General features: G+C 42.9%; 39 protein-coding genes and 6 pseudogenes (1 of these 45 running past the window's edge). 19 read left to right on the top strand and 26 right to left on the bottom strand.

Going from position 1 to position 57,671, the window contains the following annotated elements:
• Positions 1-10, bottom strand: a pseudogene (locus tag DXA15_RS09740) (histidinol-phosphatase); it reaches 838 nt to the left of the window's first position.
• A gap of 120 nt (positions 11-130) precedes the next feature.
• Here DXA15_RS09740 and DXA15_RS25485 point away from each other — a divergent pair.
• Positions 131-301, top strand: a complete 171-nt coding sequence (locus tag DXA15_RS25485; RefSeq protein WP_199676272.1) for a hypothetical protein — start codon at positions 131-133, stop codon at positions 299-301.
• Positions 302-376: 75 nt separating this feature from the next.
• Here the strand turns inward: DXA15_RS25485 and DXA15_RS09735 are convergent, their stop codons facing one another.
• Both DXA15_RS09735 and kbl read right to left on the bottom strand, forming a co-directional pair.
• The gene (locus DXA15_RS09735; RefSeq protein ID WP_128133906.1) at positions 377-1,027 is read right to left on the bottom strand and encodes a hypothetical protein; all 651 of its coding nucleotides are present in this window, start codon (positions 1,025-1,027) and stop codon (positions 377-379) included.
• A gap of 100 nt (positions 1,028-1,127) precedes the next feature.
• A complete protein-coding gene (gene kbl / locus DXA15_RS09730) occupies positions 1,128-2,318 on the bottom strand; it encodes a glycine C-acetyltransferase (protein ID WP_128133905.1) in 1,191 nt (396 codons plus the stop codon).
• Positions 2,319-2,570: 252 nt separating this feature from the next.
• On the opposite strand from kbl, the gene DXA15_RS09725 reads away from it, so the two are divergent.
• The gene (locus DXA15_RS09725) at positions 2,571-3,524 is read left to right on the top strand and encodes an NAD-dependent epimerase/dehydratase family protein (protein WP_007656131.1); all 954 of its coding nucleotides are present in this window, start codon (positions 2,571-2,573) and stop codon (positions 3,522-3,524) included.
• A gap of 294 nt (positions 3,525-3,818) precedes the next feature.
• Here the strand turns inward: DXA15_RS09725 and DXA15_RS09715 are convergent, their stop codons facing one another.
• From DXA15_RS09715 to mfd, 4 genes are all read right to left on the bottom strand, one after another.
• On the bottom strand, positions 3,819-5,180 hold the full coding sequence (locus DXA15_RS09715; protein ID WP_233567083.1) for a Na+/H+ antiporter NhaC family protein: 1,362 nt from the start codon (positions 5,178-5,180) through the stop codon (positions 3,819-3,821).
• On the bottom strand, positions 5,125-7,716 hold the full coding sequence (locus tag DXA15_RS09710) for a DUF5686 and carboxypeptidase-like regulatory domain-containing protein (protein ID WP_128133903.1): 2,592 nt from the start codon (positions 7,714-7,716) through the stop codon (positions 5,125-5,127). Before DXA15_RS09710 ends, DXA15_RS09715 begins: the two co-directional genes overlap by 56 nt.
• A gap of 114 nt (positions 7,717-7,830) precedes the next feature.
• Positions 7,831-9,732 (bottom strand): long-chain fatty acid--CoA ligase, encoded by a 1,902-nt coding sequence (locus DXA15_RS09705; protein WP_128133902.1) that lies wholly within the window; start codon positions 9,730-9,732, stop codon positions 7,831-7,833.
• A gap of 12 nt (positions 9,733-9,744) precedes the next feature.
• Positions 9,745-13,092 carry a transcription-repair coupling factor gene (gene mfd, locus DXA15_RS09700; RefSeq protein WP_128133901.1) on the bottom strand — a complete coding sequence of 1,116 codons (3,348 nt, stop codon included), beginning with the start codon at positions 13,090-13,092 and terminating at the stop codon, positions 9,745-9,747.
• A gap of 227 nt (positions 13,093-13,319) precedes the next feature.
• Between mfd and DXA15_RS09695 the strand changes: the two genes are divergently transcribed.
• The 6 genes from DXA15_RS09695 to DXA15_RS09680 all read left to right on the top strand — a co-directional run bounded on the left by DXA15_RS09695 (position 13,320) and on the right by DXA15_RS09680 (position 21,487).
• Positions 13,320-14,057, top strand: coding sequence for a polyprenol monophosphomannose synthase (locus DXA15_RS09695; RefSeq protein WP_007656150.1), 738 nt, complete (start codon positions 13,320-13,322; stop codon positions 14,055-14,057).
• Between the two features lie 267 nt (positions 14,058-14,324).
• The gene (locus DXA15_RS26225) at positions 14,325-15,254 is read left to right on the top strand and encodes a hypothetical protein (RefSeq protein ID WP_233567082.1); all 930 of its coding nucleotides are present in this window, start codon (positions 14,325-14,327) and stop codon (positions 15,252-15,254) included.
• 46 nt (positions 15,255-15,300) lie between these two features.
• The gene (locus DXA15_RS26220; protein WP_233567078.1) at positions 15,301-16,566 is read left to right on the top strand and encodes a polysaccharide lyase family 8 super-sandwich domain-containing protein; all 1,266 of its coding nucleotides are present in this window, start codon (positions 15,301-15,303) and stop codon (positions 16,564-16,566) included.
• 35 nt (positions 16,567-16,601) lie between these two features.
• Positions 16,602-16,802 carry a hypothetical protein gene (locus tag DXA15_RS26215; RefSeq protein WP_233567077.1) on the top strand — a complete coding sequence of 67 codons (201 nt, stop codon included), beginning with the start codon at positions 16,602-16,604 and terminating at the stop codon, positions 16,800-16,802.
• A gap of 122 nt (positions 16,803-16,924) precedes the next feature.
• The gene (locus DXA15_RS09685; RefSeq protein ID WP_128133900.1) at positions 16,925-20,080 is read left to right on the top strand and encodes a glycosyl hydrolase; all 3,156 of its coding nucleotides are present in this window, start codon (positions 16,925-16,927) and stop codon (positions 20,078-20,080) included.
• A 66-nt stretch (positions 20,081-20,146) separates the two neighbouring features.
• Entirely contained in the window at positions 20,147-21,487 is a 1,341-nt protein-coding gene (locus DXA15_RS09680) for a dihydroorotase (protein WP_128133899.1), read from the top strand.
• Between the two features lie 133 nt (positions 21,488-21,620).
• On the opposite strand, the gene DXA15_RS09675 is transcribed toward DXA15_RS09680, so the two are convergent.
• The 3 genes from DXA15_RS09675 to DXA15_RS09670 form a co-directional block, all read right to left on the bottom strand.
• The gene (locus DXA15_RS09675) at positions 21,621-21,938 is read right to left on the bottom strand and encodes a DUF6078 family protein (RefSeq protein WP_369683056.1); all 318 of its coding nucleotides are present in this window, start codon (positions 21,936-21,938) and stop codon (positions 21,621-21,623) included.
• A complete protein-coding gene (locus DXA15_RS27940) occupies positions 21,935-22,066 on the bottom strand; it encodes a DUF6078 family protein (protein WP_369683057.1) in 132 nt (43 codons plus the stop codon). Before DXA15_RS27940 ends, DXA15_RS09675 begins: the two co-directional genes overlap by 4 nt.
• A 78-nt stretch (positions 22,067-22,144) precedes the next feature.
• Complete coding sequence (locus DXA15_RS09670) at positions 22,145-23,032, bottom strand: AraC family transcriptional regulator (protein WP_007656161.1); 888 nt, start codon at positions 23,030-23,032, stop codon at positions 22,145-22,147.
• A gap of 95 nt (positions 23,033-23,127) precedes the next feature.
• Here DXA15_RS09670 and DXA15_RS09665 point away from each other — a divergent pair, with 95 nt between their 5' ends.
• From DXA15_RS09665 to DXA15_RS09615, 11 genes and pseudogenes are all read left to right on the top strand, one after another.
• A complete protein-coding gene (locus DXA15_RS09665; RefSeq protein WP_128133898.1) occupies positions 23,128-24,603 on the top strand; it encodes a rhamnulokinase family protein in 1,476 nt (491 codons plus the stop codon).
• A gap of 171 nt (positions 24,604-24,774) precedes the next feature.
• Complete coding sequence (locus DXA15_RS09660) at positions 24,775-26,034, top strand: L-rhamnose isomerase (protein ID WP_128133897.1); 1,260 nt, start codon at positions 24,775-24,777, stop codon at positions 26,032-26,034.
• Positions 26,031-27,052 (top strand): annotated as a pseudogene (rhaT, locus tag DXA15_RS09655) (L-rhamnose/proton symporter RhaT). The gene DXA15_RS09660 and the pseudogene rhaT overlap by 4 nt, the downstream one beginning before the upstream one ends.
• A gap of 43 nt (positions 27,053-27,095) precedes the next feature.
• Positions 27,096-27,896, top strand: a complete 801-nt coding sequence (gene rhaD, locus DXA15_RS09650; protein ID WP_046147271.1) for a rhamnulose-1-phosphate aldolase — start codon at positions 27,096-27,098, stop codon at positions 27,894-27,896.
• Between the two features lie 292 nt (positions 27,897-28,188).
• Positions 28,189-29,943: an alpha-L-rhamnosidase C-terminal domain-containing protein gene (locus DXA15_RS09645; RefSeq protein WP_128133896.1), complete on the top strand. Its 1,755-nt coding sequence runs from the start codon at positions 28,189-28,191 to the stop codon at positions 29,941-29,943.
• Between the two features lie 33 nt (positions 29,944-29,976).
• Positions 29,977-32,184, top strand: coding sequence for an alpha-L-rhamnosidase C-terminal domain-containing protein (locus tag DXA15_RS09640; RefSeq protein ID WP_128133895.1), 2,208 nt, complete (start codon positions 29,977-29,979; stop codon positions 32,182-32,184).
• 108 nt (positions 32,185-32,292) lie between these two features.
• Positions 32,293-33,261, top strand: a complete 969-nt coding sequence (locus DXA15_RS09635; protein WP_122328996.1) for a DNA/RNA non-specific endonuclease — start codon at positions 32,293-32,295, stop codon at positions 33,259-33,261.
• A 203-nt stretch (positions 33,262-33,464) separates the two neighbouring features.
• On the top strand, positions 33,465-34,517 hold the full coding sequence (locus DXA15_RS09630) for an efflux RND transporter periplasmic adaptor subunit (RefSeq protein ID WP_010802885.1): 1,053 nt from the start codon (positions 33,465-33,467) through the stop codon (positions 34,515-34,517).
• Between the two features lie 11 nt (positions 34,518-34,528).
• Complete coding sequence (locus DXA15_RS09625) at positions 34,529-37,570, top strand: efflux RND transporter permease subunit (RefSeq protein WP_122328995.1); 3,042 nt, start codon at positions 34,529-34,531, stop codon at positions 37,568-37,570.
• 3 nt (positions 37,571-37,573) lie between these two features.
• Positions 37,574-38,869, top strand: coding sequence for a TolC family protein (locus tag DXA15_RS09620; protein ID WP_122328994.1), 1,296 nt, complete (start codon positions 37,574-37,576; stop codon positions 38,867-38,869).
• Between the two features lie 190 nt (positions 38,870-39,059).
• Positions 39,060-39,596 carry a GNAT family N-acetyltransferase gene (locus tag DXA15_RS09615; RefSeq protein WP_128133894.1) on the top strand — a complete coding sequence of 179 codons (537 nt, stop codon included), beginning with the start codon at positions 39,060-39,062 and terminating at the stop codon, positions 39,594-39,596.
• A gap of 33 nt (positions 39,597-39,629) precedes the next feature.
• Here the strand turns inward: DXA15_RS09615 and DXA15_RS09610 are convergent, their stop codons facing one another.
• From DXA15_RS09610 to DXA15_RS09535, 16 genes and pseudogenes are all read right to left on the bottom strand, one after another.
• Positions 39,630-40,748, bottom strand: a complete 1,119-nt coding sequence (locus DXA15_RS09610; RefSeq protein ID WP_128133893.1) for a hybrid sensor histidine kinase/response regulator — start codon at positions 40,746-40,748, stop codon at positions 39,630-39,632.
• A 107-nt stretch (positions 40,749-40,855) separates the two neighbouring features.
• Positions 40,856-42,042 (bottom strand): annotated as a pseudogene (locus tag DXA15_RS09605) (glycosyltransferase family 2 protein).
• A 14-nt stretch (positions 42,043-42,056) separates the two neighbouring features.
• Complete coding sequence (locus tag DXA15_RS09600; RefSeq protein WP_128133892.1) at positions 42,057-42,944, bottom strand: glycosyltransferase family 2 protein; 888 nt, start codon at positions 42,942-42,944, stop codon at positions 42,057-42,059.
• Complete coding sequence (locus tag DXA15_RS09595) at positions 42,937-44,112, bottom strand: glycosyltransferase family 2 protein (protein ID WP_128133891.1); 1,176 nt, start codon at positions 44,110-44,112, stop codon at positions 42,937-42,939. Before DXA15_RS09595 ends, DXA15_RS09600 begins: the two co-directional genes overlap by 8 nt.
• 178 nt (positions 44,113-44,290) lie before the next feature.
• A pseudogene (locus tag DXA15_RS09590) lies at positions 44,291-45,055 on the bottom strand (methyltransferase domain-containing protein).
• Positions 45,056-45,075: 20 nt separating this feature from the next.
• Positions 45,076-46,191 carry a glycosyltransferase family 1 protein gene (locus DXA15_RS09585; RefSeq protein ID WP_128133890.1) on the bottom strand — a complete coding sequence of 372 codons (1,116 nt, stop codon included), beginning with the start codon at positions 46,189-46,191 and terminating at the stop codon, positions 45,076-45,078.
• Positions 46,188-47,633, bottom strand: coding sequence for a lipopolysaccharide biosynthesis protein (locus DXA15_RS09580; protein ID WP_010802892.1), 1,446 nt, complete (start codon positions 47,631-47,633; stop codon positions 46,188-46,190). Before DXA15_RS09580 ends, DXA15_RS09585 begins: the two co-directional genes overlap by 4 nt.
• Positions 47,634-47,638: 5 nt before the next feature.
• Positions 47,639-48,616 (bottom strand): glycosyltransferase, encoded by a 978-nt coding sequence (locus DXA15_RS09575; protein WP_010802893.1) that lies wholly within the window; start codon positions 48,614-48,616, stop codon positions 47,639-47,641.
• On the bottom strand, positions 48,582-49,205 hold the full coding sequence (locus DXA15_RS09570; protein ID WP_007656198.1) for a DapH/DapD/GlmU-related protein: 624 nt from the start codon (positions 49,203-49,205) through the stop codon (positions 48,582-48,584). The genes DXA15_RS09575 and DXA15_RS09570 overlap by 35 nt, the downstream gene beginning before the upstream one ends.
• A gap of 9 nt (positions 49,206-49,214) precedes the next feature.
• A pseudogene (locus DXA15_RS09565) lies at positions 49,215-50,325 on the bottom strand (glycosyltransferase family 4 protein).
• Positions 50,309-51,569, bottom strand: a pseudogene (locus DXA15_RS09560) (glycosyltransferase family 2 protein). Before DXA15_RS09560 ends, DXA15_RS09565 begins: the two co-directional pseudogenes overlap by 17 nt.
• A 22-nt stretch (positions 51,570-51,591) precedes the next feature.
• Entirely contained in the window at positions 51,592-53,049 is a 1,458-nt protein-coding gene (locus tag DXA15_RS09555; RefSeq protein ID WP_007656206.1) for an O-antigen ligase, read from the bottom strand.
• A gap of 2 nt (positions 53,050-53,051) precedes the next feature.
• Positions 53,052-55,211 (bottom strand): hypothetical protein, encoded by a 2,160-nt coding sequence (locus tag DXA15_RS09550; RefSeq protein ID WP_007656208.1) that lies wholly within the window; start codon positions 55,209-55,211, stop codon positions 53,052-53,054.
• A 3-nt stretch (positions 55,212-55,214) separates the two neighbouring features.
• Complete coding sequence (locus DXA15_RS09545; protein WP_010802898.1) at positions 55,215-56,000, bottom strand: TolC family protein; 786 nt, start codon at positions 55,998-56,000, stop codon at positions 55,215-55,217.
• Positions 56,001-56,007: 7 nt separating this feature from the next.
• Positions 56,008-57,189, bottom strand: a complete 1,182-nt coding sequence (locus DXA15_RS09540; protein WP_309296723.1) for a sugar transferase — start codon at positions 57,187-57,189, stop codon at positions 56,008-56,010.
• A gap of 35 nt (positions 57,190-57,224) precedes the next feature.
• A complete protein-coding gene (locus DXA15_RS09535) occupies positions 57,225-57,590 on the bottom strand; it encodes a PleD family two-component system response regulator (protein WP_007656214.1) in 366 nt (121 codons plus the stop codon).
• Positions 57,591-57,671: the final 81 nt, after the last annotated feature.

The raw sequence follows: 57,671 nt of genomic DNA, 5'->3' as shown, positions 1-57,671 counted from the left end.
TAAGTTGCATAAATATTCTATTGTCGATTGTTTTAGGAATACAAAGATAGAAAATCTTTCTGAACATATTGGCCGGGACTGTTGTTTAATAGTTGAGAGATTGTTAAACAGGTGATAATTTATAAGAGATATGAACAGACGAGAAAGATTGGAACTGGAGGTTTCGAATATCCAGTCGAAGATAGATAATGCTCCGAAAGATATTCCTTCCCATATTTTAGATTCGTGGAGGAAAGATATAGTCAGTCTGGAGTTTGAGTTGAACAACCTTATCGATGGCGAGGAAGATAATAATTACTGATAGGCATATTTATAGGTTAATAGATTGTTTTAGGAAGAAAAGAAGCGGCAACATCGGGATGTTTCGCTTCTTTTTTTATTGTGCTTGAGTGGCAAACTCAAGCAGTTTTACGATATCATTTACTTGGTTCAGGCTGATTTTCTGGTCTTTTATGAAAGATGAAATTGATTCGGACTGTTCTTTGGGGAAGAGTTTCAGGAATGATTTTGCATTTGTGAATTTCTTCCTCTTTTGATTCTGTAAAAGATAATAGGTGTTTTCCGGATTATATTTATAGACGTAATTGTCGGTGCTGCCCATCTTCTGTTGCCGGGTCTGGTTGGCATCGATGGCCTGGACCGAGCCTTGTGTCGCAATACCGAATGCTCCTTTTTTCGCGAAAGGAACTGCTTTGGTTTTATAGTCGACCAGCAGAACGGTATTATTGACTGGGATATATTCCAGGAAACGGTTTAAATGCGGAATGAATTTGCGGTTGTCGATGTAAATGGTGTCTATGTTGCTGTTATTATCCATCGTCATGTCTTCTCCGTTGTTCAGGAAATGGAGTTCCTGGTAGACACAATTATAATTGAATTTTGTTTGATTGAAACGTTTGTTTTTTAATAACGCTTTACCGTCTGTAAATGAATCGAACAGATACTCTTTATTAGAGGGTGTTGTTTCCTGTGCTTCCAGGTTGAAACAACAGCAAAAAATAAGGCATATTAGTGGTAATGACTTCATTGTGGTTTGATTTTAAATGTTTTGACTAGCTGTTGTTAAAAACAGCGGAAAACGAGATATGCTTTCCGCTGTTATAGACTTCTATAAAATAGAAGAATGCTTATTTGATGACATTCAGCTCTTTACCAACTTTGATAAATGCTGCAATGGCTTTATCCAGATGTTCTTTTTCGTGGCCGGCAGACAACTGAACGCGGATACGGGCCTGGTCTTTCGGAACTACCGGATAGTAGAATCCTGTTACATAAATGCCTTCTTCCTGCATTTTTGCAGCAAAGTCCTGAGACAACTTGGCATCATACAACATCACGGCGCAGATTGCAGACTGTGTCGGTTTGATATCGAAACCGGCAGCCAGCATCTTATCGCGGAAGTAAGAAACGTTGTTCATCAGCTTAGTATGCAGTGCGTCGCTTTCTTCCAGAATCTTGAACATTTCCAGACTAGCTCCGACGATAGCTGGTGCTACTGAGTTAGAGAACAAATAAGGACGTGAACGCTGGCGGAGCATGTCGATAATTTCTTTTTTACCTGTAGTGAAACCACCCATAGCGCCACCGAATGCTTTACCTAATGTACCTGTGAAAATATCTATTTTTCCATATACATTATATTGTTCTGCCACACCGTGACCTGTCGGACCGGCTACACCGGCTGAGTGAGATTCGTCGACCATGACCAGTGCATCATATTTTTCTGCCAGTTCGCAGATCTTGTCCATCGGGGCAACGTTACCGTCCATAGAGAAGACACCGTCTGTGGCGATGATGCGATGACGCTGTGCCTGAGCTTCCTGCAAGCAACGTTCCAGGTCAGCCATATCTGCGTTGGCGTAGCGATAACGTTTTGCTTTACACAAACGTACACCGTCAATGATGGAGGCGTGGTTCAACGCATCGGAGATGATGGCATCTTCTTCGCCGAACAACGGTTCGAACAAACCACCGTTTGCATCGAAACAGGCGGCATACAGAATCGTATCTTCTGTTTTGAAATAATCGGAAATAGCGGCTTCCAATTCTTTGTGTAAATCCTGTGTTCCGCAGATGAAACGAACGGATGACATACCGTATCCGTGAGAATCCATGGCATCTTTAGCTGCTTTAATCAGACGTTGGTTGTCTGACAGACCAAGGTAATTGTTGGCACAGAAGTTTAAAACATTACTTCCGGCATTTACTTTAATGTCGGCTCTTTGTGGCGTAGTGATAATACGCTCGTTTTTGTACAATCCGGCTGCTTTAATGTTAGCCAGTTCCTGTGTAAGGAAATCTTTCAGTTTACCGTACATAACTTTGTTTTTTGTTAGTATTTTTGAATCAAGTAGACTATTTAGTTAACAATTGATAGTTGAAAAGTAACAGTTAGTTCGTTTTTGTTACAAAGGGCTGTCAACAGTTAATAGTCAACTCTCAACTGGTGAAGCAAAGGTCATATTTTTTTTTGAATATTAGCATGAAAAAACACAAGAAAATCGTGCGGGAACAATTTTATTCTCTATACCTTTGCCGCAGAAAAAACTTAAAAGAACAATAAAAACGCAATGAAGAATGTATTAATTATCGGTTCTACCGGTCAGATCGGCTCAGAGTTAACCATGGAGTTGAGAAAACGTTACGATGGCGACATCGTAGCAGGTTATATATCCGGAGCAGAACCCAAAGGTGAACTATTGGAATCAGGACCTTCTGCACTTGTTGATATAACAAATGAACAGCAGATCGCCGAGACAGTGTCTAAATATAAGATTGACACAATCTATAATCTGGCTGCATTATTGTCTGCCGTAGCTGAAGCAAAGCCTCAGTTAGCCTGGAAGATCGGTATGGGTGGATTATTCAACGTACTGGAAGTAGCACGTGAAATGAAATGTGCCGTATTTACTCCGAGTTCTATCGGTGTATTCGGTAACAACACTCCGAAAGACAAGACTCCGCAGGATACAATCCGTAACCCGCGTACGATGTATGGTGTGACTAAAGTTTCCGGCGAGTTGTTGAGCGACTATTATAACATCCGTTTCGGTGTGGATACACGTTCGGTTCGCTTCCCGGGATTGATTTCTTATGTAACTCCTCCGGGTGGTGGTACAACTGACTATGCAGTGGATATTTATTATTCAGCCGTAAAGGGTGAGAAGTTTGAATGTCCGATCGCTGCCGGTACATTTATGGATATGATGTATATGCCGGATGCATTGCATGCTGCTATCCAGATTATGGAAGCTGATCCTACGCGTCTGCAACACCGCAACTCATTCAATATTGCTTCTATGAGTTTCGATCCGGAAATTATAGCAAACAATATCCGTAAATATATTCCTGACTTCCAGATGGAATACAAGGTTGATCCGTTGCGTCAGGCGATCGCTGATTCATGGCCCAATTCATTGGATGATACTTGTGCCCGTGAAGAATGGGATTGGAAGCCGACTTACGATCTGGATACAATGACTAAAGACATGATCGCAAAACTGAAAGAACGTTTCGGTAAATGACAAATATAAGAGGTTTGTTGATGGGAGGGGATATCCGGTCTAGGGTGTCCCCTTTATTTTTAAGTGGGGTGGGTAATAAAGTTTCCTGTAAAGGATGCTTCATTTTATATGTTTTAGAGCATGTTTTAGCTAAACAATGTTAATGCGACGCATTTTTCTTGCAAATATTATGCTGAATAACATAAAACCCCTATATTTGCACTGTGTTTTTCATGGTATTAGATTTAAGGTTAACAATGAAGATTGGCTGTCCGTGATGGATAGCCTTTTTTTGTTTATATGTGTCTGGATTTGCTATTTCGTAGAAACCATGTTACTGTATTTTTTCGGGTATCCTGAGAAGATTGCCAGTAAAGCGCCGAATCCCAATAAATAAGGATAGTATAGGTACTGCATAATCTCGAGAGGGGAGACCTGGCCTAATCCTGAAGCCATTAGCAACTGTGCCCCGTAGGGGATGATTCCCTGAATGAAACAAGAGAAAATATCCAGAATACTTGCGCTGCGGCGCGGATCGACTTTGAAACGGTCTGCAATATCTTTTGCGATCGGTCCCGCCATGATCAGGGCAATCGTATTGTTTGCCGTACAGAGATTGGCAAAGCTGACCAATGCGGCGATACTCATTTCCGCTCCTTTGGAGGAATGGATACGGGAAGTCAGTTTGAGGATGATCCAGTCGATACCTCCATTGTAACGAATCATTTCCAACATGCCTCCTGCCAGTAAAGTGACGATAATCAGTTCACCCATATTGGTTATACCGAGTCCCATTGAAGCTGTCCAGCCCCATATGTCGAAACCTCCCGTCAGTAATCCGATAATGCCGGAGAGCAGGATACCGATAAATAAGACCAGCATTACATTGACTCCGCAAATGGCGGTGACAAGGATTACCAGATAAGGAACCACCTTTGTCCATTCGATCGCTCCGGCTGTATAATTGCTGTCGATACCGCTTCCAACCAATACATATATAATACCTGTAATAATAGCGATGGGGAGAGCGATACGGATGTTCACTTTAAACTTATCATTCATGTTACATCCCTGTGTTCGGGTGGCAACGATCGTGGTGTCGGATATAAAAGACAGATTGTCGCCGAACATGGCCCCGCTTACAACCACTCCGAGCATCAGGGCATCGGGCATTCCCGTCTTATCGGCAATACCTACTGCTACAGGGGCGAGGGCTACGATTGTACCTACGGAGGTCCCGACAGAAATAGATATAAAGCAGGCAGCCAGGAATATACCGGCAGCCAACAGGTTTCCGGGCAGGATCGACATTGCCAGATTGACGGTCGCATCTACGGCCCCCATCGCTTTGGCTGTCTGGGCAAACGCCCCGGCGAGAATAAAGATCAGTACCATCAGCATGATATTGCTGTTGGCAGCTCCGCGGCAGAACTGTTCGATACGGTTGGATAATTTCCCTCCCTTGGATATGGCGATAGCAACGACAGATGATATAACAAACGCTACGGTGATAGGCATCTTATAAAAATCGCCTGCCAATATCGATACGACTAGATAGGTGAGCAGGAATACCAGTAAAGGTATGAGTGCCCAGGCATTAGGCGCATGATTTAAAGGAGAGTTAGAAGGAGAATCGCAACGCAATACGCACCCCTCCTTTCTTAATATTCGGTTCATCCAGATAGGTGAGCCGGCGGTAATAATCTATACGAAGAATCTTGAAGATGTTTTCCAGGCCGACGCTTGCTTCCATATACGGTGTTTTGCCCAAAGGACGTGTGCTGTCGGGCAGGAGGAACAGATTCGGTGTCAAGGCCGGATTGTTTTTATCCGTCAATCCTCCGTAGATACCGTTGAAAGAGATTACTTCGCGTAACCTTAGCCATTTGATACCTGGGATACGATTCAATATCCAGCCTTTCAGATAATAGGTGGCGTTGAATGAAACGTATTGGTCTGTTACAAACTCCAGGGCATTCATCATGTGGAATGCTTCCGGCTGGATAGTAATTGACTGGTTGGTATTCGGCAGGATCAGCAGCGGGAAAGGTACTTTGTTCCATACCTTTCCGGCTTTCAACTGCGTATCGATATGCCCGAACGAGGATAACCAGATACGTTTTTCCGCACTGACTTCCGTATGATTGTAGTTATATTCTCCACCCAGTACCCCTTTGATACCCAACTGATGTGACAGTTTGAAGATAGGAGCATCCTTCGACAGGTTGAAGACCGATTCTTTTCCGGAGCGTCCGTCGTAAGAGCGTTCACCGGGAGCGAAACGGAGTTGTGTTCCGATTTCAGAGGTTGTAATATCCTTTTTTTGAATCAATGTGCCGTCTGCTTCTTTCTCGATATATTTGAGCGTTCCGGCAGCCTGGTTATTCTGGTTATATACCCATGACCTCCACGTAAGGCCGTTCAGCCATTCTTTTTCGTACTGGAACATGGATTTGCGGATATACTGCATTTTAGTTACAGGTTCGCCTACTTTCCAGGCAACAAAGATGTTATCCTTGCTGGTGAAAAGGAAATCCTGTCCGGGGGTATATACGTCATATTCCTGGATAAAGGATAAATTATTGACCGGACTTTCTCCTTCGTGGTATAGTTTTTTATTGAAGCTATGTGTCAGTTTTACGTTGTATTTCAGTTTACGGTCGTTCGTTCCGTAGGCGAGATATCCGCTGGCGAACCAGTAAGGATTCAAGTTGGCTGTCGTCATACCTCCGATACGTAAACGGACACCTTCCAGACTGTTACCGCTGATTGTCGTGTTCATCGGACCGAAGTCAAATTTGGTGGATTTCTTATCGCCGGCTGTCGGGATATATCCGGATATAAGTATTTCTGCTGTTTTGATAATTACATTGAATGCCGGGACTTTCCGGAGTTGGGCCAGCAGGTCGTTCAAGGCATTTTCTTTTTCTTTCAGAGGCACATGCCGGTTGTTTATCCAGAAGGTATCAGGCTGTTCGATTGCCACAGGTAATGTATGGAGTGAACCCAACAGGTTGAATACGGAGTCTGCTTTCGCCTGTTCTATGTTGAAATTGTATTTGTCGTAATTCCTGAGTTGGTGCGCATAGAGCTGCTGGGCACCTTTTACCAGGTAGAAATTGACATAGGTGTTTTCGTTCTTTACCACCCAGGTGCTGTCCGGCATCCGTTCGAATTCCTGTTCGATGCGGAGTTTGTCCACCCAGTTCAGGTTGATATTGGCGGGGGTGTTCAGCAGGAATTTTTTTAAAGCATAATTACCGTCAAGAGTGATGTATAACCTTCCGGTAAAACCGTAACTCTGGCTGTTGACCGGGACGAAAGCCAGGTCGACACATTTATCGCCTCCTATATCGAGGGTATCCATGATATAGTATTTATAATAGCTGGTAGCCAGGGTGGAGGACAAGGGGCTGACGAAACGGTTCAATAGGATATTGATATTATTATCGAAGATGTTGATGCCCTGAAATATCTCTTCCAGGTTGGAGGTGATGCCCCCGCCGTCATCTAGAGTCTGGTCGACGCCTTGCATACGTTTACCTTTGACAATCGTTTTTTCTGTTTTCGGATGTTTCCGGTAGTATCTATCTGCAATTGTTTCACGAACGGAAAGGGTCAGGATAGGTTTGCCGTTAAATTCGGAACTGTCCAGATAGTTCTTGATGAATTTGAATTTCTTCATGAATTTGTTTTTCTCGAAATCCGGGTTGAAGTCGTCCAGGGAGAGAGATAATTTTTCGTATACCTCGGTTTGATATTCGTCCTTGGCTTCGATGCGGTTATCGTTCTTATGTTCGATTACTTTCTTAATCAGTTCGACGGCCGGATTGTCTTTACGGGAATATTTTTCTCTTTTGGGTTTGACGATGACTTCGGATATTTCGAAGGCGGTAGGGCGGAGGTCAATGGTAAGCCCGTCGTTCTTCTGTCCGGTTTTCAGGTCCAATATTTTAGTGTCGTATCCTAATGATGCGACAGCCAGCTTGTTATAACCTTTATCGTTCTGTAAGGCGAAAGCCCCGTTGTCGTCGGTCATTGCCCCAATGGTTGAACCGTCAAAATAGACGGAAACAAAAGCCAAAGGTTCTCCGGTTATTGAATCCTTTACGATACCGGATGCAGAGGTCATGCTTTGTGCATATAAAACGGAAATACCGGTCGCTGCCTGCAACAGAACCAACAGTACTATTAAGTGAATTCTTTTTACCATGAAACTAACGTTATTCCTTCTCGGATAATGCAGTTGGCAAAGGTAAGCTTTTTCCCGGTAGGAGCTGAGTCAGTCTTATTAATAATATTTAATCAAGGAGGATGCAGGAACCGTTTACAACGACTTTATATTCTCCCTATTTACCGGATTCTTCCCTTCCGGTGTATATAAATGATCGATGCGGGAAGCATAGGCTTTTTCTACTTTTCCACGGACAATCTTCATTGTACTGTTAACCATGCCGTTTTGTTCGGTGAAGGGTTCGGGCAAGACGGCAAATGTGGTGGGTAGCCAGCGATCAGGGAACATAGATGACAAGTCACCCCCTTTACGGAAACGGTCGATCTGTTTTTGGATGATACGGATGGCTTCTTCTTTTCCTTTTTCCGTATTCAGATCGAGTTGCAGGTGGGAGAGATGTCTTTTCAGATGGTCTTTGTTCGGTACAACCAAAGCAACCGTATAAGGATTCTGGTTGTTGTAAAGCAACAGTTGGTCGATGCAGGAAGAATGTTCAACCAATGCTTCTTCGATACCTTCCGGACTGTATTTTTCGCCATCGCTACCGATCAGCAGGCTTTTGAAACGGCCTAATACATATAATAAGCCATCTTTACCCATATATCCCATATCCCCGGTGTAAAGCCAACCGTCTTTAATGGTTTCGGTTGTAGAAGCCGGATTTTTCCAGTATCCTGCCATAACATTTTCTCCGCGGATAACAATTTCGCCTTTTTCTCCGAGGGGAAGTTCTTTGCCTTCCTGGTCACATATTTTCAGGTCAAGCGGTTGAACCAGTACACCGCTGCTTCCAAACCTGTGGTGGCGCGGGCCGTTGGTCGAGATGACAGGAGTTGCTTCGCTAAGCCCGTACCCCTGGTACATCGGCAGGCCGATGGCATAATAGAACTTTTGTAAATCCTTATCCAGCAGGGCACCGCCGCCGATGAAGAACTTCAGTTCGCCGCCAAAGTTCTCACGGACCTTAGAAAAGATGATACTATCGAACAGGCTTACAACCGGTTTTAGCAGGAACCGCCAGCCACGACCTTTGTCATCGCCGCCATCCCCGTTATAGGTATATGCTACGTTCAGCCCCATGTGGAACAGACGGTTGACCATGTTACCCTGCGTCCGGATGCCTTGTTCGATATTCTTTTTGAAGTTCTTGGCAAGGGCCGGGACACTCAATATTAAATACGGCTTAAATTCCTTGATGTTTACAGGGATATTCTTTAACGTCTCCATACCGGTTCTTCCCACCTGTACGGTAGCTACCGAAGCTCCTTTATACATAAATATATAGAAACCTACCACGTGGGCAAAGCAATGGTCGAGCGGAAGGATAACCAGTGTGCGCCAGGTATCGTCGATATCTACGCAAGTAAGTGATTGCTCCACGTTAGCCGTGTAATTGCGATGAGTGAGGATAACGCCTTTCGGGTCGGCGGTTGTTCCGGAGGTGTAAGTGATTGTGGCATAATCATCGTTGGTAAGCGATTGTCCGATTGTCAGAAACTCTTCCAACGGGTGCGCACTGAGATATTCTTTTCCCATTTCTATTACTTTAGAGAGGGGAATTTCTTTTTCCTGATATTCCTTTTGGTCGTCGAAGATGATGATTTGTTGAAGCAACGGCAGTTTATCGACGATAGAACGTATTTTCTTCAACTGGTTGCCAGATACCATAATATATTTTACATCGGCATGTGTCAGACGGAACAACAGGTCGTTTGCCTCTTCCAGTTTGATAGAGAGGGGGACGTTGGTGGCTCCGGCGTAGAACATCGCCAGTTCGCCGATGATCCAGGCGTTGCGGCCTTCGCTGAGCAGGGCCATGTTGTCGCCTTTCATTACTCCCAGGGCAACCAGTCCGGCGCCCAGCGTGTAAACCTGTTCCCTAACCTGTGTGTAGGTGGTAGGCTCAAATTTGTTTGTTGTCTTTTCCCATAAGAACGGGTTATCGGGATATTGTTTCACCGAGTTTTCAAAAAGGTCTACCAATGTTCTTTTCATGACATCTTCATTTTATGATTTTTCTATTTCTTCTACTAATGCGCAGGCGGTTTCTACTGTACGGACATTTTTTATTACGATACTGCGCTTACCGTTCTGGTCCCGGAGATTACATTCGCGGGGATGTTTTTGTATAAAGGCCAGCAATTTGTCGAAAGCCTTGCTCTGATAGTACGTGCTTTCGGAGTTGGATATGAGGATGATGTTCATCTGCCCCTTCTTTAATACCACTTTTTCCATTCCCAGCTTCTTGGCCATACGGCGGAGGCGAACGATACGGATCAGTTCTTTTCCTTCCTTCGGAATTTTGCCGAAGCGATCTTTCAGACGTTCCGTGAAGGCCAGAATATCGCGTTCTTCTTCCATCTTATCCAGTTCACGGTAGAGAGAAACACGTTCCGAATCGTTGGGAATATAGGTTGGCGGGAACATCAGTTCGAGGTCGCTTTCGATATACGTTTCGCGAACGTATTCGCTGCCGGAATCTCGTTTGCCGTCATCGGAATCGGCATACAGGTCGGCAAACTCATCGCTTTTCAGTTCATCGACAGCTTCTTCCAGGATTTTCTGATAGGTTTCGTAGCCGAGGTCGGCGATGAAACCACTTTGCTCGGCACCCAACATGTTACCGGCGCCACGGATATCCAAGTCTTGCATGGCGATATGAATTCCACTTCCCAGTTCGGAGAAGTTTTCGATCGCTTGCAAACGGCGGCGTGCCTCCTGCGTAAGTGAGGAGAGGGGCGGCGAGAGTAGATAACAGAAGGCCTTGCGGTTGCTTCGTCCTACACGTCCGCGCAACTGGTGCAGGTCGGACAGACCGAATTGTTGTGCGTTATTGATGATGATGGTATTGGCATTCGGTACATCGATACCGCTTTCCACAATGCTGGTGGCGATCAGTACATCATATTCATAGTTTACGAAGTCGAGAATGATCTTCTCCAGTTTGTCCGGTTCCATCTGGCCGTGTCCTACGGCTATGCGGGCGTCTGGCACTTCCCTGCGTACCAGATGTTCTATTTCGTAGATGTTCTGAACACGGTTATTGATGAAGAAAACCTGTCCGTTACGGCTCATCTCGAAATTAATCGCTTCACGGATAATATCGGGGTTGAAACGCTCCACTTCCGTCTGTACCGGATACCGGTTGGGCGGGGGAGTGGTGATGCTGCTCAGGTCGCGGGCACCCATCAACGAGAACTGCAAAGTTCGGGGGATCGGTGTCGCTGTCATTGTCAGCGTATCCACATTCACTTTCATCTGACGAAGTTTTTCCTTAACGGATACGCCGAACTTTTGCTCTTCATCGATGATAAGCAATCCCAGGTCTTTGAACTTGACATCTTTGCTGACAATACGATGCGTACCGATCAGGATGTTCACCTGACCGTCGGCGACATCCATCAACGTCCTTTTGATCTGTGCCGTAGTCCTTGCCCGGCTGATATAATCGATCCGGCAGGGGAAATCTTTCAGACGCTCCGAAAAAGTCTGGAAATGTTGGAAAGCAAGAACTGTTGTAGGAACCAGTACGGCTACCTGCTTGTTATCGGAAACAGCCTTGAAGGCAGCACGGATCGCTACCTCCGTCTTGCCGAAACCTACGTCACCACAGATCAGGCGATCCATCGGACGTAAACTTTCCATGTCTTCTTTTACTTCGCTTGTCGCTTTCATCTGGTCGGGTGTGTCTTCATAAATGAAGCTTGCTTCCAGTTCGTGCTGCATGAAGCTATCCGGCGAGTAGGAGAAACCTGTCTCCTGTTTGCGTTGGGAGTAAAGAAGGATCAGGTCGCGGGCAATGTCCTTGACCTTCTTCTTTGTCTTTTCCTTCATCTTCTCCCATGCACCGGTTCCCAGCTTGTTCAGCTTGGGCGGTTCGCCGCTGTCTTTTCCTTTATATTTGGATAGCTTATGCAGGGAATGTATGCTGACGAAGATGATGTCGTTGTTTTGGTAGATCAGTTTGATAGCTTCCTGTATCTTGCCGTTTACTTCGGTGCGTACCAGGCCGCCGAACTGCCCGACGCCATGGTCGATATGCACGATATAGTCGCCGGTCGTGAACTGGTTCAGTTCTTTCAGTGACAACGTGAGTTTTCCGCTGCGGGCCTTTTCGCTTTTCAGGTTGAACTTGTGGAAACGGTCGAACAGCTGATGATCCGTAAAGAGACAGATACGCAGCGCGTCATCGGTAAATCCTTCATGTATGGTCTTGTTGACCGAAGTGAAAGGAATATTTTCTCCCCGGTCCTCGAAGATCGCCCGGATACGGGTTGCCTGTTTTTCGACGTCACTCAATATATATAATGTATAGCCACTCTCCAGATAGTTACGGAAAGAGTCGCTCACCATATCGAAATTCTTATGGTAAATAGGCTGTGCCTGTGTACTGAATGTAAGGGTGGCATCCGCTACTCCTGCCGGGCGTGTACCGAAATGTATCCGGCGGAAGTTGAGGGCTGCCCGGAGGAAATCTTCTCCAGTCACCAGTCTGGCACGCATTCGGCTGATGTCGGCAAACGATTCTTCGTCACCGACAACCGGCTCTTCATTCCACAAGCTGCCGATACGTTCCTTCGTCCATGCCAGGTCTCTGGCCGCCAGGATTGTTTGTGCAGGCAGTGAATCCAGCAGCAGGGTGTTGGTACGGTCGCTTTTATTCATTTCCGGCACGATATAGATACTGTCCATTTTCTCTTTGGAAAGCTGGGTTTCCACATCGAACGTACGGATTGTCTCCACTTCCTTTCCGAAGAAGTCGATACGGTAGGGAAATTCGTAGGAGAAAGAGAATACGTCCAGGATACTGCCGCGCAGGGCATATTGCCCCGGTTCGTAGACATAGTCCACCTGTTCGAATCCATATTCGTCGAGCACGTCGGACACGAACATATTATCCAGCTTCTCGCCGACACTGATCTTCAGAGTGTTCTTTTTCAGGTCGTCGCGCGATATGACCTTTTCAGCCAGTGCATCAGGATAGGAAACGATCACGAAGGGTGCTTCGGGGTCCTGGAGGACACTGAGCACTTCGGTCCGCAGTATTTCATTTGCGGGGTCGATATGTCCGTATTTGATGGCCCGGCGGTAAGCGGACGGGAAAAAGTAAATCTCATTGCTTCCGGTCAGCTGCATCAGGTCGTGATAGAAGTAGCCGGCTTCTTCCTGGTCGTTGAGTATGCACACATAGTTGCCCCTTCTTTTTAAAAAAAGAGAAGCGATTGTCATTGCTGCGCCCGAACCGTTCAACCCTTTCAGGAAAATGTTATTTGACGTATTACCGTTCAAAAGGGTATCCAATGCGGAAACTTGCGGGTGGGCGGCGAATATTTTAAGTAATTCTTGTACCTCCATTAAAATTGTTGTCTGTTGACAAGTAACAAATGACAGCAACAAATGTTACTGAAATGTTTGGCAAAGGTAGCTTTTTTGTTCAAAATAATATAGAGTAATAAGTTTAAATCAACTAAAATATGTACCTTCGCATTCGGGTTGATAACCGATTGCCGACAGTTCTGCGGGATAGTTGCAGTAAATCTGTCAACTGTTACTTGTCAACTGTCAATTAATAAAAGAAGTATATGTCAGACAGTATTGTTATTATTCCGACCTACAACGAGAAAGAGAATATTGAGAATATTATCCGTGCGGTATTTGGGTTGGAAAAGGAGTTTCATATTTTGATTATAGATGATGGCTCGCCTGATGGAACAGCGGATATTGTAAAGCGATTACAGAGTGAATTTCCTGAACGTCTTTTCATGGTAGAAAGGAAAGGCAAGTTAGGGTTGGGAACTGCCTACATTTGCGGTTTCAAATGGGCGATCGAACATAAGTACGACTTTGTCTTCGAAATGGATGCCGATTTCAGTCATAATCCGAATGATCTTCCGAAGTTATATGCCGCCTGCACGGAGCAGGGGGGAGATGTGGCTATCGGTTCGCGTTACAGCAATGGCGTGAATGTGGTGAACTGGCCGCTGGGACGTGTATTGATGTCATATTACGCATCTGTCTATGTCCGTTTCGTTACCGGGATGAAAGTACAGGATACGACTGCCGGTTTCAAATGCTACCGTCGCGAGGTGCTTGAGGCGATCGATCTCGATCATATTCATTTCAAGGGATATGCTTTCCAGATAGAGATGAAGTTTACGGCGTATAAATGTGGTTTCAAACTGGTGGAAGTGCCTATTATCTTTATTAACCGCGTATTGGGAACATCCAAGATGAACTCTTCCATATTCGGGGAAGCGTTGTTCGGCGTGCTTAAACTGAAGTGGTGGAGTTTGTTCCGCAAGTATCCGCAGAAGAAATAAAGGGGATAGTTGGTGTTATCCGCTTCTTATTTATCAGGACATTAAAGGTAGTTTTATTTATAGGGCATGTAATTCCGGTTACATGCCTGTTTTTTTGTTGCCTGCCTGATCGCAATCTCTACCGCATAAACAAAGCAATCTCCCGGGTGTATTGAATTAGGTCACTGGTAATAGAAGACGGATTCGTTACAATTTTTTTTCGCCATTATTATACTTGTCAGGATTAATTATGGTAAATTTGTTGCTTTCAGTACTAAATTCAATATCATGAAGCTTCTTACAAACACATTCTTGTTAGCCGCATTCTTGTTTTTACCCGTGCGTGTGTTCTCGCAAACACGGCAGGACGAACTGGAGCAGATCCGTCAGAACTATATCGGGACCTTGATCAGTTCCAATGATGAATCGGATTTACTCAACCGTATATTGTCCGGTATCCCGCCTGAGACGGAAATGTCTGACCAGGTCGTTGTGGAACTGCATCAACGGTATCCTTTCAATATGGAGAAGATCAAAGGATATATGGAGAGTATAAGTGAAGACGGTTCCTGGCCGGATATCAACTATACAGATACCAAACGCTCCGGATGGGATGCCAAGAAGCATGCCGACCGTATACTGGAGTTGGCAAAACTCTATCATGCCGAAGGGCCTTCGTGTACCTGGTCGCCCCGCTTCTCTACGGTTATTCATCAGGCGCTCGGTTATTGGTTCCGCACGAAACCTGTTTGCATGAACTGGTGGTATAACGAGATCGGTATCCCGAAAACGTTCGGGCCGGCTTTCCTGCTGCTCCGTATGCAGATGACACCCGACGAACTCAAAGAAGCTGTGAAAGTAATGGATAACGCCCGTTTCGGCATGACGGGGCAGAATAAAGTCTGGCTGGCAGGAAACGTACTTGTCAAAGGCTTGCTGACAGACGATTATGCCTTGGTAAAGGCTGCCCGCGATACAATCATCTCTGAAATAACCACCGGGCGTGAGGAAGGTATTAAAAGCGACTGGAGCTTCCACCAGCACGGGCCGCAACAGCAGTTCGGCAACTACGGGCTGGCTTATCTCGGTGAGATGAGTTTCTATTCGGGATTGTTTGCTGGAACTTCCTTTGCTTTGAATGCCGAACAGCAATCTATCCTGAATAATTTATTAACGGAGGCTATCGCTGGATTATCTGGCGTGGCTATATGGATGTGAATGCCCTCGACCGGCAATTGTTTCATAATGCCCTTTTCATAAAGCGTTGGCGATAGGATATGCCGCCAGCTCACTGAAGAAGGGCAGCACACCGGCCGATGTGCAGAAGATGGATGATTTTCTGAATGACAATTTCCCTCCCCAACCTGCGCAGAGGACAGCCTTTTCCGGACAGAAACATTTCTGGGATTCAGACCAGACTATCCATCGCGCACCGGGGTGGATGGCCTCTGTCAAGATGGCTTCCAAGCGGGTGATCGGTACTGAGTTAGTAAATGAAGATAACCTGAAAGGCTTTTATATGGGTGACGGCGCTACTTATATATACCGTAACGGCGATGAATATCTGAATGTGTTCCCGTTCTGGGACTGGCGCAAGGTCCCGGGTATTACTTCGTATGAAAGCGATGCGCCTATCCCTTCTCCCCGTACTTACGGGGCGCATGTCCGTAATGAAACGACTTTTGTCGGTGGTGTAACGGATGGCAGTACAGGTATGACCGCTATGATCCTGAACCGTGACGGAGCACATGCCTGCAAGTCGTGGGTTATCACGGACGATTTTGTGTTATGCCTCGGGGCAGGAATTCAGACCGACAGTACGCTGAACCTGGCGACATCGATTGACCAGCGTATGAAACAGGGGGAACTGGCTTATTGGGAAAATAACTGTTGGAATCCTGTCAACGGAACCGTTACGATTACCGGGAAGGCTCCGCGTTTCTATCATGACAGTACCGGTTATATCCTGATGCAACCAGAAAACTGTGTGGCGATCTCAGAAAAACGTTCCGGCCGCTGGTCCGACTTTATGGGTTCATATATACCGCAAACGGTGGAAGGAGAGGTGATCTCTTTATATATCCGCCATCCGAAAGAGGTTCCCGCCACTTACCAATACCTGATACTGCCGGCCTCTTCGGCAGACCGTACAGCCACTTTCCGGACGGATGGTATCCGGGTGCTTCGCAATGACGAGGCCATGCAGGCCGTAGCAGCCGGCAACCGTTTCTATGTCACTGCATATCAGAAGGGAACCATCCGCCTGTCGGATGATATAACACTGGCGGTACAGACACCGGGTATCTATATGCTTTCTCCGGGAAACGGGAAACTCCGTATAGAGGCAAGCGATCCGACACATACACAAACGTCCTTGTCTTTAACGATCAATGACTACGATTTGAAGATAATGGTTCCTGCCAACCAGGCTTCCGGCCAGTCTGTTTCCGTTACCCCGGTTATCAGCGCGCCGTTGGTAAAGTCGATTTCCGTCGCCAGTTCGATTTCGACTGGAACTTTAAAGGGCTGAAACAGGGAACACATACCGGCAAAGACACCTATATCGTGGAAGGCTCCATCCCCTTGAAGAGCCTGGAAGAAATGGGCGTGATCTCACCGGACGGCGAGATACGTTTCGGTGTATACCGTGCCGATTATTACGGGCCGCAAGAGGAACAGGTGATCTGGTCGTCCTGGATCATCCCCGATGCCGCCAATCCGGACTTCCATATACCGTCTTCTTTAGGAGTATTGAAATTGAGGTAAGGGATGGTTCGGAATTTATCAGAATTGAGAAGTATATTGTCATTATTATAAGTAATAGAGGAGAATATAAACAGTATTTTTGCTTGCATATAAGATCAATGTAATTGCTTAATTCATGTATTATGGCGAAAATAACACACTTATTCTCTTTATGTATTCTTGTTTGTTTAGGTCTTTTGTCATGTAATAAGACAGAGACGTCTGCAAATCATCCATCCTTTGCCAGTATCGAGCAAGGCTTCCGTTCAATACCCGATAGTGTACAGACTGGTGTTTATTGGTACTGGATTTCTGATAATATATCGAAAGAAGGGGTGGTACGTGACCTGGAAGCCATGAAAGTGGCTGGTATTAATCGTGCGTTTATCGGGAATATCGGTATCGATGGCATCCCTTACGGCGATAATAAACTGCTGAGTTCCGAATGGTGGGAAGTGCTGCATGCCGCTTTGAAGAAAGCCACGGAACTGAATATAGAAATCGGAATATTCAACAGTCCGGGATGGAGCCAGTCCGGCGGTCCGTGGGTGAAAAGTTCACAGGCTATGCGTTATCTGGCCTCTTCAGATACGATTGTCGCCGGACCGGGACGTATGCAACTGACGCTGCCTTCCGTTGGAAAAGATGAACAGGACGTCTGCGTTATTGCCTATCCGGCATCTGATAAACCGGTGGCGGAAAAAAGCTGGGCGATAAATAAGAAGTCAGGGCAATCGTCCTCTTCCGTTCTGGTCTTTGATAAGGAAGCAACTGTCCGCACACTGATTTACCGGGTAAATACACCTTTTAAAACGACCGCCAAGCTGTGGGTGAAAAAAGGAGGAAAAGAAGAATTGCTGAGACAATTCGTGATCGACCGTAGTAACCCGGCACTGAATGTAGGCTTTGTCCCTTATGCGCCGGTCGTTATTTCCCTTCCGGAGACTTCCGCTTCACAGTTCCGCCTGGAAATGTCTGAAGAAGGAGAGGCTGCCGGAAATGTAACTCTTACATCTTCTCCCATGATGGAACGCTACCCGGAGAAATCGCTGGCTAAGATGTTCCAGACCCCGCTCCCTATGTGGGATGACTATCTCTGGGAAAAACAGCCTGCCGTTAGTGATACCTCTTTGATGGTTTCGCCGGATGCGATAAAGAACGTGACTGAATTTTCAAAGAACGGTGTGTTGGATTGGGAAGTGCCCGAAGGTAAGTGGGTGATCCGCCGGATGGCGATGTTGCCGACAGGTGTAACCAACTCGCCGGCTGCTCCTGAAGCTACAGGACCTGAGATCGATAAAATGAGCAAGAAACATGTCGCTTTCCATTTTGATGCCTTTATCGGTGATATACTGAAACGCATTCCGGAGGCAGACCGTAAAACATTTAAGGTTGTTGTCCAGGATAGCTATGAAACCGGAGGACAGAACTGGACCGACGATATGATCAGCGTATTTAAGGAACGTTACGGATATGATCCCGTTCCGTATCTTCCGGTTCTGGAAGGTACAGTGGTCGGCAATCCTGATATTTCAGATCGCTTCCTGTGGGATTTGCGCCGTTTGATAGCCGACCGTGTTTCTTACGATTATGTAGGTGGCTTGCGTGATGTTTGTCATCAACACGGATTGACAACTTGGCTGGAAAATTACGGTCATTGGGGATTCCCCGGCGAGTTCCTGCAATATGGCGGCCAGTCCGATGAGATAGCCGGCGAGTTTTGGAGCGAAGGTTCCCTGGGGGATATCGAGAACAGGGCGGCTTCTTCCTGCGGGCATATTTATGGCAAGAGACGTGTCTGGGCCGAGTCGTTTACAAGCGGTGGACCTGCTTTCGGCCGCTATCCGTATCAGATGAAGCAGCGTGGGGACCGTTTCTTTACCGAAGGGATAAACAGTTCTTTACTGCATGTATATATCCACCAGCCGTTTGAAGACCGCGAACCGGGGCTGGATGCCTGGTTCGGTAATGAATTTAACCGGAAGAATACCTGGTTCAGCCAGATGGATGTCTTTACCGGCTATCTGAAAAGATGTAACTTCATGTTGCAACGCGGCGATTATGTGGCAGATGTGGCTTACTTTATCGGTGAGGATGCTCCGAAGATGACCGGTATCTGTACGCCTGAACTTCCTGCCGGCTATTCCTTCGATTATATTAATGGGGAAGTTTTGTTGCAGCGGGCATCGGTGGAAGACGGCCGGATTGTTTTACCTAGCGGAATGAAATATCGTTTGCTGGTATTACCCCAACTGGAAACTATGCGTCCGGAAATTTTGCAGAAGATAAAGGAACTGTTACAGGCTGGTGCCTGTGTGATAGGGCCTGCTCCGAAATATTCTCCGAGTCTGAGTGATTATCCGGCTGCCGATCAGAAAGTGCAGGCTCTAGCTTCCGAGCTTTGGGGCGACCAGACAGAATCTGTACGGACAATAGGTAAAGGCCGTCTGTTTATGCCGGCGACTTCCCTGCAACCGGTATTGGAAGCCTTGAACGTAAAACCGGATATGCGTGTTAATTCCGGTACGCCTGTTTTGTTTATCCACCGTGCTACGGATGAAGGTGATATTTATTTTATATCGAATCAAAGTGAAAACCCGGTTGATATAAATCCGTCTTTCCGTGTAGCCGGAAAATTACCGGAACTGTGGAATCCGCTGACAGCAGAGATACGCCTTTTGCCGGAGTTCACTTGTGCCGACGGAGTAACCACCGTACCGGTTCGTCTCGAAGGCTTTGAAAGTTCCTTTATTATCTTCCGTAAAAAAGGCACGCCGTCGAAAACAACCGCCCGGAATTATCCGGTTAAAGAGGTTTTGGCAACCGTTAGCTCTCCCTGGCAGGTCGATTTTGAAAAAGGGAAAAGAGGACCGGAAGAAACTGTAACCTTCCCGGCATTGCAGGACTGGACAGAAAATACAGACCCGTCCATCCGCTATTTCTCAGGAAAAGCAATCTATACCAACCGGATCACCTTGGATGAACTGCCTCAGAAAGCGCTTTATCTGGATCTGGGCAAGGTGATGGTAATGGCAAAAGTAAAGATCAACGGACAGTATGTTGGCGGCGTATGGACAACCCCTTACCGCCTGCCGGTTGGAGACTTCCTACGTAAAGGGGAGAACCTGATCGAAGTGGAAGTCGTGAATAACTGGAGGAACCGCCTGATCGGTGACGCTTCGTTACCTGAGAAGGAACGCGGCACCTGGACAAACGTGAATCCCTGGAATGCAGATTCGCCTCTGCAATCGTCCGGTTTGATCGGACCGGTGGAAATACAGGCCTATTCTTACGAATAACCGCTCCTGCCTGCGTTGTTTTTGAATAGAATCATGTACATTTGTAACAAATAAAATACAAGGTATATGAATAAGATTCTGATAAAAAACGCTCGCATAGTGAATGAAGGCCGTATGTTTAAAGGCTCGGTCCTTATTGATGGAGATAAAATAGCAGAGGTGTTCGAGGAAGTTGTTCCCGAAACCGCCTCCAATGTACAAGTTATTGATGCTGAAGGAAAGCTCCTGTTACCGGGAGCAATCGACGATCAGGTACATTTCCGTGAACCGGGCCTGACACATAAAGGAGACATCGCTAGTGAAAGCCGTGCGGCCGTAGCTGGCGGTGTCACCTCTTTTATGGATATGCCGAATACCAAGCCTCAGACTACCACAATAGCCGATCTGGAATGGAAGTTGCAGCGCGGAGCGGAAACATCTGTCGCCAACTACTCTTTTTTCTTCGGCGGAACGAATGATAATATGGACGAGATCCGTAAGCTGGATCGTAGCCGTGTGCCGGGCTTGAAGCTGTTCCTCGGTTCTTCTACAGGCAACATGCTGGTGGATAAGAAGGAGAGCCTGGAGCGTATCTTCGGTGAAGCGGATATGCTGATCGCCATCCATGCGGAAAAGGAAGAAGTGATCAAACGTAATATCGCTTATTATACAGGATTGTACGGCGAAGATCTCGACATATCTTTCCATAGCAAGATCAGAAGCGAGGAAGCATGTTATGCCTCTTCATCTGAAGCTGTCGAACTGGCTACCCGCCTGAATTCACGTTTGCATATCCTGCATTTGTCTACTGCCAAAGAACTGACATTGCTGAGTAATGAGATTCCTTTGAGCGAGAAGAAGATCACCGGCGAGGTGTGTGTGCATCACCTTTGGTTCCATGACGGCGATTACGCTAAGTTCGGTAACCGAATCAAATGGAATCCGTCTATCAAGACGTTGGAAGACCGCATCGCTTTGCGCAATGCCGTTAACGATAATACGATAGATATCGTAGCGACCGACCATGCTCCGCATTTGTTATCAGAGAAAGAGGGCAGTTGTTTGAAAGCGGCTTCGGGTGGTCCGTTGATTCAGCATTCGCTGGTTGCCATGCTGGAGATGGTGGCAGAAGGTTGCTTCACGTATGAAAAAGTGGTGGAAAAGATGGCGCATATGCCGGCAGACCTGTTCCATATCGACCGGCGCGGTTATATCCGTCCGGGTTATTATGCCGACCTGGTCCTTGTCGATCCGGAGAAGAACTGGACGGTGGCTCCCGAAAATATAGTATATAAATGCGGATGGGCACCTTTTGAAGGGACTACTTTCCATCATAGTGTCAGCCAGACCTTTGTCAACGGGCAGTTGGTGTATGACAATGGCGTCATAAACGACGAAGTCCGGGGGATGGAAGTGAAATACAACTAAAATACAAACCAGTATGTATAATGTATCCCTTTTCGCTTTTACCAACTAGCCTGCCGCACTTTGGTAGTCTCGCTTCCAAGGCGTAGTAGTGTGGCTTCCAATCCGTGGAAGAGACGCTACCACGCCGTGGTAATCAGGTAAGGATAAAATCGTAGAGGTCGCGATACTCGTCGAAGCGCAACTCGTCTGTATAGCCGTGCCGGCGGAAGAGGTTGATGATCCATTCCTGTTGCTCAGGTGTGAGAAGGCGTTCGCCATTGTGGTAGCGGTAGTAGGTGGTGTTTCCACCTAAATACGTCTTGATACGGTCGCGCAGAGGCGTATCGTCTTTCTTCTTCACCTCGGCAAAGAGGGCACGGAAACCGTAGGCGGCGTGGATAATACGTGTCTGCTTATAGCATACGCAGGTGACGCCTTGACGGGCCGTGGGATAGACGGCAGGCCCTGTCACCCAGCCTCGGGGAGGTACTTCCCTGCGAGAAAACGGGCGCAACTGTCCGCCTTCGGGCAGTCGCTTTGGAAGCAACGGCAGTAGGAGGGAGGAATTTGTTCGGGGGTCAATAGGATGTTTGTCTCCATTGTATTCATATTATTCGTTTCCTGTTTCAGTGAGTAAATTGCTTCTTGGTGTTTTCTGTCCAATCGTCAACAACCGTATTAATGTGCTCTTTCCCTGAACTCGGAGGGCGTAACGCCCTCTTTCTTTTTAAAGAAGGTCGAGAATTGGCCGGCATTTTCAAACTTCAGGCTGTAAGCAATCTCCGATATGTTCAGGTTACTTCCTGTCAGGAGTTCTTTTGCCCTCAATAGTTTTTGTTGTAACTGGTATTGAGCGGGAGACACGCCGGTATATTCTTTGAACATACGGCGGAACCAGGAGTATCCCAGTCCCAGTTGCGAGGCGATCTCTTCCGGCGACACGGGGTTTTCTACCTGCTCTTTCATCAGAATACGGGCCTCGTTGATTTTGTCTACTACATATGTATTAGTAAAAGCGCCATTCTTTTTCTTATAATAAACAGTACCCATTATATGAAGGACGATACTGGATATCATCTGCTGGTATCCGGATTTTTCCTGCATGGCAAACTTTAATATATCTTCATATAATCCTACAATAGTAGCACTTAAACCGATTCTGTGAAGCGGTTCTTCTTTCGTGAAGAAACGTTTTTCCACTCGTTTGTCGATATGTATTCCACGGAATCCTACCCAATATTCATCCCATCCGGTCTCTTTGTCCGGATAGTAACTGTGCCATTCTCCCGGAAAAAGCAGGATCATGGTGCCGGCTTCTATCTTTTGCTGTTTGCAGGATTGGGAAGAGAAGTAGCCGCTTCCTTTCGTTATATAGACAAGCTGGTATTCCTTCAGGATACGTCCTGTCTGCGGTTTGAAGTTATAACTGTCCGGATGACCGGATAACGGATATTGACTTTGGGGTGGAATGAATTGGTATCCGATCGTGGTGACCGTAATCCCCCAGTCTTCATCAGACGCTCCGATAGTCAGGTAGCGTATTTGATTATTTGCGTGTTTATTCATGTCAGAATTGAAAGGTTTAAAATCATTTTCGTAAGCAAAGATAGTAAATAACCTTTTACTTTTGCTTCTGTAAAACAAATAACTTTGTTGCAGGCATGAAGAAACATAACTTTTTAGCATTTGACATAGGAGCCACAAGCGGGAGAGCCGTTTTGGTGTCATTAATGAATGGCAAATTTGAAATGTGGGAACTTCACCGCTTCCCTAATAACCTGTTGGAATTGCACGGGAAATATTATTGGAACATATATAATCTGTATGAGGAACTGAAGAAAAGTCTTTCCCTTTGTGCCCGGGAAGATATCCCGGTCGATTCGATCGGCATCGATACCTGGGGAGTCGATTTCGGTTATCTGGCTTCGGATGGTTCTTTACTGGGGTTGCCCAGGGCGTACCGCGATCCGTATACGGAAGGTGCATTGGAGGAATATTTCCGCCTGGTGCCGCGTGAAGAAGTCTACCGGCTGACCGGTATCCAGTTTATGAACTTTAATAGTCTCTTTCAGCTGTTCCGTGCCCGGAAGGAGGATTTTGCACCTTTGAAAAATGCTGAAGAAATACTTTTCATTCCTGACCTATTGTCTTATCTGTTAACGGGCAAGAAGGTGTGTGAATATACGGATGCTTCCACATCCCAGTTGCTTAATCCTGTTACGAAACAATTTGAACCATCCTTGCTGGAGGCGGCAGGAGTTTCGCCGTCTATCGTGCGGCAGGTGGTGATGCCGGGAACGCTTGTCGGGGAACTGACGGATGCCTTGGCGGAGGAAACCGGCATTGGCAAGATACCTGTTATTGCTGTAGCCGGGCATGATACGGCTTCTGCCGTAGCAGCTGTTCCGGCCAGGGATGAGCATTTTGCTTATCTGAGTAGCGGGACCTGGAGCTTGATGGGGATTGAAACGGAACAACCGATCATAACGGAAGAATCCTATAAGAATAACTTTACAAACGAAGGTGGTATCGAGGGAACAACCCGCTTCCTGAAAAATATTACCGGCATGTGGTTATTGGAACAATGCCGGAAAGAGTGGGAGAAGGCCGGGCGTGCTTATGCTTATTCTGAAATCGTGGAGCTGGCCGGGCAGGCTGTTCCCTTTGTACGCTTCGTCGATCCGGACGATCCCCGTTTTGCTAATCCGACGTGTATGACAAAGGCTATTGCCGGTTATTGTGAGGAAACAGGACAGTCTGTTCCTGAAACGGATGCCGATTTTATCCGTTGCATCTTCGAGAGTCTTGCGCTTCGTTATAATGAGGTGATCCGGATGTTGAAGGGAATGGCACCTTTCCGGATCGATCGGTTGCATGTGATCGGCGGAGGTTCGAAAAATAACCTGCTGAATCAGTTTACGGCGAATGCGATCGGCATGCCGGTGATTGCCGGCCCATCGGAAGCAACGGCGATCGGGAACGGTATGGTACAGGCACGGTTTGCCGGTATCGTCTCCACCCGTTGGGAAATGCGGCAGTTGATAGCAGATTCTATTCAGACCGAAACATTCCTGCCGCAGGATGAGACTGTTTGGAAAGATGTTTACGACCGGTATTTACAGGTTGTAAAACGGTAATAATTAAGAAAAAATAAAGACCAGTGTAGTAGCAGGCATGTCAACATACATGTAATGGTCGGATGGGGTTAGGTTACCCGGATGGCGGGGCCTACACCCACGACCTCCTGCATTTTTGGTCCGGTTGGGTATAATTCAGAATATATATAATAACAAATTAAAAAGCATACCATGAATACTGAAAAGAAAGTAAAAGAAGCATTTGATCTGGCAGCCGAACGTTTTGCTGCTGTAAACGTTGATGTAAACAGTGTACTTGAAAAGTTGCAGAAAATCAGTCTTTCACTCCATTGCTGGCAGGCAGATGACGTGACGGGATTCGAGAATCCGGACGGTTCGCTTTCGGGCGGCATACAGGTGACCGGTAATTATCCGGGCAAAGCGCGTAATATAGATGAAGTTCGCGCCGATATCCTGACGGCAAACTCTTTTATCCCGGGAACTCACCGCTTGAACCTGCATGAAATCTATGGCGATTTCGGAGGAAAGAAAGTGGACCGTGATGAAGTGGAACCTGCCCATTTCCAAAGTTGGATGGAGTGGGGGAAAGAGAACAATATGAAACTCGATTTCAACTCCACTTCTTTCTCGCATCCTAAAAGCGGAAACCTGACGTTGGCTAATCCGGATGATTCGATCCGTAACTTCTGGATCGAACATACGAAACGCTGCCGTGCGATCAGTGAAGCGATGGGTGTTTACCAGAACGATCCCTGTATGATGAACCTCTGGATACATGATGGTTCCAAGGAAGTGCCGGCAAGCCGCATCAAATACCGCCAGCTGCTGAAAGATTCGCTGGACGAAATCTTTGCAATGGAGTATAAGAACATGAAAGATTGCATCGAAGCTAAATTGTTCGGTATCGGACTGGAAAGCTATACGGTCGGTTCTTACGATTTTTATTTGGGATATGGGGCTAAGAATAACAAAATCGTAACGCTGGATACCGGACATTTCCATCTGACGGAAAGCATTGCCGATAAGATATCTTCCATGCTGTTGTTCACTCCTGAAATCATGCTTCACGTGAGCCGTCCGATCCGTTGGGACAGTGACCATGTGGTTGTATTGAGCGATGACCTGCTGGACCTTTCCCGTGAGATCATCCGTTGCAATGCATTGGATCGTGTACATATCGGACTGGATTATTTTGATGCTACGATCAACCGCATAGGAGCTTATGTGATCGGTTGCCGTGCCACACTGAAAGCATTCCTGCAAGCCTTGCTTGAACCGTCTGCTACTTTGCAGCAATATGAATCGGAAGATAAACTGTTCCAGCGCCTGGCATTACAGGAAGAATTGAAAAGCCTTCCGTGGACTGCCGTATGGGATATGTACTGTTTGAAAAATAATGTTCCTGTTGGGGAAGATTACATTGCAGAAATAGAAAAATATGAAGCGGAAGTAACAAGCAAGCGCAAATGAATATACTGATAGGCTTACTGATTATCGCCATCGGCAGTCTGGGGCAAAGCAGTTCCTACGTGCCGATCAATAAGGTGAAAAACTGGAGTTGGGAGAGCTTCTGGCTGATCCAGGGTATTTTTGCCTGGCTCGTTTTCCCTTATCTGGGCGCACAACTCGCTATACCGGAAGGAAATAGCCTGACTGAACTCTGGAGTGCCGGTGGAAGTATCGGCGCTGTAATCTACGGAATGCTGTGGGGCGTGGGAGGTCTGACATTCGGTCTTAGCATGCGTTATCTGGGAATAGCCCTGGGGCAGAGTATCGCTCTTGGTACCTGTGCCGGATTCGGTACGCTTTTTCCGGCAGTATTCGGGGGGACGGATTTGTTTCATGGCGACGGACTGATCCTTCTACTGGGGGTTTGCGTAACGTTGGCTGGTATCGCAGTGATCGGTTATGCCGGTAGTCTGCGTGCCCGCAACATGACGGACGAGGAAAAGAAAGCGGCTGTGAAAGACTTTGCCTGACGAAAGGTTTGCTGGTTGCATTGTTGGCGGGTGTGATGAGTGCCTGTTTTAATCTGGGCCTTGAATCCGGAACTCCGATACTGGAAAAAGCGAAGGCCTCCGGTGCAAGCGATTTATTTGCCTTAAATCCGGTGATCTTGTTGGTAACAATGGGTGGCTTCCTGACGAATGCAGTCTATTGTATCTTCCAGAATATAAAAAATAAAACAGGGAAAGATTATTTCTCCGTTCCGGGTAAGATATTATTGAATAATGTTTTATTTTGTGCGCTGGCAGGAGTACTTTGGTATTCACAGTTCTTCGGCTTGGGCATGGGAAAGAGTTATTTTTCTGACTCTCCGGTAATGCTTGCCTTTTCGTGGAGTATCCTGATGTCGCTGAATGTCATATTCAGTAATGTTTGGGGAATCATATTGAATGAATGGAAAGGTGTTAGCAGAAAAACGATTATCGTATTAATTACCGGTATGGGAATACTGATATTCTCATTGCTGTTACCGAGTTTATAGATGACTTTTCGGGAATACCCGAAGCAATTAATATAGAAAAAAAATGACAACAATTGGAAACAACAGCCTTTTGATGGCTGAAATTGGCCGTATCGCTGAGGTGGCAGGCTATCTCTGGACAAAAGGATGGGCCGAAAGAAATGGAGGAAATATATCTGTTAATCTGACCGGTTTATTGACACCGGAAGAAATGGCATTGCCGGCACTTGCTCCTGCTATTCAGTTGCAGGAAGCAATGACCGCCCTTGGAGGACATGTATTTTATGTGACCGGGACAGGCAAACGGATGCGGTATGTCGCACAGGACCCGTTCGCAAATGGTTCGCTGATCCGGATAGCACCGGACGGAAAAAGCTATGAGATCATTGCCGAACAACCTGTCGCCCCGACATCCGAACTGCCGTCTCACCTGATGATGCACAATTATCTCCGTTCCTTGGGACGTGATAACAAGGTCGTTTTGCATACGCATCCGACAGAACTGATCGGTATGACGCATTGTAAACCATTCCTCGATTCGCAGGTAATCACCCGGACGTTATGGGGCATGATCCCCGAATGCCGTATCATCGTACCGAAAGGCGTCGGTATTGTCCCTTATGAAATACCGGGAACGATCGAACTGGCACATGCTACGATCAAACAACTGGAAAAACATGATGTTGTATTTTGGGAAAAACATGGAATTCTGGCAGTCGGCGAAGATCTGATCGAATGTTTTGACGCAATCGACACCTTGGCAAAATCTGCTCAAATCTATCTGAGTGCCCGCATGGCCGGCTATGAACCGGCAGGAATGACCGACCAACAGTTGGATGATCTGGTTCCTGCTTTTGGGTTGTAGTTCCTGTAGCGTGTGAGAGGTTCAGAATTAGAAAGTTTTGAGCTATCTGCTAATTATAGGATGAGCCAGTTAGTGACGGTGTCTTTAGGCTGTAGGCCTGTAACAAATTAGCCCAGGGTTAGAACCCTGGGTTCCCTTGAATCCTTTTCTTTTTGAGGCACCCTGTAGGGGTGCAACAAGGTAGAAAGGGTTGATATTTATCTTGTACCGCCCCTACCGACGATGCAACAATCAAACCTGATAAAAACTAAACCTGTCCATAGAAGCAAATTGATTCATTATTGATAATACCATGAAAAAGATACTTATACTTCTTACTCTTTTATGTTCCCTGCCGGTACTGGCCCAGCAACGCGACAGCCGGGTACGCGAATATCTTTCCCCGACGCGTATTGTCTGGCAACAACATAGCGAATTGATAAAAAATGGCGATAAACTGCTCCTGCCGGGTAACGGACAGGCAGAATTAACAGATCGTGCCCTTTGCAAGATGACCAGTACGTCAGAAGAGCATCCGGCCCTTTTGTTTGATTTCGGGAAAGAACTTCAGGGAGGCATTCAGATTGTGACCGGTGCTTTTTCCAATAAAAGCCCTATAAAGATGCGTGTCCGTTTCGGAGAATCTGTCAGTGAAGCCATGTGTGAAATTGAAGGGAAGAACGGGGCCAGTAATGACCATGCAATACGTGATTTTGTTGTCACATTGCCCTGGTTGGGTGTGTTGGAAGTCGGTAATTCCGGTTTCCGTTTTGCCCGTATAGACCTGATGAGCGATTCTACGGAAGTTTCCTTGAAAGAAATCCGTGCTATTTCTACATTCCGTGATATTCCGTACAAAGGTTCTTTCCGGAGTAGCGACGAACGGCTGAATAAAATCTGGCAGACTGGTGCATATACGGTTCATTTGAATATGCAGGAATATCTCTGGGACGGTATTAAGCGTGATCGTTTGGTTTGGTTGGGTGATATGCATCCGGAAGTGATGACCGTAAATACTGTTTTCGGTTATAACGAAGTCGTTCCAAAGAGCCTTGACCTGATCCGTGATGTAACGCCTCTTCCCGCTTGGATGAATGGTATCAGTGCCTATTCGATCTGGTGGTTGCTGATCCAGCGTGACTGGTATTATCATCATGGAGATGTGGCTTACCTGAAAGAACAGCAAACTTATATGAGCGACCTTCTGCGTCTTCTGATTTCTAAAGTGGATGCAGACGGACGTGAGAAACTGGATGGATGGCGTTTCATGGACTGGCCGTCAAGTGAGAATCAGGTGGCGATCGATGCCGGTCTGCAATCGCTGGTTCTGATGGCCATGAGGGCAGGCGATGAATTATGTACAACACTTGGTGACGATGTGCTGGCATCCCAATGTCGTGAAACGGCGAAGAAAATGGAAAAGGCGGCTCCGAAGGTGATCAAGCCTTTGTTGAAATCAAAAATAGCACCGGATGCTCCGGGCTCAAAACAGGGTGCGGCTTTATTGGCCCTGGCTGGTTTGATGAAACCGGAAGAGGCAAACAGTAAATATCTGTCAGTAGGCGGGGCACGTGGATTCTCTACTTTCTACGGATATTATATGTTGCGTGCAATGGCTGCTGCCGGAAATTATCAGGGAGCGATCGATGTGATCCGCCAGTATTGGGGAGCGATGATCGACCTGGGTGCTACTACGTTCTGGGAAGATTTCAATATGGACTGGCTTCCGAATGCGGCACGTATCGACGAACTTGTGCCTGAAGGGAAAAAGGATATTCACGGTGATTATGGTGATTATTGCTATAAAGGTTTCCGTCATAGTTTGTGTCATGGCTGGGCTTCCGGTCCGACATCATGGCTGAGTGAATACGTCTTGGGTGTTCAGGTGGTGGAGCCGGGATGCCGTGCAGTCCGTATCACCCCGCATCTGGGCGATTTAAAATGGGTGGAAGGTACTTTCCCGACTCCGCAGGGTGTAATAACGATCCGTCACGAGAAAGGAGCGGACGGTAAGGTGAAAAGCGAAGTAAAGGCTCCGGACGGTGTGAAAGTATATCTGGAGAATTAAATAAAATTGATAACCTGTAAAAGCGATCGTATTATGAAAAAGTATCTCTTACTGTGTGTATGCGCCGGATTTTTGGCTTCGGCAGAAGCTAAAACGAAAACGGACTGGAAAGCAAACTGGATAAATACGGAACAATGCCAGAGTGCGAGCAATACCTGGCTGGCCTATCGTAAAACGGTAACTTTGGCTGAAGTTCCCCGGACACTGACCGCACATATTGCAGCCGACAGTAAATATTGGTTATGGATTAACGGCCGGATGGTGGTGTTTGAAGGAGGCTTGAAACGTGGTCCTTCTCCTTATGATACTTATTACGATTCGGTAGAGATTGCTCCTTACCTTACGTCGGGGGAAAATACGATCGCTGTTCTGGTATGGCATTTTGGCAAGAACGGATTCAGCCATGTGAACAGTGGACTGGCAGCCTTGCTGTTTGAGGCGATTGCTCCCGGCATAGAGATTGTATCCGATAAAAGCTGGAGTTGTAGGGTATATGATGCTTATCAGAATACCGGTGCTCCTTATCCGAACTATCGCTTGTCGGAAAGCAATATCCGTTTTGATGCCCGCAGAACATTGGAAGGATGGAACCAGCCTGGTTATAAGAATACGTTTCCCGGTGCCGAGATCGCTTCAGTGGTCGGTAAAGCGCCTTTGGGAAACCTGGTTGAACGTCCTATTCCGCTCTTTAAGGATTTCGGTTTAAAGGAGTATCCGGGTGTCCGCCGGTCGGAGAGAGGAGATACCCTGTTCTGCCGTTTACCTTACAACTGCCAGTTTACACCCTATCTGAAAGTGGAGTCGGCGGAAGGTGCGACAATTCATATGCAGACGGATAATTATCGGGGTGGAGGACCGGAAAATGTCCGTGCCGAATATGTTACCCGCAACGGCATACAGGAGTATGAAAGTTACGGCTGGATGAGCGGTCATGAGATGTGGTATATTCTTCCCGAAGGAGTAAAAGTACTGGAAGTTAAGTATCGTGAAACCGGCTATGATACAGAGTTTGCCGGATCGTTTCAATGTAACGATCCTTTCCTGAACGAACTTTGGAAACGTTCTGCGAGAACATTATATATAACGATGCGTGACAATTATATGGATTGTCCCGAACGCGAACGTGCTCAATGGTGGGGAGATGAGGTGAACGAGTTGGGAGAGGCTTTCTATGCACTTTCTCCTTCTTCTCATAAGCTGGCCGTTAAAGGTATTTATGAACTGATGAACTGGCAGCGTGCCGACGGCTCATTGTTTGCTCCTGTTCCTGCCGGTAACTGGTCGAAGGAGTTGCCTTTGCAGATGCTGGCTTCGGTGGGTTGGTATGGTTTCCATACACAGTATTATTATAGCGGAGACAGTACATTTATTCCGGTTATTTATGACCGTCTGCATCGTTATCTGCATGAAACATGGCAGGTCGATAAGAGTGGCTTGCCCATCGAACGCAGTGGCGAATGGAGTTGGGGTGACTGGGGCGAACAGATCGATATGGGGGTATTGACGAACTGCTGGTATTATCTGGCACTGAAAGCAGAAAAGGAGTTTGCACTTCAACTGGGAAAGAAAGCAGATGCGGAAGAGATCACCCGTATGATGTATAGTATTGAGAAATGTTTTAATACAAAATTCTGGACCGGCACTGCATATCGTTCTCCTGGTTATCATGGCAAGGATGACGACCGTTCGCAGGCTATGGCCGTTTTATCCGGTCTGGCGGCAAAAGACAAGTATCCTGCCATACTGAAGGTCTTGAAAAAAGAATATCATGCCAGTCCTTATATGGAAAAGTATGTATTGGAAGCACTTTTTCAGATGAATGCCCCGGAGGTTGCCTTGCAGAGGATGCGTGACCGGTATGCCGGTATGTTAAGCTATAAGGATTATACCACCTTATTTGAGGGTTGGGGAGTCGGTGCTGAAGGTTTCGGAGGAGGAACGATCAACCATGCCTGGAGCGGAGGACCGCTGACGTTGCTGAGCCAGAAAGTGTGTGGAATTGAACCGACATCTCCCGGTTTCCGTACATTCCGCATAAAACCTCAGATGGGGACTTTGACGGAAGCTTCGGCATCAGTACCTACCCATTACGGGGATATAAAAGTGAAATTACGCAAGTCAGGACGTACTATATTAATGGAAATACAAGTTCCGGAACAGACGAGTGCAGAGGTTGTTTCGCCGAAAGGAAAGATACAGCAGATAGGCTCCGGAACATATAATTTAAAGTGCCCCTTTTAATCGGGGCACTTTTTGTATTAATTCTGACGAATATATTTAAGGTTTATATATTGTTTAATAATCTCACATTATCTACTTTTGCGGCGGAGAATAAACGATTATTAATCAATGGCAAAAAGAAAAGGCAAAGCAAAATCGCGGAAAAAGAAGAATCAGGGGGCATCTTTGGTTTCTGTAATCAGGCGTATATTTGTTCTTGCGGCCTTAGTGGTTATCTGTTTTATCGGCCTGTTATATGTGTTTAACTATTTCTATCCTACTTCCGGCAAGAAGCCTGTGGCGGTAGAACAGAAGAAGCAGCCTGCTGACCCAGTAAAGGAAAAACCGGCAGATAAAAAGCCTGCCATTGTTCCCCCTCGTCCGAAAACAACTACTTTTAAAGTTCCGGCAAATGCCGAAATCCCTAAATTGAAGGCTAAACGTTCCGAGCAAGTGATCCGTCACGAAGGGTATACCGTATCCTACAATTCAGATTATAAGATTGCAAACTGGGTAGCTTACGAGCTGACTGCCGAAGAGGCGAAAAGCAAAAAGACGGAACGTTCTAATAAATTCGTACCGGACCCGATGGTAAAAGGTGCGACAGCAACAAATGAAGATTATACCCGCACAGGTTACGACCGTGGTCATATGGCTCCTGCCGGTGACATGAAGTGGTCGGCAAAGGCAATGCGTGAATCATTTTATTTCAGTAATATCTGTCCGCAGAAACCGGCGCTGAACCGGGGTATCTGGAAAGAACTGGAAGAGCAGAGCCGTCTATGGGCGAAAGATTACGGATCTTTGCTGATTGCTACCGGTCCTGTAATTACGGACAATATGAAACGGATGGGAAAGAATCAAGTAGGTGTTCCTGACGCGTTTTACAAAGTGATTTGTTACGTTTCGGGAAGTGAATATAAAGCAATTGCGTTCATTTTGGAAAATAAGGATTATAAAAAAACTTCTTTGAAGTCAATGGTGATACCTGTTGATAGTGTGGAAAAAGTAACAGGAATTGATTTCTTTCCGGCTGTTCCCGATGAACAGGAAAGGGTAATGGAAGCAAAAATAGATTGGGACAGTTGGTCCTTTTGACACTAGTAGTTTGTACGAGCAATATAGAAGTAAGACAAGCAAATGTAAGTAGCAGCCGTTCGGTTCCGAAGGAGCGGCGCAATTAGAACAATTAGTGGAAAATGAGTGTTGTATAACTATGATTTAACGCATAGTTTTATATGACTGCATACAAGTATATATAATTATAATAAGTAACTAAATAACTAAATCAAGTTGTTATCATGAATGGTAAATTGATTCCCGTTTTTGTATTGACAGCATTGATGTCATGTAGCCAGCCTCCGGTAAAGGAACAGGGCCCTCGTCCGGTGAAGCTGGAAGAAGTGACATCTTTGGATATGGTAGAAAAATCATTTAGCGGTGTTGTATCGCCTGATCAATTTAGTGACCTGGCTTTTAAGATGTCCGGTCCGCTGATTTCATTAAATGTCGAAGAAGGACAGAAAGTACGTACAGGGCAAATCGTAGCCGAAATAGACCCACAGGATTTCAAATGGGATTATGAAGCCAAAAAGGCTTCTTTCCAGACAGCACAGGCACAGTTGCAGCGTGCAGAAAGACTTCTGGCTAAACAGGCAATCTCTCAACAGGAGTATGAATCGACAAAGGCTGCTTATTCCAATGCGCAGGCAGCATTCGAAAACTCACAGAATACCTTGGAGCAGACTAAGCTGCGTGCTCCTTTCGATGGCTTCATCCAAAAGAAATATGTAGAGAACTATCAGAAGGTACAGATGGGACAAGGTATTGTCTGCCTGATAAACCCGAACAAATTGCAGGTGCAGTTTACAATGCCTGAAACGAATATCACTTACTTCTCCACTCCCTACAGCATCTTTGTAGAGTTTGACAATTACAAAGGAACCCGTTTCAAAGCGAAAGTAAAAGAATATGTGGAAGCCTCGCCCGATGGTTCTGGCGTACCGGTATTCCTTTATATTGATGATCCCGAATTTAATCTGAACAAATATAAGGTAGCCGTAGGTTTCTCCTGTCGTGTAATCCTGAACATAGAGAGCAAGAGTTTCAATGAAGGGGCCGTGTTGATTCCGCTGTCTGCTATCGTTGCCGACGAACCGAACAGCGGTAATAAATATGTGTTCGTCTATAACCCGCAAACCTCGAAAGTGGAACGTCGTAAGATTACGGAAAAAGAACTGGTCGGCAAAGACGGTGTTGTCGTAACCGAAGGTTTGAAAGCCGGAGAACAGATCGTTACTGCCGGAGTAACCCGCCTTGTCGACGGACAACAAGTAAAAGTATTAACAGATTAAGAGGATAAGCAATGAATATTCCAAAATATTCCTTAGAGAATACGAAGATTATATACTTCTTCCTGGCTGTTATGCTGATAGGTGGTATATACTCTTTCTTTAAATTGCCGAAGAAGGAAGATGCTCCCTTTGTGATCAAGCAGGCTGTGCTTGTTACACAATATCCGGGTGCGACTCCTTTCGAGGTAGAAAAACTGGTCACCGAGCCAATCGAACGTGAGATTCAATCTATGTCTGACGTGCTTCAGATCAAGTCTGAATCTTATTTCGGTATGTCAAAGATTTCGATTGAACTTCAGCCGACACTCGACCCTGATAACATGCCTGTTAAGTGGGATGAACTTCGCCGTAAAGTGGCGAATATAGAGCCCCGCTTGCCGAGTGGTGCTTCTTCCATCTCAGTCAGCGATGATTTTGGAGACGTGTTTGGTATCTATTACGCTTTGAGTGCGGATGATGGTTATACCTATGATGAATTGCGTGACTGGGCCCAGAAGATCAAGACGGAATTGTCTCCCGTTCCCGGTGTTCAGAAAGTATATCTGTTTGGTGAACAGACACAAGTTATTAATGTAAGGATTTCAGTTCCTAAACTAGCAAACCTCGGTATCGACCCGAACTCGATACAGCAAGTGTTGCAAACGCAAAACCTGCTGGTAAATACCGGAGATATCAATACGGGTAACTACCAGTTGCGTGTCCGGGCGGAAGGAACCTATAAGAATATCCAGGATATCCGCGACCAGTTGATCGTAACCAAAAGCGGTAGTGAAGTCCGTTTAGGAGATATTGCTATTGTGGAACGAGGTTATATGGATCCTCCTTCCAATCTGATGCGTGTGGATGGCAAACGTGCTATTGGTATCGGAGTTGCAACAGGTGCTAAAGATGACGTGGTGGCTGTCGGTAATGATGTAGCTGCCCACCTCCAGGAGATGGAACAATTGTTCCCTGTCGGAATGGACCTGAAAACGATCTATCCGGAAAACAAGATAGCAGATGAAGCGAACAATGGTTTTATCCTGAACCTGATCGAATCGTTGTTGATTGTAATCGTGGTGATCTTCCTGGTGATGGGATCACGTGCCGGTATGCTGGTGGGTAGTTCGCTGCTCTTCTCAGTGGGCGGTACTTTATTGCTTATGCTGATCTGGGGCGTCGGACTGAACCGTACTTCGCTGGCTGCCTTTATCATTGCAATGGGTATGCTGGTGGATAATGCGATAGTTGTAACCGACAATGCGCAGGTGGGTATCAAGCGGGGATTGTCCCGTTATCAGGCCCTGATCGATGGGGCGACCAAACCGCAATGGGCATTGCTGGGGGCTACCTTTATCGCTGTCTGTTCATTCCTGCCGATGTATCTGGCTCCGGCTTCAGTAGCCGAAATCGTTAAACCGTTGTTTATCGTATTGGCTGTTTCATTAGGTTTAAGTTGGATACTGGCATTGACTCAGACAACAACTTTCGGTAACTTTATCCTGAAAGAGGCTAAACCGGGCGAGTCGAAGGATCCGTACGATACGAAACTGTATCATAAATTCGAAGGAGTGCTGGGTCGTCTGATCAAACGCAGATGGATAACTATTACTTCCGTGATTGCGACATTATTCCTCTCCTTATTTATTATGAGTATCATGCCGCAGAGTTTCTTCCCGATCATGAACAAACCTTATTTCCGTGCCGACCTGATCTTCCCTGAAGGGTACAGTATTTACGACGTGGAGAAGAATGTTAAGCTGATTGAAGATTACCTGAGTAAGAACGAGAATATCAAGTCATATTCATTTACCCTGGGAGGTTCACCGGTCCGCTATTACCTGGCAAGTTCGTCGGTAGGTCCGAAACCCAACTTTGCCAATGTGCTGATTGAAACTAAAAAGGCGGAGGATGCACAGGCGGAAGAAGGTAAATTCTATGACTATATGGTGGCTAACTATCCTGATATCTTGACCCGTTCAGCCTTGTTTGCCTTGTCTCCGGTACCAGATGCCGCTATCGAGATCGGTTTTATCGGCGACAATGTGGATACACTGGTCGCTTTAACGGAACAAGTCAAAGAGATTGCCCGCCAGTACGACCAGGTGATGGAAGTGCGTGACAGTTGGGGGAATAAAGTACCGGTATGGAAACCGATGTACTCACAGGAAAAAGGTCTGCGCCTGGGTATTACCCGCCAGCAGGTTGCTTATTCCCTTCGTTCGGCAACAAACGGTGTACCATTAGGCGAATATCGTGAAGGCGATGTCTTCATGCCTATCCTGATGAAGGATGCCGACAGGGATTCTATGAACCTGAACGATATTAGAACATTGCCGGTTTACAGTGCCAAAGGACGTTCCGTCAAAGTTGAACAGGTTATCGACGATTTCTCTCTCGATTATGAATATAATGTAGTGAGACGTTACAACCGTCAGCCATACATGATGATGCAATGTGAGCCGAAACGCGGCGCTAACACCATGGCTGCTTTCAGCCATCTTTGGACAGAAGCTCAAAAACAAATACAGGTTCCTGAAGGTTATAAGATGACTTATTTCGGAGAACAAAGCGAACAGGATAAAGGTAACAAAGCGATTGCCGCCAATATTCCGTTGATGTTCGGTCTGATCTATGTTACCCTGTTGTTCCTTTTCCCGAAATATTACCGTAAACCGGTGTTGATTATGGCTATGCTTCCGTTGATCTTCATCGGTGTGGTACTAGGATTACTGGTATTCGGCAAGTCGCTCGACTTCTTTGCGATGCTGGGATTGTTGGGACTGATCGGTATGAATATTAAGAATGCGATTGTGCTCGTCGATGAGATTGGTTTGCAAATGGATAACGGACTGGCTCCTGTCAATGCTGTTATCGAGGCAACCAAGACACGTATCGTGCCTGTTACGATGGCCTCGGGTACAACGATTCTGGGTATGCTTCCGTTGCTGGGCGACGCGATGTTTGCAGGTATGGCCGCAACGATCATGGGAGGTTTGTTTGTTTCAACCATCCTGACCATCTTCGTGCTTCCGGTTACCTATTGTATTTTCTTTAAGATTAAATCGGAATAAGATATGAAAAGTAAACTGATAATAGGTTGTATGTTACTGGGTGCCCTGTCTGCGAAAGCACAGGTGCAGCCCATTACGGCAGCCGAATACAAAGAAAAAGTACTTGAATACAGCCGTCAGATCAAGCAAAGTTCGGAAGAACGGATTGCAATGCAGCATGCTATTAAAGCAGCTAAAACAGCATTCTTCCCGGCTGTGGATTTCTCCGGAAGTTATCAATACCGTATAAATAAATACGAATTGGGAATGGGAGATGGCATACCCGGTATTGAAATGGACCATAATACGTATAGTCTTGGTGCCACAGTAAGCCAACCTATTTACGCCGGCGGACAAATTTACAACAATTATAAGGCTGCCGAAATCCAGGGTCAGATCGCTACTGAGGCCGAAGAGCTGACGACCGATAACATCGTTTATGCCGCAGATATGAACTATTGGTCTGTAGCCGCCCGTAAAGGCATGTACGGTGTAATGACACAGTATGTCGATATCGTACAGGAACTGGCAAACGTGCTGACTCTCCGTTTTCAGGACGGACAGATCAGCAAGACTGACCTGTTGCAGGTACAGGCCCGTTTAAAGGAAGCCGAGTTGAATAAAAGTGCCGCTTATAAGGATTATCAGATTGCATTGCAGAATCTGAATGTCCTGATGGGCGTTCCTCCAATGGAACCGATAACGATCACAGACTCTATTACGATGGTTTTACCGTTGCCTATGCAGGTCGGTGAATCGGCAGCATTGGAAAACCGGCCGGACTACCTGATCTCCAAACTGAACATCGAGTATCAGAAAAGACAGATCAACCTATCAAAAGCAAAATATAATCCGACCCTGTCTGTCGGTTTTCAGGGCACATGGGGAACTCCTATGCTGAACGTAAAAGGCTCCGATAACTTATGGACACCGGCTGTATTTGCTTCTTTAAAGATTCCTTTGTTCCGTTGGGGTGCCCGTTTCAAGGAAGTAAATTCCCAAAAAGCCGTGCTGCGCAGTAAAGAGTATGCAATGGATAATACCCGCGACCAGATCACTCAGGAAGTGGCTAATGCATGGACAAGCCTGACAGAGAATACTAAACAGATCGATGTCGCTGAAGAGGCTTGTAAGATAGCAGAAGAGAACCTGGATCTGAATACATTCAGTTACAACGAAGGAAAGCTACCCATCGTCGATGTCCTTTCTGCCCAGTTGTCATGGATACAGTCTTATAGCAGCCTGATCCAGACCTGGTACCAGCAAAAAGCATCATTGGCCCAGTATAATAAGGCTATTGGTATCCGACGGATGCAGTGACCTCTGGTAAAATACATACTAAGTAAAATCTGTTTCTCCCTATTGGAACACTTGTTTCATTAGGGAGAAACTTTTGTTTCATTACTATGAAACAGTTTCAAGGTTGTATGTTTATATTTGAATACAATTGCTTGAAGGTTAGAAAGCATTAGTTTTTATCTTTGTATCCGTTTAAGAAAACAAAAACAAGATGGAGATTATAAGATTGACAGCAACGGATCATCCGCGGTATACTGCTTTTAGAAACATATATGATATAAGTTTCCCAATCTATGAACAACGGACTGTGGAGCAGCAACTGGACGCGTTTTCAGACAGCCGGTATCATCTGGATTGTTATATTGATCCGGTCAATGATCTTTTATTGGGCTTTATCGCTTATTGGAGGTTCGATAGTTATACGTATGTGGAACATTTTGCAATCCATCCGAATGAGCGCGGGAAAGGTCTGGGAGGTTTGATTCTGAAGAATCTGATAGAGCAGGAAAGTGGACGTGTATTATTAGAAATAGATCCTGTTACGGATAATGTCTCTGCTGCCCGCCTGCATTTTTATCAGTTACATGGGTTTGTAGAAAATCAGTTTCCTCATACCCATCCGGCTTACAGAAAGGGATATCCGGATCATTCGTTAGTTGTTCTTTCCTCCGGGGAAACCATCCCGGATATTGAATATAAGCGGTTCGCTTCAGATTTGAATCGGGTTATAATGAAAAAGGGAAGGTGACGAACCTTCCCTTTTTCATTATATAGTTTCTTTTTATTCTTTACTCAACGCTTTCAGGGATGCGAAGAATGTGGAACCTTTACCTTCTTCCGACTCGAACCAGAGCTTTCCGTCATGCTGTTCAACAAAGTCTTTGCACAGCATCAAACCTAATCCGGAACCTTTTTCATTATTCGTTCCATAGGACGTGAAGTGAGTATTCTGTTTTAACAGCTTTTCCTGGTCTTCTTTCTTTATCCCCTTGCCGGAGTCTTTGACGCTGATAATGACATGGTCTCCTTCTATCTTGGAACCGATAGTAATTGTTCCGCCTTCAAAGCTGAACTTAATAGCATTTGAAATAAGGTTCCTGATGACTGTTTTGATCATATCTATATCAACAAAACCGGATAATTCTTTGTCCATGTCCTGTAATTGGATAGTCAGTCCTTTTTGGGTTGCCATCGGGATATATATTTCTGCTGTGCTTGAAACCAGGCTGTTTATATCAGTTTCCTGTTTATATACGTTTTGTTTCTTCAGACGGTTTTTGGCCCACTTAAGCAAATTATCCAACAGCAGGAAGATTTCTTCCGATGTCTTGTTCATCATCTGGAGCATTTCAAATACTTCCGGACTTACCTGGTCCTTATCTACCATCATAAGGATCGCATTGTTCATCATTTTCAGAGAACCTAGCGGCGAACGCAGGTCATGGGCGATAACGGAATAAAGGGTGTCACGGGATTCTATGGTGTTTTCCAGTTCCTGCTTAATTCGTTTAATGCTGAATAACTCGAAACGGTGGGCTACGCGCTTAACCAATTCCTCTCTCTGGAACGGTTTCGTCACATATTCTGTTGCTCCGAGCTGGTAACCTTTTACTATACTCTGCATATCACTCAGGGCCGACATGATAATAACAGGTATATCGTTTGTGTCCGGATTGCTTTTAAGATGCTGTAATACTTCGTATCCATCCATCTCCGGCATCATGATATCTAATAGTATGAGATTAGGGTGCTTGTCATGTGCCAGACGTAAAGCCTTGGCTCCGCTGTCACAGGTTAATAGCCTGTAGCCTTCTTTTTTTAATATAGCTTGTACTAACATGACGTTGGTTGGTACATCGTCAACGATCAATACTGTATATCCTGCTGCTAAATTATCCATATCAAATTTAAACTTTTCTTGATATTCAATCACTATGCGTACGCAAAAATATTAATAATGTTTGAATTTACAGGCGTTTTCCTTGTTACATTTTAGAATTATTTTTTTTATTGAATTCTTTTTGCTTTCTCCCATGCTCCATTCCCTTTATTTCCAGCTAAATAGAAAAAACCTCTTATCACATTTATATTCATGAAAGAGAAGTAGTAGGGGATAAAAAACAACTTGTTTCGAACATTTTTCTGTTCCATCATATAACCTGCATAAGCCATTATATAGAATGCAACTTGTAAAAGTAGTAAAAATATATAAGTAAACTTACCATAACAGGCTAATATTATATTTAATGGTATTAAAAGAAATAACATGACCGGTGTAATGGTCCATCGTAAGACACGATGGCTCACAAATTGAAAACTAAGTATACCATAACGGAAGATGTTGAACAGGTTTCGCAGACGCCAGACAGATTGCAATCCTCCGGCAGCAATGCGTATTTTGCGTTTTTCTTCCTCTTTCATATTGAGGGAAGCGGTTTCGGTAGCGTAGGCTTCTTTACAAAAGGCTATTTTATAGCCTTTTTGTGCAATACGTAATGAAAGAATGAAGTCGTCAAGAAGGGTGTCTGACGGCATTTGTTCGAATAACTCCGTCCGTACGGCAAATAATTCTCCTGCTGCTCCGACTGCCGAATACAACCGGTAGTCTAATGCTTTCAGGCTGATTCGTATTTCCAGTAAATGCCTTCTCCCGCCGTAGCTCCCTGGGCAGTGTTTGTTTCCACTCTTTTTTCTCCGGCTACGCAGCCGACCTCCGGATTGGAGAATTGGCGGATAATTTCATGCACGGCTTCTTTATTAAGCATGGTATTTGCATCCGTAAAGATGACGTAGGGCGTTGTTATGTATTGTATACCTCGGTTCAGGGCGGCTGTTTTACCTCTTCGTTCCGGTTGGAAAAGCACGGTTACTTCCGGGTATTGTTTCAGGAGTTCATTCGTACGGTCGTTCGACCCGTCTGTAACCCAAACGATTTTAAGCTTATCAGTCGGATAGGCGAGGGCATGACTGTTCTCCATCTTAGATGCAACGATATCTTCTTCATTGTATGCCGCAATGAAGAGAGTAACTTCAGGAAGAGGCTCAGGCAATCCTATGCTTATGGTTTTTTTGAAGAGTTCTTTTACTTTTACTAATACATATAATAATGTACCGTATCCCAGATAGGTATAGAAGACTATAAAGATACCGATCCAAAATAGCCATTCGATTACAGTGTAAAATACTTCTTGCATGGTTTTATATTTATTTATCTGATAAAAGAGATTCCGTCTATTCCTCCTTTAAGCAAAGGAAGTATCAGCTTGAATTTTCCTTGGCATAAATAAGTCAGAAAGTGCTTAGGTAAAGCAACAAAAAGCTGATATAGATATGAACATTTCCTTTCAAATGGGTCAGACAATGTTCTTTGGGCAAATATCAAGCGATTGCGGGTATGAAAATATACTTGTAGCGGACTTTGCAGACCGACACTGGCACTTTCTTTATGTCCGACGACTGCCTGAGGTTCATACCAGATACTAAATCCGGCTTTATGCATGAAAGTACACCAATCCAGTTCTTCATAATATAAAAAATAGTATTCGCTCATATAACCGAACTTTTGAGTATCAGCCGTCCGGATCATCATGGCTGCTCCATTGGCAAAGGCTGTTTCCTGCGGGACATCAAACCTTCCGTCGTCTTCCTGTGAGTAGCCGATGAACTCGTTACGGAGTGTTATGTAACTCATTGGAGTGGCTCCTGCATATTGCAGTTTATTGTTTTGCGGCCAGAAAGTCGTTTTAGGGGAGACACATCCTATTTTTTCATCACTATCCAGCCGTTTTACCAGTATCTCAAGAATAGGGCGGGTAATGATCGTATCGTTATTCAGGAAAAACAAGTAATCACCGGTTGCCTGTTTGACACCGATGTTATTTCCTTCCGCGAATCCGAGATTGATCTCGTTTCGTATTACTTTTGCATCAGGATATTTTTCTTTTAACAAAGTGTAATCTTTCAGGCTGGCTGAACCGTTATCCACAACTATCAGTTCGTAAGGATAATTTTCATGCCGTTTTAATGATTCAATCATTTCACATGTATCTGTGACCCCGTTATAATTAACAGTGATTATGGAGACTTTTTTATTCATGATTATTCTTTTTAGTGATATGATGCGGTGTATTGTTGAAACTCATGTCTTTCTTTTTTACGCGGCAAATCGAGGCCGTGTAACTGCGTAACAGTGCTATCATCATTGATGGTAGTTTTGTTATGCTGACGAAAAAGTCCCGGGTGTACATATTCCGGGGTATTGCTAAGAGATATGTTCCTATTTTGATGATTAGCAGGCAATACCATTTAATTGCAACGGGAAACGATACGACAGACCAGAAGAGTATCATCAAGAATATCAGCAAAAAACGGACTGGTCTGGGGAAAGGGATCCATTGGATGACCTTGTCAATATATGACAGATTTATCTTCCTTATATTAAAATCCTTTGTTATCAGGGAAAATGCAAGAATCTGTGCATGGAACCATCTTGATCGTTGTCTGATCAGAATGTCTTGTCTGGCGGTCTTCTCATCATATACATATATATCATCACTATAATCTACGAATATGTTGTCTCTGGCCAGGATGGCTTCCAGTTCTTTGTCTTCTGCAAAGGTTTTGCACTCATGCATATGTTGTTTCAGCCATTCAAAATCAAAAACCATTCCGGAACCGATCAAAGCTGATGATAGTCCAACGTTCACACGTCCTTTTCTGAATATAGTATTATTTATCTCTTCTGAAATGCCATCCCACACGGCAACGGATGTGTTTTCATTTTTCCGGGTTCTGTGGGCCTGCAATACTTTAACTGTTTGTGTGGCTTGGTTTATGCGGGTCAGGAAGTCTGTGTCGGTAATATTATCGGCATCCATAATAATAACCCGGTCAAATCCTTCCAAGTGATCTAATGCATAAGATATGGATTTATGCTTCATACTTTCTTGAAAGTCAGGAGTAAAAAGAGTTATTGGCAATTGCCCCAAAGCGAGATTGGTTGCCTCCTCCATATGATCAGAGACCACTACTACCTGAAATTTATCCCGGGGATAATCTTGCTTCATAAAACTTTCAACAGATTCTTTTATTACCCGGTCTTCCTTATAGGCAGCAAAGATAACTACAATGCTTTGTGTTTTAACATGGTCTGTCTTTCCTTTTTTTCTTTTGACAAAAGAGGCCAAAGTGAAAAAAAGATTGTATCCTGTGAATAGTACAGTGATAACAAACAGTAGAATATCTATTTTTAAAATAAGATTCATTTCTTTTTTTACAAAAATAGAGATAAATATTAGTAAACTTTGATTTTCAATAAGTTTTTTCGCCTCTGATACAAAAAACTTTTAGCAAAGAGGCGTCTTGTATTATATATGCAAGCCTTCTGCAAATAAGAGACTTTGCAGAAGGCTTGCTATGAATAACTTACGTCCATGCAATATTTTATTTACTATTATTATATTCTGCCAGAGAGATTGGTTTGTGAACGAATATCCTCCTTTTTATCATTGTTTTTATCAAATGCATAATGACCTTTATTGATATTGCAACATCTTGTTGTTTAGAACGAATTGGGAAAATTTTATGTTGCATCTCTTCAGTCCATGTCTTTTCAAAAAAGGATCTGTAATATTCGTCTTGCGGATTGACTAGTATATCAATTGTATCATTCCATTCATATCTGACTGTATTGACCTGATGGTAGGACAAATAGAAAGTTCTTAAGGCCAGACTTTGATACGGAAGAAAATTGAGAAAAGTTCTCCCCTAGTCGGGGTATATCCTTGGCAATTTGTCCTTTTCAAATAGTACTAGTTTACCATCTATTTCCAAACAAACCCATTTGTGGGCTAATTTAGGAAACAAGGACTCTCCAACTAAACTAGGTAGTTCCAGATATCCTTTTGATGCAACACGCTGTAACTCTTTTACAAATCCAATAGGATCATCAGTGTGTTCAAGAACCTGATTACATATAATGTAATCAAATTCTTTATTCTGGAATGGCATGCTGGCGCCATCCGCATTTATAAATTTCTGGTGGGGGAATATCTTTACCTCTCCACTTCTGTGATAGTTCGAGCTGATGTATTTCTCAACAATTACATTCGCCCGATAGCTGGGATTATGCCCGCTACCTACTTCTAATACATAATCACTCTTTTTAATATTCAGATCATAACGATCTATTGGTGTACGATGTCCCATAGCTTTTATTTTTTAGTTATTTATTCTTCTATCGCTTTTATAACTTTATTCATTTGTGCTTCCCATGAAAGTGAAAGAATAGAGCTTCTTATTTCCAAAGGGATAGGATTTAACTTTTTGTAAAACTCTATTATTTTATTTACTTCAATAGGACTTTCGTCTGCCGGGACCTTTAAGATGTAAGGCTTGTCCTCAAAGTCACTGTCTTGTTCCGAATAGATGAAAGATAAGCCGCGAGCCGCATATTCCCGGTTCTTAAGTGTTTTTATATTGGTTATACCACTACGATGGCGCGCCAGACTACCAATGGCCATATCTGATTGTTCAAAAAGCTGATCTAATTCTTCACCATGTTTTGCCCCATGTAGAATGATATAAGGCTCCAGATGATTTGTTTCAATCAGTGGTAAAATATCATTTTTCTCTCTTTCCCCAAAAAAATTACCGACTAGGTGGAAAAACACTTTGTAATCGGGGGTTTTCTTATAATAATTAACCAGGCCTTGTACAAGACGGTCGAATCCATGCCAGTAATGTATCTCTGCGACTCCAATCAAATGGAGTTCGTGAGAAGTGTCATTTGTTTTTTGTTTCAATTTTATTTTGTTAAAATCGACTCCATTGGATATCTGGATTGTGGAAGTACCAAAAATACTTTTATAATCAGAAAATGTAACAATCCGGCATAATTGTTTGGCTAGACTATTCCTGAAATACTTATCCAGAAATCGTTGTAGTTTTCTTTCGGAAGAGGGTGTCTCATTATCATAGGGGTAAGTCGGAATTTCCATAACAACACGAATGTCCGCTTTACGCATTTTTTTTACCATTTTGATCGTAAACGGGTTGGCATTATGATCTGAACGGATATATACGAAACGAATACCTTCATTAATTGCATAATCTGCGATTGAATTGAACTCAATCCGTTTTAGTAGTTTTCCTTTTATTCCCCGTCCATAATCACATAAAATGGCATTATCGATCATCCTGTATTTGTTTCCATCGGACTCGCTCAGATAACAGGTTTGTACATCTAAACCACAGGCCTTTAATGCATCTACCTGATAATGTATTTTTTTACTGATACCATTTGTTTCACTGAAACCATGATATACGAGGAATAGGGCTTTCATCTTTTAATTTTAGATTTAATCAGATTGATAATATCATATTCTCCTTTTATTTGTAAGTATGCTACATAGACTATTGCGGATATGCAGCCTTTTAATAATAGACTGATGTATATAGGATATTTGTCCGACACATAATATATAGGTAATATGCAAACAATTAATATTCCTGTAAGCAAAATGGGAGAGACGAATTGCTTCCAAAATGTCTGAAGATCTTGTTTAAAGGTGATTTTGTACATCCAGATATAACATTGTACAAAGTTTATTGTAAATGTAAGGGATATACACCATGCTACAGCTTCTAATGTCTTGAAAAAAAATATTCCGGTTAATATTCCTATGATATTGAGCAGAGTAGAGAATACCCCACAAATAAATAAACTTTTAGTATCATTTGCTGCTTGAAAAATGGATCCGGAGGTAGAAAGGATTACTTGTATACCGACTGATATAGATAGTATTTGAAAGACAGGAACAGAAGGCATCCATTGTTCACCAAAGATAATCAGGATTATTTCCCGAGAGCAAAACCATAATAACACAGATAAGGGGAATCCAATAAAAGCCAGGAAACGAACTACTTTATTATATGAATCTGAAAGCCTGGACAAATCGTTTTGAAAGTCTGCGAATATAGGATGCATAACCGGGGATATGACATGTGTGATATTCTGAAGAGGCAACATCATGAGACGGTATGATTTTTCATAATATCCTAATGAAACCATATTCATATATTTTCCTATCAGCAATTTATCTAAATTCCGACTGAAATAATTGATTACATTGAACATAAATTGATAAGTAGAGAAGCTAAGAATTTTTTTCATGGATTGAATCCCCCATGTACCGGATAACTTCTGTGGTTTTTTCTGAAAAGATATGAGAAATAGTAATATACTGGACAATATAGGATTAATGATTAATGCATATAGTCCGGCTCCCATAAAAGCGGCAGTTATGGCTAAACTTCCTCCGGCAATTTGAATTGTTAAACTACGATATGCTATGAATTTAAATTCTTTTCCTTTGAATAACAATGCATTTGGTACGATGTTGGCAGAGGCGAAGAATAAGTTCAGTGACAGTAGTTGACAGATGCTTAATAACGTATCGCTTTCGTAAAAATGGGAGATTGGCCATGAGCATAAGAAAAAAATCATAGAGATACCAATACCCAACCAAAGGGTAAAGGAAAAGATATTGCTGAGATCATTTTCGGATAATTCTTTATTTTGTATGATTGCCGGTGCTATTCCAAGATCGCTGAATATACCAAAAAAAGAAATAATAACTGTTGCAATTGCTACTACGCCAAAATCTTCCGGCTCAATGAGACGAGCTAGTATCCCGGCTATTACTAAGGATATTATTATTCCTGAATATTTAGCTATTGCCGTATAAAAAACACCGGATAGAAGTTCTTTCTTTGTGGAAGACATGTAATCTATTTTTTTAAGAATGATTTAAACAGTAAAATAAGGATGTTTTTTCCGGAGACATACCTTTTGTAGTCTTTGATACAGCGTCTTGCTATGTATAAGCGATCTTTAAAAGGCATTTTGTAAGATAACCATACGGCTGCATTCAACATTTTAGACAAATGTTTATCAACTATATACCGTGTTTCTGTATGTTCAGAGGCATAAGTAAATAATCTATCTGTAATGATAAAATAACTATCTATGTTTTTTAAAGAGAATTTACGTGTCATAATGGAGTCACAGCGAAGTCTTCTCTTAAAAAAATCTTTGTGTATACACATCACTCGATTTGACTGTAAATATAATAGAGTACTGAATAACTGATCTTCATGGATAATGCCGGGAAGAAAAAGAAGATTTATTTCTTTCAGAAACTTAGTATTTATAAAATTTAAGCAAGCAGACGGAGTATATTTACTGTTTTCAATTAAGAGCGTAAATAATTGTATGCCATCATACAATATATCAGGATTAGTACAATCTTTACGTTGATAATTAATGTTGATATCGAAATCTGCCTCCTTGTTAAGAATATTGGCATCGAAAAAAATAAAATCTAAAGCATTTTTCTCACATTTGAGAAAACATGACTCCAAAGCGTCAGGTTCAAGATAGTCATCGCTATCCATGAAATATAGATATTTCCCTTTAGCTAAATAAATTCCTTGATTACGAGTAGCGGACAAACCTTTATTTTCTCTGCTATAGATCTGTATTCGGTCATCTTCATTTGCTAATTTTCGGATTATGGATAAAGAGTTATCTGTAGAACCATCATTTATAATAATGATTTCTATATCCTGTAGGGTTTGATTCATGATAGACCTGACGGCCTCTTCCACGAACTCTTCAGTGTTATATACTGGTATTATAATGCTAACCATAGAGTTTGACATTGGATTCATGTTATATTTTGATCCACTTTTGTATATTTGGATCATATCTTTTTATGATTTTTGCAGGGTTTCCCACAGCAATACAGAAATCCGGTATGTCTTTGGTAACAACACTTCCTGCACCGATTTGACACCTTTTTCCAATATGCACTCCGGCTACAACGACTGAGTTTGCTCCTATATGCGAATCATTATCAATCACAACTTCTTTTTTTACAAGAGGCTGTTCATTGGAGTCGCAAGTACCGTCTTCATATCCGTGGTTAAAACCTGAGATGAATACATGTTGTCCCAAGCCAACTTTATCCCCTAGCTTTGCCGGACCGATAACTACAGATCCTATGCCTATTCTGGCATTATTTCCAATAATAACATCTCCTGCACCATTATTTATGGTAGTAAAGTCTTCTACTAAAGAATCTGTACCAACAACAAATTGATTCCAGGGAAACACATCTATTCTTGACCGATTTCTTCTGATAACAGCCCCTTTTCCTTTTTTATGCAAAAAAGGATTCACAAACCATTTAACCCAAAGTCTGGGCCTCGGATTTTTAGGAGATGATATTAAAAACAAAATGAAATGTTTTAGTGTCTCATTTTGTTTTATTTTTTTTTTAAGACTACTATTCATAATTTTATCCTATATATTCCGATAGATTTTTAATAAAGATAAAGCTGTACTCTTCCAGGAGAATTTATTTACTCGTTGTAATCCGTAATCGACTTGTCCGACATAATATTGATGATCATTCTCTAATAAGAGTAATTTATTTGCAATATCTTCTTCATTGAATGGATCTGCCAGTATTCCTTTTTCACCTGCAATTTCCGGCATGGCAGAAGTATTTCCCGCAATTACAGGTGTGCCGCAAGCCATTGCTTCAAGCATAGGGATACCAAAACTTTCCCGGAGTGATGTATATAGAAAAGCATATGCTCCATTATATAAATAAGCCAAATCCTTGTTGGGAATGTATCCCGGATAGGAGAGATAAGGTTTGATCTCTTCTATTCCTTGTTCTTTAAGTATAATATCTAGCTTGTCTTCTTTTAAGTCGGCAATCAGTAGAGGACGTTTTTTCTCTGACTTCTTTAAGTAGATACTATAAGCCTTTAATGTGCGTGGCACATTTTTTTAGGATCAGTATTTCCTAAAAAGAAAAGATACTCTTGACCTGCTATATATTTTTCTGTAACAGATGCTACATCAGGTATTGGATGGAAATGCTGATTATAGCCATTGTATATTGCCGTTATCTGATTCTCACAAAGATGTAATGCCTTTTTAATACGGTTACATTCAAAATTGGAGACTGTGATGATCTTTTTGCATTGGGGGAGAATGCGAGGAACGATCCAGCGACGATAATACCATCCCATATTTTGATACCACGATTTATTTCCGCTTTGCCGCGGTTCTAAAAATATAATATCATGTAGTGTCAGTATCAAGGGTACCGGGCAATAAATAGGAGCTGTGTTACTTGTACAATGTAGTAAATCTGCTTTTATCTTGCTACGGCACGAGGTAAGGCAATCTGCTCCCAAAGTGGATATGTAGGACAGTTGACTTCTATGATATGCATATTGGGAGTCTCCTCCAGACAGCGATCATCTCCCGGACTTACAAAAATATAATACTCATTCTCTTTATCTATTTTTTGTAATTCCCGTATGCTTTCTAAAGCAACGAAGTCCATTCCATGTTTATTAGAACGGAATATACGTTGAGCTTCAATGGCTATTTTCATATTTTACAGAGTGTTTAGTATGGATAAATTTTTTGCTTCCTCCTCTTAACCGGAAAAGGTTTAGAAACATAAGAAAAAACAGAATTGGCAAACTGATGATTGCCTTTTTAAACTGCTTATCAACCAGATAATTGGGAACTGCTAAACTGAAGGTTATACCAATGAAAAGTAATAATCCCCACCATTTAATTGATAGAAATATATTTATAATAGTTAAAAAACAAGCGATAAGGATAACGAATCCTAACAACAAAATACGGGGGGGTATCATCCATTGGAATAGCTTATCACAATAATCCCATTTCCCGCTCAACATCGCTCCGGGTAATTGAGAGATCCCTGAAAACAGATTATTGAATTGAGTCGCTAACCAACGGCGTCGTTGGTTGTAAAATTCTTTTTTATCTCTTACTTTTTCATCATAGGTATAGACATCTTCCAGATATTCAATATATATATTTTGTAAAAGTAATTTGCGTTCCATGTGTTTGTCTTCGCCTATTTCATCAATATCCTGGATCATCTTTTTGAATAGATCATATTCGAAAGCCATTCCTGACCCACTTAAACCGGAAGAAAATCCAAGGCGTGTATGTCCTTTTCTAAAAATAGAGTTATTAATTTCTTCACTGACAGCGTCTAATACAGCCGTGTTTGTATCCCGGTTCTTAGCAACTCTATGTGTTTGTATTGCCAAGCATCCGGAATAGAAGGCATCGTTTATTTTATCCAGGAAATGAGGATTTACTACATTATCCGCATCGAGTACAACTACCATATCATAAGATAATTTGTTGTCTTCTATGTATTCGATCGCTTTTTGTAATGCATAGATCTTAGTACTTCTCGGATCAGATATTTGGGTCACCATTGCTGTTGTTCCCTCCAATCTGGCGATTGTATCTTCTCGCATTTGATCAGATATCACGATCACATCATATAACTCTCTTGGATAATCCTGCTTGAAAAACGATTGTACAGAATCGACAATCACATCATCTTCCATATAGGCTGGGAACAATATGACATATCTGTGTTTCTTATTTGCTTTAGGATAAGAATAGACAGCCTTTTTTTTAGAATAGGCTGCAAAAATGAATAGATATAAGACTGCTATAAGGAAAAGTAAAAACAAAACAGCATCTATAAGCAGAAATAAATACTCCTGTTGCATCTATAAGCAGAAATAAATACTCCTGTTGATCTATCCAGTTATTTTTTAAGCTAAATAATAGTTCTATCATGTTTTATTATCAACTAGTCGGTTTATGAATAATTTTTGATTTTATCACTGAGTTCCTTATCAAAATATTTTCCGTTTAAAATGAAACTCATACCCATGAATACTATAACCATCGTGGGGAATTGTCCCCAAAATGAATTTCCATATGCACTTAAAAACATACCGAATATAGCACATAGCCATCCTGTCAGTATCCCTTTTAGTTCGGGATCATATATATTAAACATTAAAATCCATGTTCCACGAGCTATGGTAATAAAAACCATACCTAAATATAATATTAAACCAATGATTCCTGTTTCAACCCATATCTTGACATACCAAGAATCAGTAGGAATAGATGTTGTAAAACGTCTGGATACTTTCACACCCAAACCATCACCAGATAATCCTAATCCTTCTCCGAATGGTTTGTATTTTAAATATTCTTTTAATCTTTTCTGGTTTTCTTTACGGACAATATATGAAGCATCTTTACTTGGTGTAAATGCTGTTCTCATTCTTCTGATAGTCGCATTACTTTGACCGATCATTGTAAAAGCGAAGAACACGTAAATCAGAACTAAAGAAGCTGTTCCAATTAAAATAGACCGAGTCTGTTTGCTTACTACGGTATAAAGTGCTAATCCGGCCAGTGGTACAATTATTGCCCCTCGAGTACCGGAAAGCATCATTGTATACAAAGAAGCAATAGCTACGCTTGCGTAATAAATCTTGAAAGTTTTATTTTTCATATACAAAGATGTTATACCAAAAATAATACCAGCACCTCCCATATTGGATCCCATGTTACTCGCATCTGTGAAGAAGGAGAAATAACGTATACCGGAATGAATTATATGGGTCGTTGCACCTCCATTGTTGAGCCATCGGGTTTCATAGGTATCAAAACCAAAATATTTTTGCATAAAGGTTTTTAATATGGCCAATATAGTGAATAATGAAAATGTAAATAAAAGAACTTTCAATGTTTTGTATCTGGTACATAGTAGTGAGGTAAGGATTGTTATAATTAGTCCGTTAATGATTAACCCTCTAGATAAAATCCACCCTTCAAATACTGCACTTGGATTCATCACTTCCAAAATGCAATAGAAGGCCCATAATGCTGATAATGCACTTAGAATGTGGAAGCTTCTTTTCCATTCTATATTATGATAGAGTGCACTATGCACAAAAATAAGTACAAGGGTAAGTACATATAAAATATCCATGATTATACTTATTCCTTCTATAGGCATATAACGGGTGATCCCCAAAATGAAATAATTGATAGTAAAGATTATGAATAACATTAACTGAGGATATCTTAAGATTAGGATTCCTGCGATACATATTAGTGGAAGTGCTGTAATTCCTGCAAAAAGTACCATATTCATGGATAATAAAGCCATGAGAATACCAACCAGCCCTATCAATATAATAAGATAGAGAAGCTTTATTGAACGAGTTTCAACTGGTATGTAATTACTGTTATTCATACTTATTCCTTTATAGCAGAGTTTCTTGCGGTTAATCCCATATATATAATACGATTGGAAAATGAACGTATAGAAGTTTCCGGAGGCAATTGACCTGTAAAATCTTCTACAGCTTCACGGCTTGCATTATTTAAATAAAGGAATAACGGCTTGTCTTGAGCCATGTCCATTAGATATTTCACAAATTCTTCATCACTATTCTTCCATACTCTATGGGCATTAGCTATTAAAAGGTTTACATCTGCTTTATTTAATAGACAAATCGGCAGACTATTATCTTTAATAGAAGGATATTCCAATAGGAGAATATCCATTTGATCATAGTCTTCTATGTAGGAACTTATTTCTCCTGAAGATAGATATGTTGCATCAATTGGGAAATCTATTCCCGCTACCAGATATTTGACATTGAATCCGATTTCTTTCCAATATTCTAATAAATATTGGCAAACAAAACTTTTCCCTTCTTTTCTTTCTATACTTAGTATATTAATATGAAAGGTTTTTCCTTTTTTCATGTGTTGAATAAATCGATTATGCGTATAGGCTGCAGATATTCTGTTACAAGCTTTTATAAATCCTCTGTATTTTAATTGCTGGTTACCCGTGAAAGCACCTAAAACATTCATTTTAGTAAGTCTGCGGGCACGTTCTGCATCTCGTAGAGTTCTGTCTAATAATTCTACGATTAAATTCAGACCGATAATGAATATTATACTACCGGCAAACGCAGCTATGATTAACAACATTCGTTTGCTTTTATCACTGAAAAGAGGGAATGTCGGTTCTGATATTGTGTTCAATGTTGCAGTAGTTAATTGCAAATTCTTTTGTTTCATTTTTGCCATATTCAGGGCATGTAACACCTGCAAATAAGCTTCTTCTGTCACATGTATTTCACGCTCTTGTCTGTTTATCTGGGTTCCTACAGGAGAATATGTCTTATATTGTTCAGTGAATTCTTTTTTCCTTTGGTCTAATATCTTCAATTCAGCTTTTGCTTTGATGTTGATAATGGTTTGTGCCAACCACTCATTGACTAATCCATCAATAGAAATACCTTCCTTACTTTCTTTATAATTATTGATTTGTTCTGTCAGTGTTGCTACTTTTTTCTCTGCATTCTTTAAATCATTTTTGTATTTCAATAATTCTGGATCGTCATTTTGAGTATCTTCCGTTGTAAATATTTCTATTTCCGTTATTTTTCCATTTATTTTAGATATTTCTTCTAAGGCTTTGATAAACTCGTCGTTAGCTTGTACTAACTTGACGCGAACTCGCATGTATTGTTCAAGGCCTTCAAGTAATTGTGAAGAACTATTGATTCTGCGAATTACTTCTTCATAGCGATTCTCAAAATCTGAAAATGAACCGGCAATAGCTTTTGTTTGTTCCTGATAATTTATTACGCTATTCTTGATATTGTAATCCGTAAGTTCGTTTTCGAGATTGTTTAATTGACTTCGTAATCTCTTTTGCTCGGCTTCGTAATATTTTACGATGTCGTCAGCAGTTTTATATTTTAATTGATTATATGAAAAGCGTAACTCTTCACTAAGGAGTTTCACAGTTGTTAATGTGATACCAGGGTCCGTAGATGTGTAAGCAATATCAATCAAGTCGCTATTCCCCAGGCGTTTTACAATGATTTGGGATAATGCATTATAACTATAATAAGGAGTGAATCCGTTAAATAGCTTATACAAGAAATTATGCGTATCACTTTGTTTGTATTTCTCAAGATTAATTATCGTTTTCTTAAAAGAATCTTTATCAATTAAATTCAGGACTTCTTTAGGAACAAAACTAACCAGGTTCTGATAGTTTTTGGCTGTAATATATTTATTATCTATATTGGGATCTCCATTAATAAGATTCAATGCTAATAATTTCATTGATACGGTTTCTAAAGTTCCTTTTGACTTAGTCAGATTTACTAGATTATCGAAAGTATTGTTTACACTCATCCAATCCGGTTTACTTTCACTCTCTAATCCGGTATTGGATGTAATGCCAGTATAGATAGATGTACTCACGGTATATTTTTTTTGCATGAACTGTGTAAAGTATGCAACTAACGCTGTGACAACTAACGTTCCTAATATTAGTTGATAGCGAATGCGATGTAGAAAACGGGATATATAGAGTGTGATATCCATAAGTTATCTGTTTATGATCTTTACATTTGTGAGCATCTCTAGTAGAGTGACAGCATTATGTAAAGCTGTTCGTCCTTCCTGATAAAGGATGATTGCATTAGTACGTCTTCCTTTCTCTATAGAGAGTTCTCCGATACCAATTTTTCCGTTAATGAAGTCTTGTTCGGATATTTTCATTTGGGCATTATATAATGCAGCAGCATCTGATTTAGCTTTCAGGGTAGCTAAAGATTGTAATACATTATTATAAGCTTCCAATATTTTTAATTTTCGTTCTTCTATTGACATCTCATATTCGTAATCCAGTTGGCGGAAATGTGCTTTCTTGGCTCTTATCTTTTGCTTGCGGCTGGCCAAATCGCCGAAAGGTATTGATATGGATAGTCCTGCGCTATAAGTGCTTTTATTACTTCCTAGACTTGTCATAAGTAAAGGATCATCAACTGTTTCTGTTGATGATAATTGCACGATTCTTCCGTATTGGTATTGTCCGTATATCCTGAAATAGTTTAGCCATTCTCTCCTTGACACTTTCATTTCAGCATTAGCTTCTTCCCGTTTGGCTTCATATATCTTTATTGAAGGATGATCGTAAACAGATTGTAAGAAAACAGAAAGAGGAGGAAGTTGAACCCGTTCATAGTCGTCTAACATGGCCTGTATAGAATCTGCATTGACCATGGCTGTTACTTCTACTGTTGTAGCTTTGTCAAAATAGTTGCTTTTCTTTTTTTGACAGAAACAGTAAGACGTATTTATCAGTAACAATATAATGAGAATATTTTTCATCAGATATTTATACATCCTCCTTTTGGATAAACGCTGTGAACGTTTTAATAATGATCCTCATATCCATACCGAAAGAAAACTCTTTCGCGTACTTGATATCCAGTTGTTTCCGCTCTTCGGCAGACATTTTTCCTGCACCACCCCGTTTTTCAACTTGCCAGAGTCCGGTCAGTCCGGCAGGACCCATGAAACGTTGCACATATTCGTCGCTTGTAAGCAATTCGGCTTCGTAAAGGGGGAGAGGACGGTTTCCTACAACAGACATATCACCTTTTAGGATGTTGAATAATTGCGGAAGTTCATCAATACTATATTTTCGAATGAAATGACCGACGCGAGTGATTCGTGGGTCGTTTTCCAGTTTGAAGAAGGCATTAGAACGTTCGGTTCGTTTAGTTTTTAGGTAGTTATTTTCGGAAGTACTTAGGTTGTCCGAAAATAAAAGTATATCCTGTTCCTGTTCTTGTTTCTGTTCGCTGGAACAGGATCGCTGAGATATCTCAGCAGCCGAAGAAGAGTCTTTAAACTCTTCTTCGGCTATATTTTTTGTATACTGATTTAATTGCTGATATTCAGCCAGCCGTTTGTCTGCATCCGAATACATGGAACGGAACTTGTAAAAGTCAAAAATCTTATAATTGCTGCCTACACGTTTCGATTTATATACAATCTTTCCATTACTTTCGGTACGAATAGCTAATGCTGTCAGGATAAGTATCGGGGATAAGCAAAGAATAGCGGACCCCGAAGCCAGGATATCGAATGTTCGCTTCCATAAAGGGAGTCTGAATTCTGTCAAAGATGATATCTGATTATCTTTTCTGGCTTTTTCCTTTTCTTTAAAATCAATAATAACAGAAAATAATTTCTGCAAATCATCCTTGGAGGTGTTCTTTGATATCATGCAATCAGTGCCAGCTCTCAGATAAGGAATTTTCTCTTCCTTACTTAACGTTTCACTGATTAAAATAATGTATAAGGTAGGATATAATTTATGCAGTTGAGCGATAGTGGGTATATCTGTTGCCATATCGGACCTCTCCATAAAAACACAAAAATCGATGTATTCAATACTGGATAGACAAGATTTTATCTGCTGGAAGGTGATACATTCGATGATTTTGCATTGCAAAGTTTCACGTAAGTGAGCGGCAAGAGGAATATTATGTCCCCAAAAGATATATTCCATACAAAATGTTGTTATTTACCCTAGCGTTTAGTTATTTATCTCAAAAGTCTTTTTACCCGAACCCTTAATTCTTCAGGATTAAAAGGTTTCAGAATAAAATCTTCTGCCCCTTCTTCAAAAAGACGTATTCTGTTCGCGCTACTTTCAACGCTTGACAGAATCAATACCGGAATGTGATTAAAAAGAGCATTCGCCTTTAGATAACATAAGAATTCTTCTCCACTCATTTCGGGCATATTCAAATCGGATATCACTCCGTCAGGAATATTTCCTTCATTAAGCCAGGCTATAGCTTTAATCGGATTTTCTCTATATGTGACGTCATATAGAGAAGATAAATAAAGCATTATAATCTTTGCTATCTCCGGCTTATCATCAACCAATAGAATTGACTGTTTCATGTTTTTATATACTAGTGCTGTTTTTTATTTGCTTCAATGCACAAAATTAAAATAATTATTTAATAAACGTATAAAAATCAA

Origin of the sequence: Parabacteroides sp. AM58-2XD (genome assembly GCF_003463685.1) — a bacterium.
Taxonomy (GTDB): Bacteria; Bacteroidota; Bacteroidia; order Bacteroidales; family Tannerellaceae; genus Parabacteroides; species Parabacteroides segnis.
Note: the sequence above shows the minus strand (reverse complement) of the source record. Positions and strands in the feature narration are given on the sequence as shown.

Bases quoted from the DNA above. Each gene is read 5' to 3' on its own strand.
- DXA15_RS09570 (WP_007656198.1), bottom strand. From the start codon at position 49,205: ATGAATAGTAGTCTTAAAAAAAAAATAAAACAAAATGAGACACTAAAA.
- DXA15_RS09630 (WP_010802885.1), top strand. From the start codon at position 33,465: ATGAATGGTAAATTGATTCCCGTTTTTGTATTGACAGCATTGATGTCA.
- DXA15_RS27940 (WP_369683057.1), bottom strand. From the start codon at position 22,066: ATGGAGACAAACATCCTATTGACCCCCGAACAAATTCCTCCCTCCTAC.
- DXA15_RS09645 (WP_128133896.1), top strand. From the start codon at position 28,189: ATGAAAAAGATACTTATACTTCTTACTCTTTTATGTTCCCTGCCGGTA.
- DXA15_RS09710 (WP_128133903.1), bottom strand. From the start codon at position 7,716: ATGGTAAAAAGAATTCACTTAATAGTACTGTTGGTTCTGTTGCAGGCA.
- DXA15_RS09635 (WP_122328996.1), top strand. From the start codon at position 32,293: ATGGCAAAAAGAAAAGGCAAAGCAAAATCGCGGAAAAAGAAGAATCAG.
- DXA15_RS09535 (WP_007656214.1), bottom strand. From the start codon at position 57,590: ATGAAACAGTCAATTCTATTGGTTGATGATAAGCCGGAGATAGCAAAG.
- DXA15_RS09660 (WP_128133897.1), top strand. From the start codon at position 24,775: ATGAATACTGAAAAGAAAGTAAAAGAAGCATTTGATCTGGCAGCCGAA.
- DXA15_RS09615 (WP_128133894.1), top strand. From the start codon at position 39,060: ATGGAGATTATAAGATTGACAGCAACGGATCATCCGCGGTATACTGCT.
- DXA15_RS09540 (WP_309296723.1), bottom strand. From the start codon at position 57,189: ATGGAATATATCTTTTGGGGACATAATATTCCTCTTGCCGCTCACTTA.
- mfd (WP_128133901.1), bottom strand. From the start codon at position 13,092: ATGGAGGTACAAGAATTACTTAAAATATTCGCCGCCCACCCGCAAGTT.
- rhaD (WP_046147271.1), top strand. From the start codon at position 27,096: ATGACAACAATTGGAAACAACAGCCTTTTGATGGCTGAAATTGGCCGT.
- kbl (WP_128133905.1), bottom strand. From the start codon at position 2,318: ATGTACGGTAAACTGAAAGATTTCCTTACACAGGAACTGGCTAACATT.
- DXA15_RS09575 (WP_010802893.1), bottom strand. From the start codon at position 48,616: ATGATCCAAATATACAAAAGTGGATCAAAATATAACATGAATCCAATG.
- DXA15_RS09610 (WP_128133893.1), bottom strand. From the start codon at position 40,748: ATGGATAATTTAGCAGCAGGATATACAGTATTGATCGTTGACGATGTA.
- DXA15_RS09735 (WP_128133906.1), bottom strand. From the start codon at position 1,027: ATGAAGTCATTACCACTAATATGCCTTATTTTTTGCTGTTGTTTCAAC.
- DXA15_RS09665 (WP_128133898.1), top strand. From the start codon at position 23,128: ATGAAGAAACATAACTTTTTAGCATTTGACATAGGAGCCACAAGCGGG.
- DXA15_RS26225 (WP_233567082.1), top strand. From the start codon at position 14,325: ATGAAGCTTCTTACAAACACATTCTTGTTAGCCGCATTCTTGTTTTTA.
- DXA15_RS09555 (WP_007656206.1), bottom strand. From the start codon at position 53,049: ATGAATAACAGTAATTACATACCAGTTGAAACTCGTTCAATAAAGCTT.
- DXA15_RS25485 (WP_199676272.1), top strand. From the start codon at position 131: ATGAACAGACGAGAAAGATTGGAACTGGAGGTTTCGAATATCCAGTCG.
- DXA15_RS09695 (WP_007656150.1), top strand. From the start codon at position 13,320: ATGTCAGACAGTATTGTTATTATTCCGACCTACAACGAGAAAGAGAAT.
- DXA15_RS09550 (WP_007656208.1), bottom strand. From the start codon at position 55,211: ATGGATATCACACTCTATATATCCCGTTTTCTACATCGCATTCGCTAT.
- DXA15_RS09705 (WP_128133902.1), bottom strand. From the start codon at position 9,732: ATGAAAAGAACATTGGTAGACCTTTTTGAAAACTCGGTGAAACAATAT.
- DXA15_RS09685 (WP_128133900.1), top strand. From the start codon at position 16,925: ATGGCGAAAATAACACACTTATTCTCTTTATGTATTCTTGTTTGTTTA.
- DXA15_RS09625 (WP_122328995.1), top strand. From the start codon at position 34,529: ATGAATATTCCAAAATATTCCTTAGAGAATACGAAGATTATATACTTC.
- DXA15_RS09680 (WP_128133899.1), top strand. From the start codon at position 20,147: ATGAATAAGATTCTGATAAAAAACGCTCGCATAGTGAATGAAGGCCGT.
- DXA15_RS09600 (WP_128133892.1), bottom strand. From the start codon at position 42,944: ATGAATAAAAAAGTCTCCATAATCACTGTTAATTATAACGGGGTCACA.
- DXA15_RS09715 (WP_233567083.1), bottom strand. From the start codon at position 5,180: ATGAACCGAATATTAAGAAAGGAGGGGTGCGTATTGCGTTGCGATTCT.
- DXA15_RS09595 (WP_128133891.1), bottom strand. From the start codon at position 44,112: ATGAATCTTATTTTAAAAATAGATATTCTACTGTTTGTTATCACTGTA.
- DXA15_RS09580 (WP_010802892.1), bottom strand. From the start codon at position 47,633: ATGTCTTCCACAAAGAAAGAACTTCTATCCGGTGTTTTTTATACGGCA.
- DXA15_RS09640 (WP_128133895.1), top strand. From the start codon at position 29,977: ATGAAAAAGTATCTCTTACTGTGTGTATGCGCCGGATTTTTGGCTTCG.
- DXA15_RS09545 (WP_010802898.1), bottom strand. From the start codon at position 56,000: ATGAAAAATATTCTCATTATATTGTTACTGATAAATACGTCTTACTGT.
- DXA15_RS09725 (WP_007656131.1), top strand. From the start codon at position 2,571: ATGAAGAATGTATTAATTATCGGTTCTACCGGTCAGATCGGCTCAGAG.
- DXA15_RS09585 (WP_128133890.1), bottom strand. From the start codon at position 46,191: ATGAAAGCCCTATTCCTCGTATATCATGGTTTCAGTGAAACAAATGGT.
- DXA15_RS09620 (WP_122328994.1), top strand. From the start codon at position 37,574: ATGAAAAGTAAACTGATAATAGGTTGTATGTTACTGGGTGCCCTGTCT.
- DXA15_RS09670 (WP_007656161.1), bottom strand. From the start codon at position 23,032: ATGAATAAACACGCAAATAATCAAATACGCTACCTGACTATCGGAGCG.